Annotated in this window: 45 protein-coding genes and 1 pseudogene (1 of these 46 only partly in view); 19 read left to right on the forward strand and 27 right to left on the reverse strand. The window is 74.8% G+C overall.

From position 1 onward, the window contains the following. Window positions 1-30: 30 nt before the first annotated feature. Complete coding sequence (locus PUR61_RS07490; RefSeq protein ID WP_329876946.1) at window positions 31-339, reverse strand: hypothetical protein; 309 nt, start codon at window positions 337-339, stop codon at window positions 31-33. Between the two features lie 1,227 nt (window positions 340-1,566). On the opposite strand from PUR61_RS07490, the gene PUR61_RS07495 reads away from it, so the two are divergent. Next, window positions 1,567-2,679 carry a hypothetical protein gene (locus PUR61_RS07495; RefSeq protein ID WP_329876948.1) on the forward strand — a complete coding sequence of 371 codons (1,113 nt, stop codon included), beginning with the start codon at window positions 1,567-1,569 and terminating at the stop codon, window positions 2,677-2,679. Between the two features lie 69 nt (window positions 2,680-2,748). Here the strand turns inward: PUR61_RS07495 and PUR61_RS07500 are convergent, their stop codons facing one another. Together PUR61_RS07500 and PUR61_RS07505 are read right to left on the reverse strand one after the other, a co-directional pair. Then, on the reverse strand, window positions 2,749-4,152 hold the full coding sequence (locus PUR61_RS07500; RefSeq protein WP_329876950.1) for a cellulose binding domain-containing protein: 1,404 nt from the start codon (window positions 4,150-4,152) through the stop codon (window positions 2,749-2,751). 412 nt (window positions 4,153-4,564) lie between these two features. Next, window positions 4,565-5,365 (reverse strand): endonuclease I family protein, encoded by an 801-nt coding sequence (locus PUR61_RS07505; protein ID WP_329876952.1) that lies wholly within the window; start codon window positions 5,363-5,365, stop codon window positions 4,565-4,567. A gap of 548 nt (window positions 5,366-5,913) precedes the next feature. Between PUR61_RS07505 and PUR61_RS07510 the strand changes: the two genes are divergently transcribed. Next, window positions 5,914-6,162: a DUF5302 domain-containing protein gene (locus PUR61_RS07510; RefSeq protein ID WP_329876954.1), complete on the forward strand. Its 249-nt coding sequence runs from the start codon at window positions 5,914-5,916 to the stop codon at window positions 6,160-6,162. 90 nt (window positions 6,163-6,252) lie between these two features. Here PUR61_RS07510 and PUR61_RS07515 read toward each other — a convergent pair whose 3' ends face one another. The 14 genes from PUR61_RS07515 to PUR61_RS07580 all read right to left on the reverse strand — a co-directional run bounded on the left by PUR61_RS07515 (window position 6,253) and on the right by PUR61_RS07580 (window position 27,909). Then, entirely contained in the window at window positions 6,253-7,347 is a 1,095-nt protein-coding gene (locus tag PUR61_RS07515) for a hypothetical protein (RefSeq protein ID WP_329876956.1), read from the reverse strand. A gap of 210 nt (window positions 7,348-7,557) precedes the next feature. Next, window positions 7,558-9,270, reverse strand: coding sequence for a TRAFAC clade GTPase domain-containing protein (locus PUR61_RS07520; RefSeq protein WP_329876958.1), 1,713 nt, complete (start codon window positions 9,268-9,270; stop codon window positions 7,558-7,560). After that, entirely contained in the window at window positions 9,267-11,834 is a 2,568-nt protein-coding gene (locus PUR61_RS07525; protein ID WP_329876960.1) for a GTPase-associated protein 1-related protein, read from the reverse strand. The genes PUR61_RS07520 and PUR61_RS07525 overlap by 4 nt, the downstream gene beginning before the upstream one ends. A gap of 1 nt (window position 11,835) precedes the next feature. Then, window positions 11,836-13,017 (reverse strand): TRAFAC clade GTPase domain-containing protein, encoded by a 1,182-nt coding sequence (locus tag PUR61_RS07530; RefSeq protein ID WP_329876961.1) that lies wholly within the window; start codon window positions 13,015-13,017, stop codon window positions 11,836-11,838. Continuing rightward, entirely contained in the window at window positions 13,018-15,207 is a 2,190-nt protein-coding gene (locus PUR61_RS07535; RefSeq protein ID WP_329876963.1) for an Hsp70 family protein, read from the reverse strand. After that, window positions 15,207-17,300, reverse strand: a complete 2,094-nt coding sequence (locus tag PUR61_RS07540) for an AAA family ATPase (protein ID WP_329876965.1) — start codon at window positions 17,298-17,300, stop codon at window positions 15,207-15,209. Before PUR61_RS07540 ends, PUR61_RS07535 begins: the two co-directional genes overlap by 1 nt. Continuing rightward, complete coding sequence (locus PUR61_RS07545; protein WP_329876967.1) at window positions 17,297-18,955, reverse strand: hypothetical protein; 1,659 nt, start codon at window positions 18,953-18,955, stop codon at window positions 17,297-17,299. Before PUR61_RS07545 ends, PUR61_RS07540 begins: the two co-directional genes overlap by 4 nt. Beyond that, window positions 18,952-19,749 carry a 4Fe-4S single cluster domain-containing protein gene (locus PUR61_RS07550; RefSeq protein WP_329876970.1) on the reverse strand — a complete coding sequence of 266 codons (798 nt, stop codon included), beginning with the start codon at window positions 19,747-19,749 and terminating at the stop codon, window positions 18,952-18,954. Before PUR61_RS07550 ends, PUR61_RS07545 begins: the two co-directional genes overlap by 4 nt. Beyond that, window positions 19,746-20,855 carry a hypothetical protein gene (locus PUR61_RS07555; protein WP_329876972.1) on the reverse strand — a complete coding sequence of 370 codons (1,110 nt, stop codon included), beginning with the start codon at window positions 20,853-20,855 and terminating at the stop codon, window positions 19,746-19,748. The genes PUR61_RS07550 and PUR61_RS07555 overlap by 4 nt, the downstream gene beginning before the upstream one ends. Next, window positions 20,846-21,808 (reverse strand): protein phosphatase 2C domain-containing protein, encoded by a 963-nt coding sequence (locus PUR61_RS07560; protein WP_329876974.1) that lies wholly within the window; start codon window positions 21,806-21,808, stop codon window positions 20,846-20,848. Before PUR61_RS07560 ends, PUR61_RS07555 begins: the two co-directional genes overlap by 10 nt. After that, on the reverse strand, window positions 21,805-22,590 hold the full coding sequence (locus tag PUR61_RS07565; RefSeq protein ID WP_329876976.1) for a vWA domain-containing protein: 786 nt from the start codon (window positions 22,588-22,590) through the stop codon (window positions 21,805-21,807). Before PUR61_RS07565 ends, PUR61_RS07560 begins: the two co-directional genes overlap by 4 nt. Next, window positions 22,587-23,411: an RES family NAD+ phosphorylase gene (locus tag PUR61_RS07570; protein WP_329876978.1), complete on the reverse strand. Its 825-nt coding sequence runs from the start codon at window positions 23,409-23,411 to the stop codon at window positions 22,587-22,589. Before PUR61_RS07570 ends, PUR61_RS07565 begins: the two co-directional genes overlap by 4 nt. Continuing rightward, entirely contained in the window at window positions 23,411-24,220 is an 810-nt protein-coding gene (locus tag PUR61_RS07575; RefSeq protein ID WP_329876981.1) for a hypothetical protein, read from the reverse strand. The genes PUR61_RS07570 and PUR61_RS07575 overlap by 1 nt, the downstream gene beginning before the upstream one ends. Beyond that, a complete protein-coding gene (locus PUR61_RS07580) occupies window positions 24,217-27,909 on the reverse strand; it encodes a CHAT domain-containing protein (protein ID WP_329876983.1) in 3,693 nt (1,230 codons plus the stop codon). The genes PUR61_RS07575 and PUR61_RS07580 overlap by 4 nt, the downstream gene beginning before the upstream one ends. 875 nt (window positions 27,910-28,784) lie before the next feature. Between PUR61_RS07580 and PUR61_RS07585 the strand changes: the two genes are divergently transcribed. Then, window positions 28,785-29,600 (forward strand): thioesterase II family protein, encoded by an 816-nt coding sequence (locus tag PUR61_RS07585; protein ID WP_329876985.1) that lies wholly within the window; start codon window positions 28,785-28,787, stop codon window positions 29,598-29,600. 89 nt (window positions 29,601-29,689) lie between these two features. Here the strand turns inward: PUR61_RS07585 and PUR61_RS07590 are convergent, their stop codons facing one another. Further along, the gene (locus tag PUR61_RS07590) at window positions 29,690-29,896 is read right to left on the reverse strand and encodes a hypothetical protein (protein ID WP_329876987.1); all 207 of its coding nucleotides are present in this window, start codon (window positions 29,894-29,896) and stop codon (window positions 29,690-29,692) included. Window positions 29,897-29,988: 92 nt separating this feature from the next. Beyond that, the gene (locus tag PUR61_RS07595) at window positions 29,989-31,209 is read right to left on the reverse strand and encodes a glycosyltransferase (RefSeq protein WP_329876989.1); all 1,221 of its coding nucleotides are present in this window, start codon (window positions 31,207-31,209) and stop codon (window positions 29,989-29,991) included. A 473-nt stretch (window positions 31,210-31,682) separates the two neighbouring features. Between PUR61_RS07595 and PUR61_RS07600 the strand changes: the two genes are divergently transcribed. Next, complete coding sequence (locus PUR61_RS07600; RefSeq protein ID WP_329877061.1) at window positions 31,683-32,318, forward strand: DUF4360 domain-containing protein; 636 nt, start codon at window positions 31,683-31,685, stop codon at window positions 32,316-32,318. A gap of 522 nt (window positions 32,319-32,840) precedes the next feature. Next, a pseudogene (locus PUR61_RS45195) lies at window positions 32,841-33,065 on the forward strand (helix-turn-helix domain-containing protein); the annotation flags it as partial. A gap of 30 nt (window positions 33,066-33,095) precedes the next feature. On the opposite strand, the gene PUR61_RS07605 reads toward PUR61_RS45195, so the two are convergent. After that, the gene (locus tag PUR61_RS07605) at window positions 33,096-33,884 is read right to left on the reverse strand and encodes a class I SAM-dependent methyltransferase (RefSeq protein ID WP_329876991.1); all 789 of its coding nucleotides are present in this window, start codon (window positions 33,882-33,884) and stop codon (window positions 33,096-33,098) included. 212 nt (window positions 33,885-34,096) lie between these two features. On the opposite strand from PUR61_RS07605, the gene PUR61_RS07610 reads away from it, so the two are divergent. The 3 genes from PUR61_RS07610 (at window position 34,097) to PUR61_RS07620 (ending at window position 37,481) form a co-directional block, all read left to right on the forward strand. Next, a complete protein-coding gene (locus PUR61_RS07610; protein ID WP_329876993.1) occupies window positions 34,097-35,635 on the forward strand; it encodes a hypothetical protein in 1,539 nt (512 codons plus the stop codon). Further along, complete coding sequence (locus PUR61_RS07615) at window positions 35,629-36,258, forward strand: hypothetical protein (RefSeq protein ID WP_329876995.1); 630 nt, start codon at window positions 35,629-35,631, stop codon at window positions 36,256-36,258. Before PUR61_RS07610 ends, PUR61_RS07615 begins: the two co-directional genes overlap by 7 nt. A 203-nt stretch (window positions 36,259-36,461) precedes the next feature. Further along, a complete protein-coding gene (locus PUR61_RS07620) occupies window positions 36,462-37,481 on the forward strand; it encodes an LLM class flavin-dependent oxidoreductase (RefSeq protein ID WP_329876997.1) in 1,020 nt (339 codons plus the stop codon). A gap of 133 nt (window positions 37,482-37,614) precedes the next feature. On the opposite strand, the gene PUR61_RS07625 is transcribed toward PUR61_RS07620, so the two are convergent. The 4 genes from PUR61_RS07625 to PUR61_RS07640 form a co-directional block, all read right to left on the reverse strand. Continuing rightward, entirely contained in the window at window positions 37,615-38,097 is a 483-nt protein-coding gene (locus PUR61_RS07625; RefSeq protein ID WP_329876999.1) for a hypothetical protein, read from the reverse strand. A 43-nt stretch (window positions 38,098-38,140) separates the two neighbouring features. Then, window positions 38,141-39,169 (reverse strand): hypothetical protein, encoded by a 1,029-nt coding sequence (locus tag PUR61_RS07630; protein WP_329877001.1) that lies wholly within the window; start codon window positions 39,167-39,169, stop codon window positions 38,141-38,143. Window positions 39,170-39,265: 96 nt separating this feature from the next. Beyond that, complete coding sequence (locus tag PUR61_RS07635; protein ID WP_329877002.1) at window positions 39,266-39,562, reverse strand: hypothetical protein; 297 nt, start codon at window positions 39,560-39,562, stop codon at window positions 39,266-39,268. A gap of 160 nt (window positions 39,563-39,722) precedes the next feature. Next, window positions 39,723-40,553, reverse strand: coding sequence for a hypothetical protein (locus PUR61_RS07640; protein ID WP_329877004.1), 831 nt, complete (start codon window positions 40,551-40,553; stop codon window positions 39,723-39,725). A gap of 889 nt (window positions 40,554-41,442) precedes the next feature. On the opposite strand from PUR61_RS07640, the gene PUR61_RS07645 reads away from it, so the two are divergent. The 11 genes from PUR61_RS07645 (at window position 41,443) to PUR61_RS07695 (ending at window position 54,870) form a co-directional block, all read left to right on the forward strand. Further along, window positions 41,443-42,711, forward strand: coding sequence for a hydroxymethylcytosylglucuronate/cytosylglucuronate synthase (locus PUR61_RS07645; protein WP_329877006.1), 1,269 nt, complete (start codon window positions 41,443-41,445; stop codon window positions 42,709-42,711). A 95-nt stretch (window positions 42,712-42,806) separates the two neighbouring features. Continuing rightward, window positions 42,807-43,796: a cytosylglucuronate decarboxylase gene (gene blsE / locus PUR61_RS07650; RefSeq protein WP_329877008.1), complete on the forward strand. Its 990-nt coding sequence runs from the start codon at window positions 42,807-42,809 to the stop codon at window positions 43,794-43,796. Further along, window positions 43,784-44,797 (forward strand): CGA synthase-related protein, encoded by a 1,014-nt coding sequence (gene blsF / locus PUR61_RS07655; RefSeq protein ID WP_329877010.1) that lies wholly within the window; start codon window positions 43,784-43,786, stop codon window positions 44,795-44,797. The genes blsE and blsF overlap by 13 nt, the downstream gene beginning before the upstream one ends. 150 nt (window positions 44,798-44,947) lie before the next feature. After that, window positions 44,948-46,114, forward strand: coding sequence for an arginine 2,3-aminomutase (blsG, locus tag PUR61_RS07660; protein WP_329877012.1), 1,167 nt, complete (start codon window positions 44,948-44,950; stop codon window positions 46,112-46,114). Further along, on the forward strand, window positions 46,111-47,292 hold the full coding sequence (locus PUR61_RS07665) for a DegT/DnrJ/EryC1/StrS family aminotransferase (protein ID WP_329877014.1): 1,182 nt from the start codon (window positions 46,111-46,113) through the stop codon (window positions 47,290-47,292). The genes blsG and PUR61_RS07665 overlap by 4 nt, the downstream gene beginning before the upstream one ends. Beyond that, window positions 47,289-48,530: an ATP-grasp domain-containing protein gene (locus PUR61_RS07670; protein WP_329877016.1), complete on the forward strand. Its 1,242-nt coding sequence runs from the start codon at window positions 47,289-47,291 to the stop codon at window positions 48,528-48,530. Before PUR61_RS07665 ends, PUR61_RS07670 begins: the two co-directional genes overlap by 4 nt. 126 nt (window positions 48,531-48,656) lie before the next feature. Further along, window positions 48,657-49,940, forward strand: a complete 1,284-nt coding sequence (locus tag PUR61_RS07675) for an MFS transporter (protein WP_329877018.1) — start codon at window positions 48,657-48,659, stop codon at window positions 49,938-49,940. A gap of 313 nt (window positions 49,941-50,253) precedes the next feature. After that, on the forward strand, window positions 50,254-52,137 hold the full coding sequence (locus tag PUR61_RS07680) for a hypothetical protein (protein ID WP_329877020.1): 1,884 nt from the start codon (window positions 50,254-50,256) through the stop codon (window positions 52,135-52,137). Window positions 52,138-52,162: 25 nt separating this feature from the next. Next, window positions 52,163-52,783, forward strand: a complete 621-nt coding sequence (locus PUR61_RS07685; protein ID WP_329877022.1) for a class I SAM-dependent methyltransferase — start codon at window positions 52,163-52,165, stop codon at window positions 52,781-52,783. An 87-nt stretch (window positions 52,784-52,870) separates the two neighbouring features. Then, window positions 52,871-53,389, forward strand: a complete 519-nt coding sequence (locus PUR61_RS07690) for a nucleoside 2-deoxyribosyltransferase (protein ID WP_329877024.1) — start codon at window positions 52,871-52,873, stop codon at window positions 53,387-53,389. 107 nt (window positions 53,390-53,496) lie between these two features. Further along, a complete protein-coding gene (locus tag PUR61_RS07695) occupies window positions 53,497-54,870 on the forward strand; it encodes a M1 family metallopeptidase (protein WP_329877026.1) in 1,374 nt (457 codons plus the stop codon). Between the two features lie 60 nt (window positions 54,871-54,930). Here the strand turns inward: PUR61_RS07695 and PUR61_RS07700 are convergent, their stop codons facing one another. The 3 genes from PUR61_RS07700 to PUR61_RS07710 form a co-directional block, all read right to left on the reverse strand. Then, window positions 54,931-55,911 (reverse strand): hydroxyacid dehydrogenase, encoded by a 981-nt coding sequence (locus PUR61_RS07700; RefSeq protein WP_329877063.1) that lies wholly within the window; start codon window positions 55,909-55,911, stop codon window positions 54,931-54,933. A 101-nt stretch (window positions 55,912-56,012) separates the two neighbouring features. Next, entirely contained in the window at window positions 56,013-56,864 is an 852-nt protein-coding gene (locus PUR61_RS07705; RefSeq protein ID WP_329877028.1) for a carbohydrate ABC transporter permease, read from the reverse strand. Continuing rightward, window positions 56,861-57,671 carry the 3' portion of a carbohydrate ABC transporter permease gene (locus PUR61_RS07710; protein WP_380354124.1) on the reverse strand. The gene runs 128 nt beyond the window's last position, so 811 of the gene's 939 nt are visible here — the last part of the coding sequence; its start codon lies off the right edge, out of view — the gene reads right to left on this strand; its stop codon occupies window positions 56,861-56,863. The genes PUR61_RS07705 and PUR61_RS07710 overlap by 4 nt, the downstream gene beginning before the upstream one ends.

Genomic DNA, 57,671 nt, shown 5'->3' on the forward strand with positions numbered 1-57,671 from the left:
TCCTGCCCTGCCGGGGTCCGCTCCCGCCGGTCAGGACGGCGGCAGCCGGCGGGCGAAGGCGTCACCGAACGTGGTGGTGTCCCCGGGGACGTCACCGAACGTGGTGGTGTCCCCGGGGACGAGCGTGCCGTCGGTGGACGCGAACAGCACGGTGGTGCCGAGCGCACCGACGACCGGTCCGGACGAGAGACCGGGGTTCTGGGTACCGTCGGCGGAGACGCTGACGCGCCCGGTCCACAGGTCGTGGCGGAAGACGTCCTCGCCGCCGTTGGTGTCGTCGGCGACCAGGTTGTCGGCGTAGGACGTGAAGTACACCCAGCGGTTGCCCGACGCGATCACCGCGCCGAAGGAGTCGTCCAGCGTGGTGGTGCCGGGGAGGCCGGGCGGGATCTGACGGACGGTGCCGGTCCGCAGGTCGCGGACGCGGATCTCGTAGTGCCGGTCGAAGCCGCTGTCGCCCGGCCGGTTGGGGACGAGCTGGGAGTGGGCGGCGAAACGCCCGTCGGGGCTGATCGCGCCCGTGGAGGAGCCGCTGAGCTCGCCGTTCTCGTCGCGGCTGCCTCCGACGGTCTTCCCGGTGGCCAGGGTGTGGACGTAGAAGGGGTACAGACGGGGCTTGAGGATCTCGGTGCCCGCCCCGGAGGCCCCCCGTCGGCCCGGGTCCGGCGGGGGGCCCGCTCGGGGGCGTGGGCGGGCCGGCCGGGTACGTGGTCGTCGGCACGGTCCGCGGCCACGACCGGGGCGTTCGCGCGGGCGGCGTCGGGATCGACCGGCCCGCCCTCGCCGGGCGGCAGCAGGTTGGTGGCCTTGGAGATGAAGCCGACGGTGCTGCCGTCGGCGCTGAGCACGGGCGCGGCGGAGGGGCGGTCCGCCGGGGAGCCGTCCGCGCCGACGGTGATCAGGCGGACGGCGCCGGTCCGCCGGTCGGCGACGTAGACGTGGGCGAGCGCCGGGGTGCCGCCGGGGACGAGGTCGGTCCTGCTGGAGACGAAGGCCACGTACCGGCCGTCCGAACTGATCGTCGGCAGGTACGAGTTCAGTCCGGTGTGCTGGTGGCCCGAGCGGCGGGGGGCACCGGCTGCCGTCGCGCTCCGCCGGGCGCGGGCGCCGCCCGTGTCCGGCACCCGGCGGCCGTCCGTTTCCGGCCACGGCCGGGAGCCCGGGCCGGGCGCGCCGGCGCGGGACGCCGGAGTGGTGGTGGGGCGCGGGGGGACGGCGCGGGCGGGTGTGCCGGTGGCGGCCGGCCACGGGGCGCGGCGCGGCACGGGCCGGTGGGGCTGCGGGGACGGAGGGTGTGGGAGGGGCTGCCGGGGCCGGCCCGTGATCGGCCGACAACGCACCCGGCGGCCCATGCCGGAGGTCTGTGCCGCCGGATGACGCCCCCCCTACGATGTGAGCGCCGTCGGGCCTGACCCCCGACACTGCCGGCCGAGGCCGGGTACCGCCGCGCCCGTGGGCCGGCCGTCCCGTCGGCCGCAGCCCGACCCGGCGACCGGGAACGGGCCCGCAGTGCAGGCAGCACCGCGCAGGCCGCCCGTCACTCCTCACCACCCAGGGGGTACGCCCATGCACGTCGGCACCGTCGCACCGTCGTTCAGACCCGTCCGCGCCGTCCTGCTCGTCCTCGCCGTGCTGGCCGCGCTGGTCGGCGCCAGCCTTCCGGCGGCCGGCCGGGCCCACGCCGCCGTGCCGGACCGGTGGGGCTTCGCGTTCCTCGACAACCCGACCCCGCCGCCCGGGTACGTCCCGGACACCACCCGGCAGTGGGGCAACTGGCCCTCGCCGGCCACCAACCCGGTGAAGGTCGACCAGACCGGCGTCGGTTCCTACGTCGTGCACTTCCCGCTGATCGCGGGCCCCGGCGGCATCGCCCACGCCACCGCCGTCGGCCGGACCGGCAACTGGTGCCAGATCAAGGGCTGGGGCTCGGCCGGCACCGGCCAGGACGTCGCGGTGGCCTGCTACAAGCCCGGCGGGGCGCCCGCCAACACCCTCTTCACCGTGCTCTACACCACCAGCAGCGGCACGCCGTCCCCGCCCGGCGGCGGCTACGGCTACGTCTACTCCAACTCCACCGGGGCGGTGCTGACCCAGTACAACTCCACCGGCGCGACCAACGCGGTGAGCTGGGGCGGTAGCGGGTCCGGCATCTGGAAGGCCTGGCTCCCCGGCCTGGGCTCGGCCGGCTACGACGGGAACATCGAGGTCACCGCCGTCGACGCGGCCCAGGGCGCGCGCTGCAAGGTGGCCGACTGGGCACCCGCCTCGTCCGGCCAGACGGTCGTGGTCGCCTGCTTCAACGCGGCGAACGCCCCGTACGACACGCGGTGGACGCTGAGCTACTCCCTGAAGCGGGCGGTCCACGGGCCGGCGTTCCCGCCGAACCGCTTCGGCTACCTGTGGTTCAACGGCGGCCTGCCCCCCGGCGGCAACTTCAACTCGACGGGCCCGGCCAACACGCTCGCCGGGTCGGTGCCCTACACCGTCACGCTCCCGAACGTGGGCGTCCCCTCGGACACCGCGCAGGCCACCGCCTTCGGGCCCGGTCCCGACTGGTGCGGCCTGGCCCTGCCGTGGAACCGCAGCTCGGGGACGGTGAGCCTCTACACCATCTGCTTCAACGGCGGGGGCTCTCCGGTCCCGGGCCGCTTCTTCACCGCGTACACCTCGGCGGTCTGATCCCGCCGGAACGGGCCCGGGGCGGTTCGCCGCCCCGGGCCCGACCGCGTCCGCCAGCCGGACGGCGGGTCAGGGGGTGGCGGGGACCGAGTCGGTGAAGGTCGTGCCGGCGGCCCGGTAGGCGGTGACGGCGGCGCCGACCTGGGCGGGGGTCAGGACCCGGTCCTTGACGTGGAGGACGTAGTCGACGCTCTCCTCGTAGGCGCGCGGGGTCGTCGAGGCCAGACCGGCGAAGTCGGTCAGCCACTGGTTGAAGTGGATCGCCACGGGCCGCTCCGGGAGGAAGCGCGCCTCGTGCCGGGCGAACTCGGCGCCGTCCACGTAGTAGACGACGGCCTCGTCGTCGATGGTCAGGACGAGGTCGTGCCAGCCCGCGTAGCCGGCCCGGACCGCGGTGTGCCGGTTGTCGGCGCCGTCGGGGCCGTAGGTCTCCCAGGAGGTGGCGTAGAAGACGTCGGCGGGCTCGCCCCAGCCGCCGTTGGGCAGGTACTCGAAGTCGTACTCGGCGTAGTCGTCGGCCATCGGGGCCTTGAGGTCGTTGATCGCGAAGAAGCTCTGGACCAGGTGGTCGCCGTCCGGGCCGCTCACCGGCGCGTCGGCGAAGCGGACCCGGGCCGCGTAGGTGCCGTTCCTGAACTTCTGCGCCCGGCTGTGGAACTCGGTCTGCCGGGTGGACTCGCCGGTCCCGGCGGTGGTGGTCCGCAGGGTCATCACCGAGTTGCCGCCCTCCTTGGCGAAGGAGACGTTCTCGGGCGCCCAGGTCGCGCCGGAGACCCCGGGCCCGCCGCCGCCGGAGCGCACGTTCCAGCCGTGCGCGCCGATCGCCGGGTCGGTGTGGCCGGTGTAGTCGAAGTCGTCGAACAGCGCGGCGCCGCCGGGGGGCGTGGTCGGTCCGGGAGTGTTGCCGACGGGGGCGGTGCCCCACACCGCGACCCCGTTCACGCTCGCGGTGACCCTGGACCAGTTCGCGTACGCCGTCTGGGCCGGCCCGAAGGAGTAGTCGTCGCCCTGGTCGAGCGGGAGCCAGCCGGTGCGGTGGAAGCGCAGCTGGAGGTCCCCGCTGTCGGCGCCGGGGGCCAGCGAGCCGGCGCCCGCGGTGAAGCCGATCTCCAGGTAGCGGTCGGCGGGCGCGCCCGGCTCGACGATCGTGCCGAAGGTGCCGGTCAGGTTGGCGCAGCCCTTCACGGCCCAGTCGCAGGCGAAGGAGTAGGCGGCCGGGGCGCTGTCCGCCCTGAAGTAGTAGCGCACCTTCACCTGGCTCAACGCGACCGCCGTGGAGCCGGTGTTGACCACCTTGAGCCAGGGCGCGGCCTGGGAGGCGCCACTGCCGCCGTTGCGGTACTGCACCGTGACGGCGTCGCCCGCCGCGGCCGCCGGCAGGGCGGTCAGTGCGCCGACGCCGAGCCCGGCCGCGACGGCGGCGGCGAGCGCCGCCCGGACGCGTGGGCGCGGGGTGGTCGTTCCGTTCTTCATGGGGGTTCCTCTCCTGCGGTGGGGGACGGTGCGCGGCACCGGCGGAGGGGAGCCCGGGTCACCTCGGGGGGAGCATGGGGGAGGAGGTGGCGGGCCGCGCGATCAGAAAGTGGCATAGACCAATTTGGCCGTCAACCCCGTTCGGGCCCGATCGGCCGGAAGCCGGGCGCACGCCGCCGGGAGTGGCTGATAGTGCCCGCCGGACGCACGCGCGGCGGCCGGCCGGCGCACCCCGCCCTGCCGCCCCTCGCCGCCCTGCGCCGTCCTGCCCCGAGGCGTCCGGCCGCAGCGCCGGGCACGTGCCGCCCGGGCCGGTGCGGAGCTCGAAGTGCCGCATCTCGTTGCCGTACACCTGGCGGAGCTGAACCGAGGCCGGGCCCCGCCCGGAGGACGGAGGCCCGGCGCGGGTGGTCTACCAGATCGCCGCGACCCATTCCGGGTGGTCGACGAACGGGTTCCGGTTCTTCTGGTAGGTGTCGAAGACGATCTGGTTGCGGCGCTTCTCGAAGTCGCTGGGCGGGTCCTGCTCGTTCCACTGCTTCAGGACGGAGAGCCGGCCGTGGAAGCGGGTGCTGCCGTTGATCGAGTCGTTGGGCTCCAGGTCGGGCCAGGAGTCGTCGCCCTCGTAGCGGACGGCCATGTAGAGGATCATGCGGGCGACGTCGCCCTTGTCCGCGTCGCGCGGCTCGAAGGAGTCGGCGTCGGTGTAGCTGCCGGGCGCCCCGCCGACCGCGCTGCCGCCCTTGTCGAAGTCCTTGTTGCCGCGGGTGCTGTTGACCTGGACGTCGGCGGCACGCAGGTGGTGCAGGTCGGTGCCGGGGCCGGCCGAGGTGCCGAAGTTGCCGTGGGACTGGGCCCACACGTGCTCGCGGTTCCAGTTGCCGACGCTGCCGCCGTTGAGGGACTTGGCGCGCGAGGTGCCGCTGTAGAGCAGGATCACGTTGGCGGTGTTGTTCGGGTCCTGGTCGAGCACCTTGAGGGCGTTCCAGACCGCGTCGTAGGAGATCTTGGTCTGGCCGGTGCCGATGATGGTGTGCAGCGAGGTCTTGAGGCCGGCGCCGGTCTTGCCGATCGCGTTCTTGTAGTACGTGCTGTCGTACGGGCCGGCGGCGGCGCTCGCGGTGGGCGCGGCGACCGCGGGGAGCGCGAGGCCGACGAGGACGGTGGCGGCAGCCGCCAGCGCCTTCCATCTGCGTATCTGTGCAACGGACATGAGGGGCTGTCCCTTCCCGGACGACGCGAGCCGGGCCGCGGGCCCCGGGTGGGCCGGGCCGCGATCTACGCGTGTTGACGTGGCGTTAACGGGAGGATGACATGTCCTCGGGGTTCGCCGTGTAACCGGCAGGAGGCCGTTCCGTGACGTTCTCGCATACGGTGGCCGCGCTCGGCCCGGATCCTCCCGGTAGGCGTGCCCACGAGCGGTTCTGACGGTGCGTCCGGTTCATCGGGGTCCGGTGCGGGGGCTCCCGGGGGTGGTGCGCGTGGTGCTGCGGGGCGGACCGGTGTCGCGACGGGAGCCCGGTCGGCGGGGGTGGCCGTGGGGGTGGGAGGTGGCGGGGCGTGGGGGTCCGGGAGCGGATCGAGCCGTGCCGCCCGCCCGCGGTGGTGCACGCCACCGTGCGGCGCCGTCCGGGTGCCGGGTGCCGGAGCGGGGGCCGCCTCCGCCGGTGCGGGGCGGGTGGTGGCCGCCGGGGGGTCCCCGGACGTGGGATGGTGTGTCCGGGGCCGTCGATCGGCTCCACCCGATCCAGGAGGTCATGTATGAGCAGCGACGCAGCGTCGACCGAGAGCGCCGAGAACCCGGAGAACCCGGAGACGGGCCGGCCGGCCGAGGCCCCCGCGCCCCCGGCCCAGGATGATGTCAAGGCCCGCTTTCTGGCCGCGCTGGAGCGCAAGCACGGCGCCAAGACCGACGGCACCTCCGGCGGTCCGGCGGGTGACTCGAAGATCCACGGTGCCCACGGCGCGGCCGGCGGCAAGCGCAACTTCCGCCGCAAGAGCGGCGGCTGACCACATCGGTTCCCGGCGGGCCCGCCGGGCCGGGAGGTCCGGCCCTACCGGTCTCCCGCCCCGGCGGACCGGCCGGGGCGGCGGCCGGTGTCAGGAGGCGGCCGGCCGGAGCGGGGCGGTGTGCGGTGCGAGGAGATGGCGGGTGACCGTGCGGGCCCGCGCCGCGTCGCGGACCACGAGGTGGATCTCCCAGGGGGCGCCGCGGGAGAGTTCGGCCTCCACGGCGGCCCAGACCGCGGCGATGCTCGTCTCGGGGGGCAGGCCGCCCCGGCCGGCGCCGAGGAGGGGGAAGCAGATCGAGCGCAGCGGCGGGTCGAAGGCGCGGTGCTCCTCGCCCAGGAGCGCGAGCGCGCGGGTGACGGACCGGGTGACGTCGGCGGGCTGGACGTCGTAGTCGTTGGTGCCGGGGCGGGGGACGGCCACGGCGGCGTGGTAGATCCGGCGGAGGCCCTGCCGTTCGAGCGCGCCGGCCCCGGTGGGGGCGACCGTCGAGGCGAGGACCGGACGGCCGAAGCTGCGGTACTGGTCGAGCCATTGGCGCAGTTCGGTGGAGATCCGGTCCTCGATGAGGTCGCCGGTGGGGCCGCGCACCGCGCAGGCCCGGCGCAGCACGGCCGACACCGAGTTCTTGTAGGCCTCGGCGAGCGCCAGGTAGACGTTGCTGGGGGAGACGACGACGTCCACGTCGCGGAGCAGGTCGACCGAGTGGGTGTGCAGGTGGACCGCGACGGTCCGGCTCCGGAGCGGCAGGTGCAGCACCTGGTGTTCGGCGGCCGGCGACTCGACCGGCCCGGGTGCGGCCACCCGGCGGTCCGGCCCGGCGGGCGCCTCCGCGAGCCGGCCGATCTCGTCCGCGACGGCGGCCAGGACGAGGAGTTCGTGGTGCCGGCGGAAGCGTTCGACACTCACGTTGTAGACGGCGGCGGCGCGCTTGCGGCGGTCGGCGGCCGGCGAGTCGGTGGTGCCGGGGGCCAGGCCGAGGGTGTGCCGGGCGGCCTCCTGGAGGGTGCCGGTGTCGAGTCCGGCGACCGCGCGGCGCAGCAGGTCCTCGACGGTGCGAGGGTGGCGTGCTTCGGGTGCGGCGGCGAGGGCGCCGAGCAGGGGGAGGTCGAGCGCGCGCAGCCGGACGGGGCCGGCCCGCCGGACGGCCCGCAGCTCGGCGAGCACCGTGTCGTGGTCGAACACCGGTGGGCCGGGCGCCGGAGCGTCGGACGCGGGTGGGCCGGGTGCGGGCAGGCCCGGCGGCGGTGGGTCGAACGCCGGTGGGTCGGGGGCCGGGGGAGCAAGAGCCGGAGGGTCGAGAACCGGAGGGCCGGATGCCGGAAGGTCGTCGCCGGTGCGGTGCGGCATGGCCCCAACGATGGCACGGAGCAGGGGGGTTCACAAGCCGGATCGTCAGGTCGCACGCGCCCCCGGGGAGGCGGTGCGGGCGTCGCTCCGGGGCCGGACGGCCGCCGCGGCGGCCCGCGCCCGGGCCCGCGCCCGGCGCCCGTCGGCGAGGCACCAGTCCAGCAGCGGGGCGACGCTCGGGTGGACCGAGCCGTCCTCGGTGAGGACGGCGGCGGTGAAGAAGAACCGCGCCTCGCCGAACTCGTTGCGCATCGCCTGGACCAGGTTTCCCAGCCCGAGCGCCCGTTCGAGCCACTCCGCCGCGCGGTCGCTGTCCCGGACACCGGCGCCGGGCACCGGCCGTCCGTCGAACGGCCCGGTCCCGCCCGGCGGCCTGGTTCCGCCCGGCGGCCCGGTCTCCTCCAGCAGCCCGGTCCCGTCCAGCAGGTCGGTCTTGCTGATGGCGACGGCCAGCCGCGAGCGGTGCAGCGGGACCCCCATCGCCAGGATCGCCTGGACGGCCTGGTCGAACACGGGCTGCGGCGGGACGCCGGAGGCGAGGGTGCGGTCCAGCCGGGTCTGCCGGTCGGGGTCGAGGAGCTCCCAGAAGTCCGGTACGGCGAGCGGGTCGAGGACGAACAGGAAGGTGCGGGCGGCACGCGCGTACCGGAGGGCGTCGGTGTCCTCGCGGCTGACGAAGTGTTCGCCCGCAGTGTCGAAGAGGTGCAGCAGGCGCGGGGGCCGGGCCCGGTCCAGGAGGACGGAGTGGGCCCGGTGCCGGGCCCGCGGGGTGCTCCGGGGGTGGCCGCGGATCTCCAGCACCTCGCGCTGCAGCCGGTAGCGTTCCGCCGTCTCCTCGTCGGCGAACCGGGCGTGGGCCCGTCCGTCGGGGTCGGTCCGCCGGAGGACGGTGAGCATGGCGGCCATCAGCTGGGTCTTGCCGGCGGCCCGGCCTCCGATGAGCGGCAGCGCGTGTTCGGCGAGTCGGCCGGTCTCGGTGCTCAGCAGCCGGCCGCAGTGCGGGTGGGTGCAGTACCCGGGCAGCCGGTAGCGGCCGGCCGGCAGCGTGGTGGGCAGCCGTTCGTCGCACTGGCAGCGGCGGCGGAGGATGCCGTACCGGCCGGGCCTCAGGTCGCTGTGGCGCCGGCGGCAGGTGGGGCGGGAGCACTCGTACTCGGGGCGGCGCACCCGCTCGAAGCAGTGCGGGCAGAGCACGCCCTGCCGCAGCCGCCGGGCGCCGAGGGCCGCGTGGTCGAGGCCGGTGAGGACGAGGACGGCGAGCCCGCCGCCGGTCCCGAGGGCCAGCACCACCAGGCCGTGCACCAGCAGCGCGGCGGCGAGCAGCGGGAGCGTGACCAGGGCGGCGGACAGGGCGCCGGTGTAGCCGGCGAGGGCGAGGAGGACGTCCCGGCCGATCCGCAGCTCGTCGGTGACGGCCCGCAGGGCGTCGGCCGTCCGGCGGCGGTGCGCCCGCCGGCCGTGGACGGCGACCAGCCGCAGGTCCCGCCGGGCGGGGCCGAAGGCGTAGGCGCGGTGGGCGGGCTGCGGCTCGTCCTGCGGGCGGTGGGCGGGGAGGGTCTGGTACTGGGGATCGCTGCGGCGCAGTACGTCCACCAGCACCCGGCCGTACGACCGGAGCAGCTGGTCCAGCAGCCGCAGGGCGCGGGCGGCTGCGACGAGCGGGGCCAGCACCAGGGAGACCGCGAGGCGGACGAGGAAGCGGACGAGGGGGACGAGCAGGTCGAAGAGGACCGTCACGAGTTCCGTCAGCGCGTTCACTCCGCCGCCCCGGGCCGCCGCGGTTCGGGGGGCGTGACGGGCGGGATCCGCGGTGCGGCGGCGGGCGGAGCCGGGTCGGCCGCCGCCGGGCCGCCGGGGCGGGAGCCGGCGTCGCTCGGCGTCCGGCGGGCGGTCCCGAGCGGGGACGCCATCCACCGCAGGACCCGCCCCACGGCGGTCGACCGGCGCTCGGCCGACCGCCGCTCCAGCAGGTCGGCCTCGGCGGGTGCGTACGGGCGCAGCGCCCGCGCCAGGCGGTCGGTCTCGTCCGGCGGCCAGTGCTCCCGGGCGTGGTGCAGGGTGGCGACGATCAGGTCCAGCTGGGCGCCGGGCGGGCGGTGGTGCGCCAGGTAGCCGGCGGCGGCGGCCAGGTGCCCGAGCAGGGTGTCGGAGGGCGGGCCCGACCGGCCGACCCGGGCGGCCTCGGTGCGGATCCGTCGCAGGTAGGCCCGCGCGGCCCCGTCCGACCACCGGGTCAGGAGGTGCAGGCGTTGGGCCAGCCGGTCGGGCCGGACGACCGGCCGCTCGGCCAGCCCCCGGGGGAGCCGCCGGAGCAGCAGCGCCCGGGCCGGCGGCCAGCGCACCGGCGGCAGGTCGTCCAGCACCTCGGCGAGCTGATCGGCCGTCCTCGCGCGGTCCAGGCGGTCGCGGACCTCCAGGGTGCGGGCGACGCACGCGGCGCTGTCGGGGTCCGGCCAGCCGGACCGGGGCGGGTCGGCGAGCAGCTCGTACAGGCGCAGGCAGTCGTCGAGGCCGGCGTCGTCGGTGATCTCCCGGATCAGGCTCCGGCCGAGCCACCGGCGGGCCCCCTCCTCCCAGGGCAGCCCGGGCGGCAGCGCCGGGACGGCGGCGAGCGCCTCGGCGTACGACCAGGACGTGCGGGGCGGCCAGAGGCGGTGCAGCAGCGACAGGTCGAGCGGGACGTCCGGGCCCCGCAGGGCGACGACCCGCCGCAGGGTGGCGACGGCGAGCTCCGGGCTCCGGTGGGCCCGGGCCACCAGGAAGTGCTCCAGGAGCCGGGCGTGGCCGGCCACGTCCTCCTCGCGCAGCAGACCCGGCGGCAGGCCGAGGAGGAGGTCGGGGAGCTGGCCCCGCTGCGATTCCGCCAGCACGCCGAGGGTGTGCACCAGGCCCTGCCGGAACTCCGGCCACTGGCGGGCGGCGGTCGTCAGCAGCTCCTCCAGCCCCCGGAACGGCCGGCCGGTGACGGTCGCCCCCAGCAGCTCCGAGGTGAGCTCGGCGCTGCGCCGGACGAGTTCGCCGGACGGCGGTCGCAGGCCGGCGGCGGACGCCCACCCGAGCAGGCGCAGCGCACCGGCGGCGTCGGCGCGCCGGAACCGGTCCAGCCACCGCCCGGTGACCCGTGCGCGTCGGACGGGGTCGGTGAACCGGACCGGCGGGAGAGCCTGCCCGTCGCCCTCCTCGCAGCGAAGCATGTCGGACTCGTGGACCTCGTCCAGCAGCTGCTCGGCGAGTTCCCGGTCGTCGCCGCGGGCGGCGGCCCGGCCGAGCGCCCTCAACTGCTCACGGTCCAGGCGGTACTGGCGGTGGACGTCGCGGACCGCGGCGGTGAGCGCGGGAGCCGGCGGCGGCTCGGGGCCGGTCAGCCAGGCGATCAGCGCGACGAGGTCGGCCGGGGTGAGGGGGGTGCCGCCGGCCGTCGCCGCGGCCGCCGCCGGGCCGTGCCAGTCCTCGGCGGTGCGTTCACGGCCGCTCAGGTAGTCGTCGGCCCAGGACCAGAAGGCCCGGGCGGAGGACGGGCCGACCCGGGCCAGCAGCCCGGTCAGCGGGTGCACGGGCAGCGCGGGGACCAGACCCCGGACGAAGTCGAACAGGTAGTAGACGTCCTGGTCCTCGGGCCCCAGGTCGATCCGGTTCTCGGGGAGGCTCCCGATCAGGTGCAGCCGGCCGCGCCCGGGCCGGTGCAGGTAGGTGGCGAAGGAGAGCCGCCGGGCGAGCGGGGGCGGGAGCAGGAAGCAGACCGCGGCGAACCAGTGCGCGATCCGGTCGGTTCCGGTGTCCACCACGAGCACCGACCGGTCCTCGGCCAGCGCGGCCCGGGCGGCCTCCAGCAGGGCGGGCAGCAGCGCGGCGTGCGGGTGGGAGGCCAGGAAACGGCCGACCGAGCGCGGTGTGAGCGGGCCGGCGCCGGGCCGGGCGTCCAAGGCCGGGAGCCTGGTCCGGTCGGCCGGTCGGGACGACCAGACCGGCGAGCCCCAGAGCTCGATGCCGAGCAGGCCGCCGGCGTCCCGGGCGAAGTCGGGGCTGGTCAGGGCATGGGCGAAGTAGTTGCCGAAGCGCTGGGAGGAGTCCCGTCCGACGTACTGGACCCGGGCCGCCAGGGCCGTCGCCCCGGGGACGAACACCAGGTTCACCGGGCACCGGGCCAGCTCCTCCGGAGCCTGCGCGTACAGCAGCGAGGCCGGCGGCTCGTACGCGGTGAGGGCCTCCACCTCGCGCATCGTCCCGGCGGAGACGTCCGCGCTGACGGCGTTGAACTGGTAGCCGGCGAAGCCGCTCAGGCCCTGCTCGCACGAGGTGTAGTAGAGCTGCTGGAACGGCATGTCACCCCCGCCCCCGGCGGGGCACGGCCCCGAACTCGCTGAGCAGCCACAGCAGCGGGTCGGCGACCCGGTAGGGCTGGATGCCGGTGGGCGCCACCAGCGCGTCCGGGGTCGGTCCGGCGCCCAGCGCGGAGACCCCGAAGTAGCGGTAGCGCCGGTAGTGGTTCTCCAGGTCCTGGTCGATCCGCACGCCCTCCCACTCCCTCAGCAGCCGGCGGACCTCCTCGTGGACGTCCAGGCTGTCGGCCGTGTCGAAGCGGTCCCCGGCCGGCGGGTGGCTGCGCAGCGGGCTGCCGGGATCGAAGGTGTCCCAGAAGGCGTCGAGCTTGGCGAAGACCACCGCGAGCGGGGTGGTGATCCGCCCGGAGGCGCCCTGCTGGCGGGCCATCAGCATGTTCGTCACCCGGCTGAGCACGTTGACCGGCTCGTCGACCCCCTCGGACCCCGGCAACACGGTGCCGGGCCGGGCCAGCGGGCGCGCTCCGGGCATCTGCAGCGGGTCGAGGACCAGGATGACGCCGTCGGCACTGGCCAGGTAGCGGGTGTTCAGTTCGACGTTCTCCCGCGAGTTGAAGTCCTCGCCCGCGGTGTCGAAGAAGGACAGCACGCTGTGCTGCGGCCGGGACCGGTACAGCCGTCCGCGGCTGCGGCTGAACCGGAACACCAGCGGTTCCACCCGCCCGTCGTTGGCCGCGGCGGTCCTCGTCCCGTGGAACAGCCGGCCGTGCCGGTACAGCTGCTCCTCGTAGTCGCTGCCGAACCGGCGGATCGTCGCGTCGTCCGAGGCCATCAGTGCCGTCCCGAGCCCGGCGCCGACCCGGTTCATCAGTTCGTGCAGCAGCACCGTCATGTAGACCGTCTTGCCGGAGGCCTTGGCGCCGACCATGGCGATCAGCCGGTGGCCGACCGCACCGAACTGGACCGGCAGGGTGCTGCGGCAGACCGGGCAGATCCGGTAGGTCGTGTCGCCCTCGCAGCCCGGGCAGACGGCGGAGGGCTTCCGCCCGTCGGCCCGGAAGGCCGGGCCGACGTCGCCGCGCCGGCCGGTTCGTTCGGCGAGCACCGGGTCGCGCTCGAAGGCGCAGCGCCGGCCGGTCCGGCTGGGCCGGCCGCTGCACCGGAACCAGATCTCGCGGGCGGTGAAGGACTCGTAGCAGTAGGGGCAGGCCAGTCCGGCGGCCATTCAGCTCACCTTCAGTCGGTGCAGGGAGGCCGGACGCAGCTCGGCGGCCGGGTCGTCCCGGGTGAGCGGCAGACAGACCAGCCAGGAGGTGCCCCGGGTGGCGGGGAAGGGCAGTTCGACGGTGAACGGGATCCGCGCGTCCAGGCGGCGGGCGGGCAGTTCGCGCAGCACCGTCCCGTCGCTGGCCTCGGCGGGGCAGATCCGGCCGCGACCGTGCACCACCTGGAGGGCGGGCAGTTCGCAGGCGGTGTCCGTGACGAAGGTCAGCCGGGCGGTCCGGCCGCGCAGACCGCGCCTGACCACCGCCTCGTAGCGGACCAGCGGCGGCCGGGCGGGCAGGATCAGCGCCGACGGCTCGGCGAGCGGGTCGGCGGGGTGGGGGGTGAACGCCTCCACGGTGACGGTGACGGCGCCGCGCCCCACCCGCAGGTCGAGGCCGCCGTCGTGCTGGTAGGACCGGCGTCCGCAGCGGACGTCCCCGGCCCGGGGGAGGCCGCCGGGGTCGGGGAGGTCAAGTGTCCAGCGCACGCGGGCCTCACGGCCGTCGGGGGGCCAGGCCCAGACGATCAGGAGGTGGTCGTCCCGGCGGGTGGCGCGCAGCCGGCCGACCGGGACGGGATGGAGGGCCCGGCCGGTGACCCCGGCGGCCTGGGCGGTCTCGGCGGCGGTCGGAGCGGTCGGGGCGGTGGGGACGGGGCCGGGCGGCGGAGGCGGTTCCTCGGGTCCGTCCGCGTCGTACGGGCTGTCCGTCCAGTCCGTCCAGTCCGTCCAGTCCGTCCAGTCCGTCCCGTCCGGCTCGGGTGTCCGGGACGTCCGGGGCTGCGGCACCGGTTCGTCCGGACCGGACGCGGGGCCGGCGCCGGGACGGCCGTAGTCCGGGGGCGGAGCGGTCCGCACCCCGGACGGTGTCCCGGGCGCGCCGGCCCGGTCGTCCCCGACCGGGGCGTCCTCGGCGCCCGGCTTCCCCGGGTACGGGTCCTCCACCCCGGGCCGGGCCGCCGGTTCCCCCGGCCCTCCGCCGTACCCGCCGTACCCGCCGTTCCGGTCGTTCGTGCCGCTCCGGTCGTAGGGGTCGGGGTCGTGGCCGCCCGGGCGCGGCCGGGCGGCCGGGTCACCGGTGAACACCCGGAGCAGGCCGAACTCCCCGGTCAGCGCGAGCCCGCTCGCCACCGCGGCCCCCGGCGTCCGGGCACGGACGGTGAGCCCGAACCGCTCCTCGAACCACCCGGCCGCCCCCGGCGTCGCGCTCAGACCACCGGCCAGCAGCAGGGTGCCCGGGACGTCCACGCCACGCTCCTGGACGGTGTCCAGCAGCCTCCCGACCACCGCGCCGCTCGCCTCGCGCAGCGGTTCGACCAGCCGGGCCAGGGTCTCCCGGTCGAGGGCGACCTCGCGGTCCGCGCCCTCCCAGTGCACCCGCTGCCACGCTTCCGGCGCCTCGCCGAGCGCGAGCCGGAGCCGCTCGGCGACCGGGAGCAGCGGCCCGACCGGCCCGCCGGGGGAGCCGAGCCGGCGCAGCAGCTCCCCGGCGACGGCCTCGTCCCAGTGGTCGCCGCCGAGCGGGTGCGAGACCGTCTCCAGGACGCGGACGGTGCGGTCGCCGTCGACGGCCAGCAGCGTCAGGTCGGAGCCGGTGGCGCCCTGGTCGTACACCAGGACGGAGAGGTCGACGCCCTCGCGGACCGCGCCGTAGTGCAGGGCCGTGGCCACCGGCTCCGGCAGCACCCGGCCGACCCGCAGCCCGGCGTGTTCGGCGGCCCGCCGCAGGGCCGGTTCGCTGCCTCCGGCGGGGGGCAGCGCGAGCGCCACCTCCGCCGGCTCGCCGCCGCCGCACTCCCGGCTGCGCCGGGCGAGGGCGGACAGGACGAGGGCGGTGAGTGCCTCCGGCCGGAGGGCGCCCGAGGCCCCGGAGCGGTGCGGGCCGTCCGGACCTCCCCGCGGGCCCGCGGCGAACGGGACGGCGCCGAACGGGCCCGCGCCGAGCGGGTCGGCGGCGAAGGGGTCGTGGGTGGCCGCGAGGAGCGGGGCGCGGGCCGATCCGGCACCGGCCGCCCTCACGAGCCGGGGGCCGTCCGGCCCGGTGATGTCGACGGTGGCCGGGACGTCGGTGGCGCCGGTGACCACCGGGACCCCGTCGGGGCCCGGCCAGGCGATGCGGGCGTAGCTGTCGCCCAGGTCGATGCCGTGCATCAGCCCGTCCCCCCGTCCGCGCCCTTGACGGCGTCGGGTGTCACGCACACCGTGCCGTCCTCGGCGATCCCCAGCCGGATCCGGCTCCCCCTCGGCGGCGCGTGCCCGATGACGTGCCGGACCACGGCGCCCAGCACGGGCTCGAACTCGTTGCGGATCTGCCGCCCGCCGTAGGCCTGCCGCTCGGGGTCGGCCATCCGCCCGGTGATCCAGGGCCGGATGCTCGCCGGGTCGTGGACCAGCTCCACGCCGTGGCGTTCGTGCAGTGATTCGGCGAGCTGGCCGAGCAGCCGGTCCGCGATGCCGACCACGTGCTCGGTGCGCAGCATGTCGAAGACCACCACACCGGGCTTGAGCCGGCCGTAGATCTCGGGGCGGCCGATCGCCCGGAACTTCTCCTCGACCGCGGCGGTGAAGTGGCGGTGGAGCACCTCGTACGGCAGGTCGCCGCCGTGCTCGGCCAGCAGGGCCGGGAGCCCGCCCGCGCCGGTGTTGGAGGTGAAGATGATCAGACTCTGCGAGAAGTACGCCGTCCGGCCCTGCCCGTCCGTGAGCCGGCCGTCCTCCAGGATCTGCAGGAACTTGTCCAGCACCGCCGGGTGGGCCTTCTCGATCTCGTCGAAGAGCAGCACGCTGAACGGCCGTTCTCGTACCCGCCGGGTGAGTTCGCCTCCCTGGTCGTAGCCGATGAAGCCGGGCGGCGCCCCGGCCAGCCGCTCGGCCGCGTGCTCCTGCTGGTACTCGCTCATGTCGAAGCGCGCGTAGGCGCTCGGGTCACCGAAGATCAGCTGGGCCACCGACTTGGCGAGTTCGGTCTTGCCGACGCCGGTCGGGCCGACGAAGAAGAACGAACCACGGGGCCGGGCCGCCCCCGAGCCGCCGAAGCCGACGCCGACGTAGGCCGCCTGGAGGGCGCCCACCACCGCGTCGACGGCGGTCCGCTGACCGATCACCCGGGCGCCGAGTTCCCCGGCCGCCTCGGCGACGGTGCGGCGGTCGATCTGGCTCCAGGGGTCGACGTTGAGGTTGATGCGGTGGCGTTCCAGCAGCCGGCCGGGTTGGTGGACCGGGACACGGCGGATGTGCGAGGTCCTGGCGAGCGCGTCCAGCTCCCAGCCCGCCATGCCGTCGGTGGCCCCGACCAGCGCCTCGAACTCCGCCGGGCCGGCGTCCGCACCGCCGTTGAACTCCCCGCCGATCATGGCGAACCAGCGGCGGCGCTCCGCCTGGTCGGGCGGACCGATGTGCAGGACCACCGTGCGCGGGTCCTCCCGGTACAGCCAGGCGGGCACGCGGGAGAGGTCACCGACGACGGCGACCACGGCGTTGCGGGCGCGCGGCGGCACCTCGGCGCCGGCGCGGTCCGTGTGCGGGTCGGCGCCGTCGCCGCCGACGGCGGGGGGCAGCGGGGTGGCGGCGTCCGCCATGGCGGCGCGCAGGTGCAGGTAGCCCTGGACGGACGAGGCCTCGTTCAGCGGCAGGGCGAGGTCGATGTCCTCGAACACGAAGGCGGTGGCAGCCCGGGGGGAGGCCGCCCGGCGGTGGGCCTCGGCCAGCGCGTCGTCCACCGAGGCCAGCCGGCGGGCCGGCCGGGCGGTGAACAGTTCGTCCGAGGCCACCTGGCGGAGCCCGCCGCGCCGGGTCGGGTTCTCCTCGGCGAGGTCCCCGCCCGGGGCCCGCGCCGGGTCGTCGGGGCCCCCGGGGGCCCGTCCCGGAGGCCGGGTGGCCTCCGGGACGGGGTGCGCGGCCCGCTCCCCTGTGACGGGCCGTGCGGCGGACGTCCTCTCGGACGGCCGCTGCTCCAGTGCGGCGTAACGCTCCTGATCGCCGTCGAGCGGGAAGGCGAGGCCACCCACCGGGTCCCACCAGGCCACCGTGTCGGCGCCGCAGCCGTGCAGGGCGTGGGCCAGTACGGTGCGGAACGGGACCGGCCTGCCCCGCCACCACCAGCGGTCCCTGACCTGCCCGGTGAGGATCACCTGACGGCCGCGCCAGAGCTCCCAGCGCAGCGCGGCCGCCCAGAGCGGCGCCTCCTCCCGGGCCACGCTCCGGCTGCCGGTCCGGTCGGCCCCGGCCTCCTCGCGGGCGTTCACGCGGTGCCGCCCGCGGTGCCGCCCGTGGTGCCGTTCGCCCCGTTGCGCGAGGTGCCGCGGTGCGAGCTGTGGTTCGTGCCGAAGGGGCGGGCCGACGCACTGCCGCCCGGCCGCGCGACGCCGCCGCGCGGCGGCTTGCCGTCCCAGTCCAGCTCGCCCGGGTGGTAGCCCTCCTCGCCCATCGCCTCGTGCACCCGGTCCAGCAGCGCCTCGGTCCGGTCGCAGGTCACCTCGCCGCGCTCGGGCACCACGACGACGTCCGACTCGCCCTCCACCGTGTAGCTGAGCACGGCGGTGCCGTCGGTGGCGCTGCTGACGCTCGTCTCGTACCGGGCGCCATTCGGCCGCTCGAAGATCAGCACGAACTCCTGCCCCAGGTCGCCACCGCCGGAGAACGCCAGACCCTCGCCGGCCATCGCCTCCTTCAGCACCCCGGCCAGCGCGGCGCGCCGCTCGAACGCCAGCAGCAGTTCGTCCAGCCGGGCCTCCGCCTCGGGCAGCAGCCGCTCCAGCTCCGCGACGGCGGTCAGCGCGGCCCCGCCCCACGAGGAGCCGATCGCGCCGGCCACCCGGTGCACGGCGGCGAGGAGCCTGCCCTGCAGCTCGGTCTCCCCGAAGTCGGCGGCGTCCCGCGCGGCGTCGCGTGCGGTCTGCTCGACGACGGCGAGCCGGTCGACCGCCTCCGCCAGCTCGGCGGCGAGTCTCGCCGCCTGCCGTTCGGCCTCCACCCGGATCCGCCGGGCGGTCTGCTCCTTCGCCTCGCGCTGCAGTTCGGCGGCCCGCCGCTGTGCCTCCCGCTGCCGTTCGGCGGCGAGTTCCTGCGCCCTGCGGTGCCGCTCGTCCGCCTGTCGGCTCGCGGCCTCGGCGAGGGCGGCGGTCCGCGCGGTCTGCACGGCGAGCGCGTGGCGGGCCAGTTCGTGCTCGGCCGTGCCCATCAGCGCCTCCACCCGCAGGGTCTGACCGTCCATCAGGGCGCGGCGCAAGTCGTGCAGCAGCTCGGCGCACCGGCGCCGGCCGGCCGCGTCGACGTCCGCGCCGTTCGCCGCGAGCATGGTGAACTGCCGTTCCAGCGCGCCGAGCTGGTACTCGTGGCCGGCCTCGGCGGGCCGGCCGTGGTCCTGGCCGCCCGGTCGCAGCGCGACGGCCCGGCCGCGCAGCTCCTCGACCTCCGCACCGAGCGCGGCGTCCGGGTGGTGCAGTGCGCGCGACCGCAGGTCGGCCAGCCGGCCGGTCAGCTCGCTCACGGTGCGGGGGTCGGCCGCCGACCGCGCCGCGTCCAGCAGGGCCGCCACCTCGTCCAGGCCGCGGGCCGCCGCCGTCCCCTGCTCGCGCAGTGCGGCCGTCACCTGCCCGGCCCGCTCGGCCTCCTGGATCCGTCGCCGCTCGTCGGTCCGGCGTTCGGCCTCCGCCAGGGCCTGCGCCACGCGCTCCCGCTCGCGGCGCTCCGCCTCGGCACGGGCCCTGGCCCTGGCGGCGGCGCGGCGTTCCGCCTCGGCGTGGGTCCTGGCCCTGGCCGCCGCGCGGCGCGCCCGCTCGCGGGCCCGCTCCTGCTCCAGCCGGCGGCGCCGTTCGGCCTGCCGCCGCCGCTGCGCGGCCTCGGCGGCGAGCCGCGAGGCGCCGACCGAGACGCTGCTGTACATCGGTGATCCGCTCACTGTCCCCCTCCTTCGGTGTGCCGGCCCCCGTGCCGGGGGACCTCGGTGCTCGGGGCCCCGACCGGCCGCCCCGGCCGGTGCGGGCCCGGGACGTGCGGGCCCGGGCGGCCGTGCCGGTCCGGTGGTCCCGGTCGGTCCGGTCGGTCCGGTGGTTCCGCCGTGGTACGCAGGGCGAAGCCCCGGGCCTCCACGCGCCGCTCCAGCTCCTCGCGGAAGCCCGGCACCGCCGGCACCCCGGCCCAGGAGAGCGACCCGTCGAGCCCGACGGAGAACTCGATCCCGGCACCGGTGTCGGGATCCGCCGGCAGGTCCGCGTAGCGCGGCGACAGCCGGTGAAGACGCTGGTTGGACGACCCCCGCCAGCGCAGGTCCGCGTGGAGCGACGCCACGTACGGGCCGTCGACGAGCAGGTCGAGCCGGTCCAGCAGGTCCCGCTGCGCCGGGGTGCCGCGTCGCAGGGTCTCGATGCGGAAGCCGGAGTACGCCATCGCGGACAGCTCAGGCCGCTCCGCCCGCAGCCCGTCGAGGAGCGCGACCAGCGCCGCGGCCTGGGCGAACGGCTCGCCGCCGGAGATCGTGATCCCCTCGATCCCGGCCAACCCGGCCATCCGGTCGACCAGTTCGGTCACCGGTAGGCCCGGCCCGTCGGTGAACGGCAGTGTCTCCGCCGCGACGCAGCCCCGGCAGCGCAGCGGGCAGCCCTGCACCCACAGCACCGCCCGGCGGCCCGGCCCCAGAACGGAGCACCGGTCGAGGGTGCGCGCCACCGACAGCCGCAGGTCCGCCCCGGTCATGTGGTCCTCCCCGTGGTGTCCGCCGCCCTGGCCGCCCGGGACGCCCGCCGGTCCGGCGCCGCCCCGGCGGGTGCGCCCGGGTACGCCTCGCCGCCGCGCCGTGCCAGGTCGCACCACGGACACCACGGCCGCTCCACCGTGAACACGTGGCGGCTGTTCCCGGCGCAGCCGCGCAGCCTGCCGTCCGCCAGCTCCGCGCCCAGGGCCGCGGCCCAGACCGCCGCCGCCGGACGGCTGCCGGGGCTGCCCCGCCCGGCGGGGCCGAAGGCGGCGCGCAGGAGCGCGGCGATCCGGCCGGGCAGCAGGTCGGCCGGGGGCAGCGGCCCCCGCAACGCGACGGACCGGTGGTCCGTCAGCCGGCAGCGTCCGTGCGCCAGGTTGTCGTCCAGCGAGACGTACCGTTCGCCCCGCCCGGGGTGCCCGGCGAACGGGTGCAGTCCGGCCATCAGCAACTGGTGCACGACGACGGCCAGGACGAAGTCGTCGCCCGTCCGGGTCGGGGCGGTCACCGGGGCCGCCACCGCCTCCGGCGCCGTGTACCCGGCCGTGCGCATCCGGCAGGCGAACACCCGCCCGCCGTCCGTGAACTGCCAGGAGTCGACGTCCGCCATCCCGACCGCGCCGTGCCCGTCCACCCAGAGGTTGTCCGGCTTGAGGTCGCCGACGAGGTACTCCTCCGCGTGCACGGCGGCCAGCAGCGCCGCCAGTCCGGCCGCCGCCCGCAGGGCGGTCTCCCAGGTGGAGTCCGGCAGCCGGGTCCGACGGCCGGACTCCGACAGCAGGTCCTCCATCGGCCGGTACCGGCCGCGCAGATCGCCCATCAGATAGCCGTGCACCCCGCCGCGCACCGTGGTGACCGGGACCCGGGGCCAGGCCACCCCGCCGCCGGCGCCGGCGAGCAGCCGGACGGTGCGGGGCTCGCGCCGCCGCCGTACCAGCCGCTCGATCCGGTCCCGGTACGCGGAGGGGTCGGGCGGGCGCGGCACCAGTTTGGCGACCAGCGCGGGGGAGTCGTCCACGGCGTAGACCACGCCCTCGCCGCCCTGGCCGATCCGTTCGGTCAGCCACCACTGCCGGCCGTCGTCGGCCATCACCTTCAGAGCCATCGGGCACCGTCCGGACGCAGGGCGCAGAGCACCGTCAGGTCGTCGCCGCTGCGGGCCGCCGCCGGGCCGGAGAGCAGGGCTCGCAGCGGCTCGGCGTCGCCGCCGTTGGCGCGCAGCAGGGCGGCCAGCGGGCCGAAGAAGTCCGGTGCGGCGAGCGGGCCGTGGTCGTCCGGGAGGCCGAGCACCGAGGGGTGGTCCAGGGCGAGCGGCGCGCAGCCGTCCGTGGCCAGGACGACGCCGCTGAGGTCGGGCTCCCGCAGGACGAGGGTGGTGACGCTCGCGCGGGCCCCGGGCGTGGAGAGGAAGACCGCCGGGGTACGCGGCGGCAGCACCAGACGGCAGCGTTCGCCGTGGCCGCCGTGGCCCCGGTCGCCGTCGCCGTCGTCGCCGGGCCGGGTGCGGGTGAGTACGGTGGCGAAGCAGTCGCCGAGGGCGAGGAAGGCCACCCACGGGGGCCGGAGCACGGCCGCCACCAGGGTCGCGGCCAGCGCACCCTCGTCCGCCTGCGCTGAGTCCACCGTGCCCGCGGCACCCACCGTGTCCGCGTCCTCCGCGGCGCCCGCGGGGTCCCGGTGGTCGGCGGCGAGGACGGCCCGCACCGCCCGCAGGTACGCGTCCACCACGGCCACCGAGCGCTCGCCGATCCAGCCCCTCCAGACCGCCGCGTCGCCGTCGGCGGGCGGTACGTCGGTCGCGAGCAGCCGACAGGCCGCGTCCACCGCGAGGTGCGCCCCGAGCGCGCTGCGGTCGCGGCTGCCCGCGCCGTCCGCGACGGCCAGCACGAGCGGCCGGCCCCCCGCCGTCGTGGGCCCGTCGTCGCCGTGCCCGGCCGCCGCCTTGAACGCGTCCTGGCAGCCGCGTCCGCTCGCCAGGTGCCCGGTGCCCTGCACCACGGCGCCCGCCACGATCGGCGCGCCGCCGCCAGCTGCCGCCCGCCGGGCCGCGGCGGTCACCGGTGGTCCCCTTCCAGGCTGTCGAGGGTGCGGGCGCTCTCGGCGTGGGTCTTGAGCCGGTCGGAGATCTCCGTGGCCCTGAGGTGGCCGGTGCGGTCCGAGCTCTGGAACACGATGTCCAGGATCCGGCCGAAGTCCAGGTCCTCCAGCAGGTGGGTCGCCTGCGGTGCGAGGACCTCCAGCACCTCCCGGTCGGCCCCCCTCACCCCGATCACGAAGAGCACGCACTCGTCGTCGTGCTCCGCCTGCCGCAGCTGTTCGGCGGTGGCCGCGATCTCCGCCGCGCCCAGCCGCGCCCCGGCCTCGTCGCTCGGCGCGCCGTCGGTGAGCAGCCAGATCAGCGGCCGGACCACCGGCACCTGCCGGGCCGAGAGGTCGCGGTGGCGCCGGCGGGCCAGGTCGAGGGCGAACCGCAGGGCGGGAACCATGCAGGTGTAGCCCCCGGCCGTCAGCTCGGGCGGCCGCAGCCCGTCCAGCGGGCTGAACAGCGCCTCGCGGTCGGCCTCCTCCGGTGGGCGGAAGGCACCCGCCGCGATGTCGAAGACCCGCACCCGCGAGTCGAACGCGACCAGGCAGACCTCCACCCGGGACCGCAGGCGGTCCCGGTCCCGGACGGCGTCGAAACCACGGGTGAGGGCCCGATTGAGGCTCGCGATCGGCGGGTCGTGCGCGGGGCGGTTCATGGAGGCGGAGGTGTCCAGCAGGACGATGACCGGCTGACGTTCGTCCCAGCCGCTCCCGAACCCGATCCGGGTGCCCGTCGCCCCGGTGGCCGTCGTCATGGCGCGCCCACCGCCTCCGCCGCCCCGGGGCCGCGCGAGGCACCGCGGGCGCCGGGCGCGCCGCCGTTCGGGCCGCCGCCGTTCGCGGTGGTGACGGCGTCGACGGCGTTGACGGCGCGGTGGAGGCCGGCGGCGTCGACGAGGCCCTCGGTGCGCGGCCGGGGCGGTACGACCGCGGCCCGCAGCGGGGCGAACAGCCGGTTCACCTCCGTCACCCCGTCCGTGGTGTCCAGTTCACGGGCAACCCCGGAGCCGCCCTTCAGCGACTCCTCGCCGCAGCGGTCGCCGAACAGCACCAGGGCCTGCCGGGGCCGGTGCCGCCGGGACTGCCAGACCAGCCCCTGGGCCTCCGGCACCCGCGACCGCAGCTCCGTGGCCCAGCGCCGCGTCTGGGCGTACCCGGGGCCCTCGGTCTCCAGGAGCCAGGAGTCCTGGCAGACGGCGGCGAGGTCCTCCTCGGTGATCAGTTCGACGAGGCACAGGTCGGCGGTGGTGTGCAGCGCGGTGAGCGAGCGCTGTGCGACGGCCCGGTAGGGGACCAGCCGCATCCCGGTGTCCGCGTCGAAGGGCATCGCGCGCAGCAGCACCTCGGCCAGCGCGGTGGCCGGCTCGGGCGCGGCGTACAGGAAGGAGTAGGGGTCGGCCACGGTGCCGTCGAAGCGGCTGCCGCCGAAGTGGGAGTCGGCCGGCACCGGGTTGAACCCGGCACCGGGACGCCCCGTCCGGTGGCAGCGCCAGAGCTCGGTGCCGGCCGGCAGGGTCCGCAGGTTCGGGCGCATCCGGAAGCCGTCGGACTCCCGGGGCGGGGGGTACGCGGGCATCAGTCCCCCTCCACCATGGACAGGGCGGCCGCGGTGAGCAGCTCGTCCGAGACCAGTCCGAGCAGGGCGGCCGGTGTGCCGCCCAGCCAGCTGTTGCCGGCGAGCCACCAGTCGGCAGCTCCCCAGGGGTCCGCCTCGGCGAGCAGCAGCCGGTTGATCCGCGTGACGACCGGCAGCGGGCCGTGGCCGGTGCCGGGCTCCGTGCCGGGGGCCGGTCCGGCGAACTGGAAGGCGGGGTAGCGGTGTTCGCCCGCCTGGTCGACCAGGCGGATGATCAGACCGGCACCAGCCAGTGCGGGCGCGTCCAGGCCGCGCGCGTCCAGGTCGGCGCGGCCGAGCGAGGGCTCGGCGAGCAGGCGGCGCTGCGCCGTGGCAATGATCTCGGCGGTGTCCGGAGCGGCGTGCGGAGCGGTGTGCGCAGGGGGGCCGTGGACGGGACCGTGATCACGGCCGGGGCCGGGGCCGGTGGCGGGTGAGGGGAGACCGAGGGCGGACTCCGCGAACGCGGACGCGGTGTCGGTCTCCGCCAGCCAGGCCAGCAGCTCCCGGGCCAGCGAGGCGGTGGGCCGGGGATCGGCGGCGACCAGCCGGGAGGAGTCCAGCGCCGCGCGCACCGGGTGGTCCAGCGGGAGCGGCAGCAGCGCGAGCTTGACCCCGTGGAAGGCCCTCCTGATGGCCCGCTCGTCACCCCGCGTTCCGGCGAGCTTGTTCAACCTGGCCACCAGCACGCCGTGTTGGGTGTCGTCCAGGTCGGCCCGTATCGCGGCCCAGTGCCGGCGGATCAGCGCCAGCAGCTCCTCCGGGTTCATTCCGTCCCCTCCGGTTCCGTCGTCGTGCCGGTCGTGCCGGTCGTGCCGGTCGTGCGGGCCGTGCCGGTCGGGTCGGGTGCGTCCGTCGCGTTCGGTGGCGGGTCCGCGGCCCCCGGGTGGCCCTGGTGGATGAAGGCCGCCCAGAGCGGCAGCCGGTCGAGGTGGGGATGCGCGGCCTCGCGGCGCAGCTCCCCGCCGAGGCTCTCGGGCGGCTCGCGGCGCGGGTCCAGCATCCAGAGCTGGGCCGCGCGCAGCGCGTCGGCCGGGCTGAGTCCGGTGACCGCCACGTGGTGGTGGAAGACCGCCATCATCAGCGCGGACGCGCCGTCCCGGGTGGTCCACCGCGAACCGACGACGTCCTTCGCGCCGGCCGCCAGGAAGGCCGTGGCGAGGGTCAGCGCCTCGTCGTGGTCGCGGGTGGAGAGGTCCGTCTCGCAGGCGCTCAGCACCACCAGCGGGCCGGCCCGGACGGCGCCGGTCGCGGCCGGCCGGTCCAGCAGCCTGGTCACGGTGAGCATCCCGGCGTCGGGGGCGTCGGTCGGCCCGTTCGTGGACGGGTCGGACGGGTCGGAGGGCGGCGTGGAGAGGGAGCGCGACTGCGCCGGGTCGGGTGGGGCGAGGTTGAGCGCGGACACCGTCGGGCGGACGCCCGCCGAACCGTGCGAGGCGATGTGCAGCAGCGAGAGCGGTCGGGGGGCGCCCGCGCCGGGGAGCAGCGCGAGCACGTCCTCCGGGGTCCCGAGGCCCGCCGGATCGCCGTCCAACTGGTAGTACTCGCCGTAGAGTTCGGCATCCGGGTAGTAGCCGTCGCGGAGTGCGAGGACCTCCAGCTCGGCCCGGGTCAGGTCCATCCGGGGGTCGGCCACCAGCACCGGACGGGCGCCGGGGGCGATCCGTTCGCGGGCCGCCGCCCGCAGGAACTCCCGGCCCGAGGCCGCGTACGACAGCACCATGATCTCGCACGCGTAGCGGTGCCGGGCGTCCTCGGGCAGCCTGGCGGCGTGCCAGGGAACGGCGCCGAGGTTGCCGCAGGGGATCAGCACGAACCGGGGCGGCCCGGGCCGGCCCCGGTGGCGGCCGGGGTTGGCCTCCAGACGCTCGGCGATGCCGAGGAGGACCGGGCCGACGACGGCCGGCCAGGCCCAGTCGCACAGGTCCGCCAGGGCCTTCTCCCAGGGCGCGTCGAGCGCCCGGGCGGCGGCGTCCGCCTCGCCGGTCGCGCCGGTCGCGCCGGTCTCGGCGGCCCGGGCGGCCGCACGGCGCAGCCGCGAGCGCTCCGCGGACACGTCGAGGAAGGACTCCAGCGGTGCGCGGCCGGCCAGGGCAAGCTGCGGCAGGGCGAGCACCCCGGGTTCGAGGTCCGGCCCCAGGATGACCGCCATGCCGGGCGTCCCCTCCGCGCCCGGCAGCAGGTACACCAGGGCGTCGGTCTCGCCCGGCCGCAGCCCGGCGGACAGCTCCGCGGGGGTCGGCGGCTCGAACAACCCCGGCCCGCCCCGGAGCGCGTCCAGGGCCCGCCGCCGCAACAGGCTCGGGACCGGCTGCGCCGCGCCGCCGCCCTGCGCCGACTCGGCCTGTCGCCAGGCGTCCGCCAGCTCGCGGTGGCCGCGTGCCGCCAGCAGTTCGGGCACCTCGGCCGAGGCGGCGGCCGCCTGCAGCACCATCGACCGGCCGAGTTCCAGCATGGTCACCGCCCGTTCGACCTGCCCCTGGGAGCCGGCCCACCAGGCCGCGTCCAGGGCGCGCGAGGCCCCGTCCCGGGCCTTCATCAGCCGGTGCTCGGCGCCGACCTCCAGCAGGACGTCGGCGGTCAGGACCTCGAAGGACTCCACCATGGCCTGCGCCGCGGACGCCCGATCGCCCGCCCCGGCGTCGCCGCGCCGGCGATGGGCCTCGGCCAGGGCCCAGAGGAGGTCGGCGTGCTGCCAGGTGCCGCCGTCCGCCGCGTCGCGGCAGGCCGCCGCCAGCTCCTCGACGGCACGGTCCTGGTCGGCGCGGGAGCGGGTGAGTTCGGCCTGGAGGTGGCTGACGAACGCGTCGAGCGGCAGCCGCCGTCCGCGACCGTTGAGCAGACTGGGCGGATGCTCGGACGACTCCGGCCCCGGGTGGGCGCGGATGAGCCCGGGGTCGCCGTCGACCACGGCGCGGATCGCCGAGAGGTTGACCCGCAGCGGCTCCAGCAGGCCGCCGTTGCCCGGCCCGGTGTCCAGGAGGCGCGCGCCCTCCTCCATGAGCTGCGCTCCGGTCCGCAGGGTCTCCGTGTCGCGGGTCAGCGTCCAGAGGTCCTGGTAGGACGATCCGAGCATCAGCAACGTGATTCCCAGCGCGCTGTCCTCCCCGGACAGGCCCTCCCGCACGGCGCGGAGCTCCTCGATGCAGGACGCGACGCCCGCCCGGTCCTCGGCGCGCTGGAACCGGTGGCTCCGCTGGCCCGCCGCGAGGGCCCGTACCTGGGCCGTGAACGAGAGCGGCAGATCGCCGAGTCGCCCCAGCACTTCGGTGAGCTGCCGCTCCGCCGCCTCGGCGTCGACCAGGTTCCCGCCGAGGTACTGCGAGGCGGACAGGACGGCGGGGCCGATGGCGCCGAGCAGCTGGTGCCAGTCGCTGCCGGGCGGCAGGCCGTCGGCGGCCCGCTGCAGCGAGCCGAGGGCGTCGGAGAGCAGGCCCTGGTCCCGCTGCTGCAGGGCGGGGACCAGGACGGTCATGGCGTAGGCCAGCGCGTCCTGCGCCGCGTCCGCGGGGTCGCCGGTGCCGTGGGCTCGGCCGGGCCGGAGCTGCTGCGCCAGCTCGGTGAGCTGCTCCGGTGCGAGGGAGCCCGGCATCGACATCTCCACCATGGCGAGCGTCATCGCCATGGTCCGGTCGAACTCCTCGCGTTCGGCCTCCGTGTCGATCGGCACCCGGGGCCGTGACGGTTCGGCGGGCGGCGGGGCAACGGGCGCCGGGGCCGAGGGCGTCGGTTCGGCGAGCGGTCCGGCCGGGGTCGGTGCGGTCGGGGCCGGGACGGTCGGGATGAGACTCATCAGCATGCGCAGCTGCTGGAGGCCGGGGAAGTCCGCCGGCAGCGACTCCACCAGCGGCCCGACACCGGCGGCGAAGTCGGCGGTGTCGCCCTGGGCGAGCCCGAGGACCGTGGTCATGGTGTCCAACTGCGCGCGCAGCTCAGGCATCAGCCGGACGCCGCGCAGGTCGTCCAGGAGTCCCCGCAGCTCGGTGACCTCCGGCCCGCGCGGGTCGAAGGCTCCGGGGTTGTCCAGTTGCCAGCCGATCAGGGCGGAGAAGTGTCCCGTGCCGCCGTCGGGCCGGCCGGCCGGGTGGGGGATCACCAGCATGACGAGGTACAGCGCGGCCCGGTGGGCCTCCCAGCCGGTGAGCGGCACCTGGTGGGCCCGTGCCTCGCGCAGCAGCCGCAGCGCGTGGGGGCGGTCGGCGGGTGCCCCGCCCCCGCGCAGGTGACGTTGTGCGAGCAGCCCGCCGAGCCGTGCCGCCAGGACCGGCCCGGCCGGCTCGTCCGGTGCCAGCAGCCCCTCCAGCCGGTCGAGTTCGTCGATCAGCCGGTCGTGGGCCACCGGGTCGTCCAGCCGCAGCCGGGGCGGCCCGGACGGGTCGGGCAGCAGCAGGGCCTCGGCCCGCCCCGTCGCGTCCAGAGCCCAGGACCGGACCCCGGCGAGACCGCCGGTGCTCGTCAACTCGTCTCCTGGAGGGTCATTCTGACCAAGCGTCATGATCCGACTCCGTCATCCGTGCGCCTCGTGGCGTCCACATCATGGCCTGCGGGGGAACCGGATGAACCCTGCCCGGGACCGGCGACCGGATCTCGACCGGCAATCAACCGCCTTCCGCCCGCAGCCGGGTCCGGACCGGCGGTTTCGCACCGTCGGGCGCCCTGTCGCAGGGGCCGGCGGCCGTGCGCGGGACCGCGCGCGGGACCGCCGTCCGGCGGCGGCTCCCCGCCCGCGCAGGGCTTCTCGGCGGATCGCCGGTGGCGGTACGGGTGGGCCCAGCAGGGTGACCGGGCGGTTCCGAAAGGCTGACGATTCACCCTGGACCGGGCCGTTCGGACCGTCCGGGCGGCCGGGCCGGGGAGGACGGCCGGGCCCGACGCGGACGTCCCGGCGCTGCTGCGGACGGAGGTCCTGCTCCGGCACGCAGCCGTACGGCTCTTCCCGGACGTCCTGCCGGCGGGGCCCGGGGAACCGGGCGCACCCGGCGACCGGCCCGGAGAGTTGGGCCGGGCCGAACGGCCGGACGGGGCGGGCGGGGATCCTCGGCGGCCACCGGCAGGGTGCCGTGCCGGTCGAGGAGGCCCGGCGGCAGGCCAAGGTGGCGCGGCGCTCGGCGTTCCGACGTCGAGCGCCGGTGGCGTGGTGGTCCCGAGGGCGGGCCGGCCCGGGTCCTGCTGTCGGCCGCCGCCCGGGACCGGGTCCGCCACGCGGCCGGGCCTGACCGTCCGACACCGGATGATCTGCTTTACGGACCTGATGCTCTACCGACAGACTGCCCGGAGCGTGATCCCGACCCGTCCCCCGGGTACGACCCGAACCACGAGAAACGGACCCACCGCATGCCCGACCTCCTGGAGCTGAGCCGACTCTGGCTCAGGCAGTACCACCCGGCCCCCGGGGCCGGCCTCACCCTGGTCGCGTTCCCGCACGCCGGCGGTTCCGCAAGCTACTTCCAGCCGCTGTCCGCCGCGCTCTCCCCGGACGTCGAGGTGCTGTCCCTGCAGTACCCCGGCCGGCAGGACCGCAGGTCCGAACCGTGCCTCGACAGCATCGGCGGACTCGTCGAGGGCATCTGCGAGGTACTGAGCCCCCGGACCGAGCGCCCGGTGGTGTTCTTCGGGCACAGCATGGGCGCCGTCCTCGCGTACGAGACGGCCCGGCGCCTGGAGAAGGAGTCCTCCGTCCGGCTGCTGGGCCTGGTCGCCTCGGGCCGCCGCTCCCCGACGACCGCGCGCGAGGAGACCGTGCACCTGCGCGACGACGCGGGCATCCTCGCCGAGATCCAGCGGCTGAACGGCACCGACTCCGCGCTGCTCCAGGACGAGGACATCCAGCGGATGATCCTGCCGAGCCTGCGGGCCGACTACACGGCCGTCGAGACCTACGCCCACCAGGCCGGACCGGCGCTGCGCTGCCCGGTCACCGTGTTCACCGGGGACGCCGACCCCCAGGTGACCCGGGCGGAGGCGGAGCGCTGGTCCGAGCTCACCGACGGGGGGTTCCGGCTCCGGAGCTTCCCCGGGGGCCACTTCTACCTGGCCACCCGACCGGGCGCGGTGACCGGGGCCCTGACCGAGGAGATCGCCGCCTTCCGCACCCCCGGCTCCCGGGCCGCCGCGGCCGGGCCGGGCGACGCGGGCCCGGGCGCCGGCTGAGGCCGGCCGGGCCGCGCACGTCTCGCCGAGGCCCTCCCGCGCCCCGTCCGTCGGACGACGGGGAGCAGGAGGACCTCGGTCACCGACTGCTACGGGGTGCCGAACCGGGTGTTCTGCGCGCGGACCGCCGCCGTCTCCGGGCCGCCCTCGGGGGTCCGGTCCCGCCACCGGTGGCCCTCGAAGACGCGCTCCACCGGGACCCGGCCCAGGGAGGAGGGCGGCTCCCAGCCGGGCGGGACGGCCACCTCGTCGACGGGCAGGTGGTCCTCGACCCTGACCGGGTCCCAGGCGTGCACGACCCGGCCGTCGCCGGCGCGGAACCCGGCGTGGCCCCGGTTGCGGTGCTCCCCGGGCGCCCCGCCGACCCGGCCCCCGCCGCCGGTCGTCCTCAGCCGGCCGTGTCGAGCAGGAGCCCCGCGGCCACCGCCGCCCCGTCGGTGCGGAAGGCGCCGGCGACGGCGGTCGCCCGCTCGCGGGTCTCCGGGGCCAGCGCGATCGCCAGCGCGGCGGACAGCGAGGCGGCGGTCGGGGTCGGGCCGTCGTGGGTGGCGCCGATGCCCAGGCCGGTCACCCGGCTCGCGAAGTACGGCTGGTCCGCCCCCTGGGGCACCACGACCTGGGGCGCGCCGGACCAGGTGGCCGTCGTCGTGGTGCCCGCGCCGCCGTGGTGCACGACGGCGGCCGACCGGCGGAACAGCGCCTGGTGGTTGACCTCGCCCACGACGAAGCAGTCGTCCCGGTCGTCGACCAGGGCCAGGTCGGCCCAGCCACGGGAGAGGACGGCCCGGCGGCCCTGCGCACGGACCGCCTCGACGCACGCCCGGGCGACGCCCGCCGGGTCGGGCAGGGGGATGCTGCCGAAGCCCACGTAGACCGGCGGAGCCCCGGCGTCCAGGAACGCCGCCAGGTCGGCGGGCAGCGGGCGCAGGTCCGGCAGGACCCACGCGCCGGTCTGCACCACGTCGAGGTCCGCCGGCTGCTCCCAGGGCGCCAGCACCGGGTCCGTGGCCAGCCAGGGCCGGTCGGTGAAGACGTGGTCACGGACGTCGTCCACCGGCGGCAGGCCGACCGAGACCCGGTGGGAGTTGATCGCCTCGCCGAACACCTCCTGCGCGTCCCGGGCGTCCCGGTCCCACAGCACCCGGTTGTCGGTCACGTCCGGCGGGAGCGGCCGGCCCGGCCGGGGGATCGGCGGGTGGTGCGGCGAGGGCAGGCTCACCGGCTGGTAACTCGCGTACACGTAGCGGATGCCCAGCTTCTCGGCCACCGACTTCACCCCGGCCGCGGCCGGGACGAGGCCGGTCGCCACCAGGACGTCGCACCCCCCGGCCGCCGCCGCGGTGACGTTCGCGTGGAACGCGGCGACCATCTCGGCGGCGCGCCGGGGCACGCCGCCCGGCGAGGGCGGCGTCCGGCCCGTCACCAGCTCCCGCACCGACCGGCCGGTCGGCACCAGCTCGACGCCGACCCCGGCCAGCCGCTTCGCGAACTCCTCGTCCGGCGGTGCGCACACCGTGACCTCCGCACCGAACTCCCGCAGGCGCACCGCGAGGGCCACCAGCGGCTCGACGCCCCCGCGTGAATCGTAGGCAGACAACAGCGCGCGCATTTCCGTCTCCAGTTCTCGCAGGTCCGGAGTCGCAGTTCCGGCTTCGATCGGAGATTGTGGGCCACTGCGGGGGCCTTGCCGCAAGCCCCCTGATGGGCTGTACGTTGAGGGTGGCAAGGAGCGGATTTCTCCCCTTGCCTCTTTCTTCGCCCGAATTCGGCGTTCCCCCGATTCCGCCTGGTTCCGCCGTTCCGCCGAGTTCCGCCGCGGACGGCGGAACTCCCCTGGCGTGGAGGAGAACCACGGTCGCGGCGCGGTGGTGCGCCCCCGGGGCGGGGCCCGGCGTGAGCGCGCAGCCGAGCGCTGATTTGTCTGCCCCGGCGCTGCCTAGTACGCCCTACTGCGCCCCCTGTACGGGGCCGGACTCTCCGTGCTGACATGTACAGACAACTCGCCGGCCGGGTCCGCACGTGGGGGTGCGTCACCGGGAGCCGGCGGTTGGACGGAAGGAAACACCCGTGTCCGTACGCCTCATGGCCATCGGCGGCGTCGCCGCGATCCTGCTCGCCACCCCGTTGGCCGGCACCGCCGGCGCCTCCGGTTGGACGACGCCTCCGCCGGACAAGATCGTCATCGACGTGGCCACCGTCAACGGCTCCGGCTGCCCGGCCGGCACGGCCGCGGTCGCCATCTCCCCGGACAACACTGCCTTCACCGTGACGTACAGCCAGTACGTGGCGCAGGTCGGCGTGGGCTCCAAGCCCACCGACTTCCGGAAGAACTGTCAGCTCAACCTCAACGTCCACGTTCCCCAGGGCTTCACCTACGCGATCGCCGCCGCCGACTACCGGGGCTTCGCCCATCTGGAGAAGGGGGCGACCGCCATCCAGAAGGCCAGTTACTACTTCCAGGGCTCGCCCGACACCGCCGCGCTCAGCCACCGCTTCAGCGGAGAGCTCGACGACAGCTGGCAGGCGACCGACAACGTCGCCATCGCCGCCCTGGTCTGGGCGCCCTGCGGAGAGCTCCGCAACTTCAACATCAACACCGAGATCCGGGTCCAAGGAGGCACCTCGGACACGAGCAGGACCACCAGCTTCATGACCATGGACTCCACGGACGGCAGCGTCAACACGGTCTACCACCTCGCCTGGAAGCACTGCCCCTGACCGGTCCGCCCACCACCCGGTGGGCGGGGGCGAGGTCGGCCCGTGGTGCCGGGGCCGACCTCGCCGGGGCGTCAACCGGCCGGCAGGATCGGGGACATGGGGGCAGGGAGGGAACCGGTGCGGGGCTTCGCGGTCGGCCACGGGTACGCGTGGTTCCAGGGACCGGCGGCATCCGACAGCACCCCGCACCGGCACGCCGCCTTCCAGATCGCCGTCGCCGTCCACGGCGAGGTCGCCATGGTCGACGCGGACGGCGTCCGCCACCGTGCCGAGGCGCTGCTCGTCCCGCCGATGGTGCGGCACCGCCTGCTCGCGGTGCCGCACCTGCGGACGTTCTTCGTCGACCCGCACTGCGCCTTCGCCGACCGGCTGCGCGACCGCTGCGGTGCCGGCGTCACCGAGGCGTCCGAGCTGCGCGACCTCCGCGAGGCGGACCTGCGACCGGCCGGCGGGCGGCCGTCGAGCCGGCTCGACCCCCGGCTGTCGGCGGCGCTGGACCTGCTGGCGGACCGGAGCCTGCCGATGCCGGACCTCGCCGCCCGGGTCGGACTCTCGCCCCAGCGCCTGCGGGCCCTGGCCCGGCTGCAGTTGGGCCTGCCGCTCGCCCGCTGGCGCATCTGGCGGCGGCTGGCCCGCGCGGCCGAGGCCATGCGGGAGGGGCAGTCGCTCGCCGAAGCCGCGATCACGGGCGGCTTCGCCGACCAGGCGCACCTCAGCCGGCAGATGCGCGAGATGATCGGCTTCACCCCCTCCGCCGTCCTGCTCGCGCTGCGGCCGTCAGCCCCGCCGGGCGACGAGGACGGAGATCGAACCGTTGACCGTCGAGACCACCTCGGCCTCGCGGACGTCCCGGAAGCCGGCCTCCGAGATCAGCCCGGGCAGGACGCCGTCGGCGTTGGGCTGGGTGTCCTCCTTCCCGTCCGCCAGCTGCACGATCCGGAAGGCGAGGCGCATCAGCGGCGTCCGCTGGAGCCCGAAGTCGGCGATCACCAGCCTCCCACCGGGCCGCAGCGCCTCGGACATCGACGCGAGGACGGACCGCTTCACCGCGAGGGGGCACTGGTGGAGCACCAGCCCGGAGACGACGGTGTCCGCCGAGCCGGGATCGAGGACGTCCGCCAGCGCGTCGCCCATGCCCACCCGCCACTCGACGTCCGCACCGGCGGCCTTCGCCTTGCGCCGGGCCAGCGCCAGCACCTCGCGATCGGGGTCGACGGCGACCACCCTCGCCCGCGGCTCGACCCGATTGAGCAGCAGGGCCAGTGAGCCGGTGCCGGTGCCCACGTCGACGATCACGTCACCGGGCCGCGGTGCGGCGTGCATGGCCAGCAGCCCGCGCCACAGCCGCTCCCGGGTCAGGGCGATCAGGGGGTCGTAGAGGCGGACCGGGGCGAACCGGCCCGTGGCGGGGGTGAAGGCCAGCCCGGTCACCTCCCCGGTCACCTCCCCGGTCGCCGGTCCGGTCGCCGGTCCGGTCGCCCGTCCGGTCGCCCGTCCGGACGTCGGGTCGGCGGCGTGGCCGGCCGCGGGTTCGTCGGTCGTTCGGCGGGTCGTGTGCTCGGTCATGCGAGCAGTCTCGGAGCGGCGGCGCCTGCGGTCTTGAACGAACCGCTCACGGCCCGACCGGGCCTGCCGGAGCCCGGCGGGGCCGTCGAGGAGGGTGGTGCCGGCGGTGTCGGTGGTACGTGCGAGGCTTTGCCCCGTGGCCGGACGGTGGCCCGGCAGCGGCCGGGCCGACACCGCACGGCGGCCCGGAACGGGCAGGACGAGGGGGCGGGATGACGACGGATCTGCTGGTGGACGAGGCCTGGCGCCGCGCGACGCCGCCGGCGCGGCTGCGCGAGCTGGCCGCCGACCCCGCGCTCGCGCGGATCGTGGCGTCCCGGATCGGCCTGCCCGCCGACCTGGCGGAGGAACTCGCCGTGCGGGCCGAGGCGGGCGGTGACGTGCCGCGGTGGACACCCGTCGCCCGCGCGCTGGCCGCGCAGCCGGCCACCGCTCCCGCACGGCTGGCCCGGCTTTCCGCCCACCCCGACGAAGGCGTGCGGCGGGCCGCCGCCGTGCACCGTGCCACGCCCCGGCGGGCGGTGAAGGCGCTCGCCGCCGACCCCGCGGTCGCCGTGCGCCGCGCACTCGCCGCGCGCGAGAAGCTGCCCCGCTCGGTGGCCGCCGTCCTGGTCGCCGATCCGTGCGCGGACGTCCGGCTGACCGTCGCCCGCCGGGTCGGTGCGCGGCCCGAGGAACTCGACGCGCTGGTCGGCGACCCGGACCCGCGCGTGCGCCGCGTCCTGACGGCCCTCGGACGCAGCAGCGCCGCCGACCTCGCCGACCCGGACCCGAGGGTGCGCCGCACGGCCGTCGAACGCCGCGGGCACCGCGACCTGGCACCGGTGCTGGACACCCTCGCGGGCGACCCGGACCCGGCCGTCCGCGCGCTGGTCGCCACCCGGTGGCGCAACCACGACCCCGTCTCGCTCGCCCGGCTCGCCGACGACCCCGACCCGCGGGTGCGGGCCGCGGCGGCGGACAACTGGTACACCCCGGTCGCGCAGCTGACCGCGCTCGCGGCCGATCCCGACCGCAGGGTGCTGGCGGAGCTCTCCGACAACCGCCTCGCCCCGCCCGCCGCCCTCACCCGCCTCGCCGACACGCTGGCGGGGCTCGCCGACGACGACACCGCCGCGGGCCGGGAGCCCGACCCCGAGGAGCGGGAGGAGCGCCGCCGCCTCGTCCACGCCGTCCTCGGCCACCCGGCGACCCCGCCCGAGACGCTGCGCCGCCTGCACGCGCTGGAGCTGAACCCGTACTTCCACGAGGGGAACGCGATGTCCCAGCCGAACTGGCCGGCCGATCTCCTCATCGGCTTCGGGCTCGACTACAGCGGGCGGAACGTCGAGGGCGAGGCCGAACGAGCGAGCTTCGACCGGATCGAGCGGGCGGTCGGGACGCAACCGCCGGAGCAGGTCCTGGCCGCGATGGTCGGGAGCCCGGTCTACTACCTGAGCCGGGCGGTCGCCAACCGGCACGTCCCGCCCGAGGCGCTGGCGGAGTACGCCCGCGCGGCCGCCCTGTCGCCCGAGGGCCACGACCTGGACGACCTCGCGAGGAACCCGGCCGCCCCGCGCGACGTCCTGCTCGGCTGGGCCGCCGAGAACCGGTACTGCTCGACCATGATGGAGAACCCCGAGCTTCCGGTGCCCGTGCTCGCCGCGATCGCCGGGTGTTCGGACGACGACCACGCCGCCGAGGCCCGCGACCTGCTGGAGGTCCGGACCCTGCGCGCGGCCGCACGAGGGGAGACGGGGAACCCGTGCTGACCACCTCCGACTGGCGGGCCCGGTTCGACCGCCTGTCCGACGCCGGCGCGTACGCCGAGCGCATCGGCCGGCACACCCAGATCGCCGACTACCTCGACGACCCCGACTACGGCTGGTACGTCCACCACGGCGACCTGGTCGTGCCGGAGGACCTCGACCACGACGTCGCGCTGATCGTCGACGGCGACCTCGTGGTGCACGGGTTCGTGGACGACTACGTCTCCCGCATCGGCCTGCTGGTCGTCCTCGGCGACCTCGTCGTGCGCGACCTCGTCTCCTGGGGCTCGGTGTACGTCGGGGGAGACCTGCGGGCCGAGGGCATGGTCTGCGGCCACTACAACGACTTCGTCTTCGAGGTGGCGGGCGCCGTCCACGGGCGGGCGCTGGTGCTGAGCGACAAGTCCTCCTCCTACGGCACGGGTGAGCTGGAGGCCGAGATCGACTCCTACGACCCGACCCGGGAACAGCTCAGGGCCGCGCGGGAGATCCTCGTCCCGCAGCTGTACGACGGGGGCGCGAAACGGGCCCGGGAGGGCCGGCCGCCCAAACTGGGGAGGCCGAGCTACCGGCGGATCTGCCGTCGGCTGCACGCCGGCAAGCCGCTGTTCCGCACCGCGGACTGACGGACGCCGCGCGGCGCCGGTGCGCGGCCGACTGCTGCGGCGACGTCACGGGCGTGTTGCCCCCGATGGCGTTACCCGTGCGGCACTTGATCGCCTCCGGCCCACGTGTGAGTGTGGGTCGGACGCCCGGCGATCGGTCCCCGGGTCGTGACAGTCGAACCGCGCCGCTCCGTGCCGAGCCCGTCGCGGAAACGGAGGAACCGGTGCCGCTGCCCTCGCAGCCCCTTCGCAAGCTGGGGTTCCTGACCATCGGGCTGTTCGACCCCGCCGACCCCGGCCGGGGTCACGAGTCGACGCTCCAGCTCATCGAGCTCGGCGAGCAGTTGGGATTCGACAGCGCCTGGGTGCGCCACCGGCACCTCCAGTACGGGATATCCTCGCCCGTCGCCGTGCTGGCGGCGGCCTCGCAGCGCACCCGGCGCATCCAGCTGGGCACCGCGGTCATCCCGCTGGGGTGGGAGAACCCGCTGCGGCTGGCCGAGGACCTCGCGACCACCGACATCCTGTCCGGCGGCCGGCTCAACCCCGGCATCAGTGTCGGACGGCCCGGCCACTTCGACCAGGTCGCCCCCGCGTTGTACCCGGACACTGCCGAGGCCGAGGAGTTCGGCTACGAGCGGGTGCGGCGGCTGCTGGACTTCGTCAAGGGCGAGCCGGCCACCGACTTCAGCGGCGTCGAGGGCATCGAGGTGTTCTCGGACCGGGTCCAGCCGGTCGCGCCCGGCCTGGCGAGCCGCATCTGGTACGGAGGCGGGAGCCTGCGCTCGGCCCGGTGGGCGGGGGAGCAGGGGCTGAGCCTGCTGACCAGCAACGTGGTGCGGGCGGAGGAGGCGGAGGACTTCGCCGAGATCCAGCGTTCGCAGATCGAGGCCTTCCGCGCCCACCACCCCGAGGGCGCTCGCGCCCGGGTCTCCCAGGGACTCGTGGTCATCCCCACCGACGGCGCCTCGGCCGAACAGCGCGCCAAGTACCGGGAGTACGCCCTGAACCGGCTCCCGCGCACCACCTCCCCGCAGGGGCCGGCACGCGTGATGTTCGCGCCGGACCTGGTCGGGACGTCCGAGGAGATCGCCGAACAGCTCTACGCGCACGCCGCGTTCCGGGAGGTCGACGAGGCCGTCTTCGCGCTGCCGTTCACCTTCGGCCACGAGGACTACGTGCAGATCCTCACCGACATCGCGACCCGGCTCGCCCCCCTGCTGGGGTGGAAGCCGACCGGCTGACCCGACGCGGCGGCCGGCCTGGCCGGCCGCGCCGACCTCTGGGCCTGTTCGCCACCGCGCGGCGTCGGACCTGAACTGTCCTCACCGTGAGTGCTGTTGCAGGGCCGGCCGTTCACGCGGTGACGCCAGGCCGTCACTTGATCTCTCTCCCGCTCAGGTAGTAGACCTCGACGATCAGGGATCCACTCAGGTACTGGATGTGCAGGGCCTGGTGGAGATTCCCGTTGTTCCACGACTTCTGTGCCGTGAGTTTTTCTGTTCCGTATGTGTAGGACTCGTTCAGCTTGTCCCCGTGAGGAAGAACAAGTCCACCGGGTCCTTTGTACATCCATGAAGGGATCGGGTCGGGCTTGAGGAGGAACCTCTCGATATCGGCCCGGGCCTCGGTTGTCCTGGTGTCCGCGAGTGAGAACGTGAGGTACCGGTGCGGGGGGAGGCCGCTTCGATCCTTGAGGGCTTTTCCCGACAGCAGTGTTTCAAGATCTGCGCGTGACTTCGCGTCCCAGGGGATGTCCTTGTGGTGGACCTTGCTCCACGAAACCCCGGTGGCCGCCGCCCTTTCGGCGGCGTTGAGGTCGCTCTGAGAAATATCCTTCAGTACAAGATTACCCGCCATGACTTCCTCCTCGGATGGCCTTCGCCGCTACTTCCAGGTGGTACTAAGCCCCTTGGGAGCTCAGGCTCTTGACCACTCCGGCAAGGACGTGCGCCTGTCGGTCGAGGAGACTCCCGACCTCGAAGGGGGCTTCGAAGACGATATCGAAGCCTTTATTGCTGCCATGGTCAACGAATGACGTGACCTTGTAGGAGTAGCCGGCCGCGCCGATCGGGGTGCCGAAGAGGTTCACGCCCACGGTCGGTTCGGACCTCAGATCCTCGACGATCTGGCTGGCAGCCCCACTGGTGTAGCTGACCGCGATGGACGGAAATCTGCTGATCGCCAGTTCCTGGAGTGCGTTGATGCCGTCGTCCTGCGGGAGCGGATCGAGCGTCGATCCTGTCTTGGTCGAAACCGGGCCGTCTCGCAAGGCGTCCTTGAGGGGATCGAGGTAGAACCAGCCCTGATGGCTGTCCGCCTGGTACGCGAGAGGCTTGCAGTAGACCGTGGTGAGCCCTTTGAATGCGATCTCCATCGTGCAGTCGGCGGGCGTGGTGTTGAACTGACCGAGCGATACCCCGGCGGAATCTCCGGTGATCGCCAGAATAGCAACTACGGGAACATTTCCGACTTTCTGGCCATTGATCGAGAGGTCGGCGTAGTCCCCCTTGGGATGAGTGAGGTCGAACTTCACGTGAACTTGCTTCGTGCCCGCCCTCACGCTTTCGCGAATCTTTTCGGGAATCGGCTCGATGCCGTACCCCGCCCGATAGGAGGTTTCCCCGGTGGCGGTCTCCACGCAGATCCCGCCGTTTCCCTCCTCAGGGTGCCCGGTGTTTCTCAAGAGAATATCCCTCAGTCCGAGCGCGCGGGTTCTCCCGTTCATGAGCGCCTTGACGGGGAGATAGTGTTTCAAGACCTTGCCGAGCGGATCGACCAGGACCTTGGAGACTTTCGGGAGTTTCGGGAGATGGCTCTCCAAGTTGTCCAGTACGGCCTGGTCGAGCTCGAATGTACCTGACTCGGACCATGCGTTCAGCCGGTCGACGAGGATGTACTCGACCTTCTCCTCGACCCGGGCTCGACGCAAATCTTCAGGAGTGATGGCAGAGATTGTCGCCTCATACTTCCTTACCAGGTCGGCGGTCGCCTGACCGGCCTTTTCGGCTACCTCGTGGACCTTCTTCTAATCGGAGAACGAGAACGCGAAATCCAGGGCCCTGAGGTATTTCAGATAGCGTTCGGTGAGGGGCTCCCCGGCGGTCAGCCCCTCACCTCGGACGGCCGCCGAGATGTTGTGGTCGATAAACTCCCAGGTGGCGGAGTAGAAGTTGTTGTCGGGGGTGAGGTAGTGGTACGGGAGGTTCTTCGTGCCGAGGTCGAATGCTCTCATCGCCGGCTTCGAGAGGGCAGCGGCGGCGCCCTTCGCTACTTCATCATGGAAGGCTTTGGTGGCGGCCAGAAGATCAGGGGTGGGCTTCACGATGCTTCCTTAGACGGCTTGGTGGCGGGGGCTTGACGGTGATCGATCTCGGCGTGCGGCGGGGGGAGGAGTGCGTGACGGTGCCGTCCGGTCCTGCGGCGAGGACCGGACGGCACCGTCGCCCGGCGCGCCCGGCGGACGGACCGCCGGGCATCGCAGGTCAGGGGGTCAGGGAGGTGATGCCACCGCCGATGACGTGGGCCCGGCGGTCGAGGATGTTGCCGGTCACGTCCATGGGTGTCTCGAAGACGATGTCGAAGCCCTCGTTCTCGCTGCGCTTTTCCAGTGAGGTCGACTTGTACTCGTACCCGGCCGAGCCGAGCGGGATGCCGAAGAGGTTGACGCTGACGCTGCTCTCGGAATGCAGCTTTTCGAGGGATTCGCTGGTCGAGCCGCGGCTGTAGCTGATCCTGAAGGACGGGAATCGACTGATGACCAGATATTGCAGTGCCTTGATGCCGCCGTCGCTCGGGTAGGGCGTCATGACGAAGCCGGACTTGGTGGGATCCGGGCCGTTGTCGATGGCGTCCTTGATCGGTGACAGGTAGAACCAGCCGGTGGCGCTGTCCACCTGGTAGGGCCGGGGCTTGATGTAGACGGCGGTGGGCCCTCCGTAGGTCAGTGTGACCGAACACTCCTCGAAAGAGGTGTTCAGCTCGTGCAGGGAGTAGCTGGTACCGGATTCGGTGCTGATCGTCAGGACCGAGAAGAGATTGATTCTGCCCCCGGCCTGGCCTTCGATCTGCAGGTCGGCTTCCTTCTCCGCGAAGTTGCTGAAACCCAGGTGAACCGAGACCTTGTTGTCACCCTTCAGCCGGGTGTCGATCTGCTTGGGGCCGGGTTCGACGTCGATTCCCGCATGGTAGGCGGTCTTCTTGTGATCGTCCTCGGTGATGACCCCGTTGTTCGCCTCGTTGGGATGCTCGGCGTTCTTCTTGACGTTTCTGATCTCACTGTCGGCCTGGTAGATGCGATTGACGATTCCACTCACCGCCAGGGTTGCGTGCGACGGATGCGGTTCGTCGGACCCTCTAGAGCGCCGAGGGCGTCGCCGATCGGCCGATTCATGCGTCGGGTTCACCGTTCCGCAGCTGCTGGAGGTGCAGGACGGCGAGGCGAGGGGCGTTCGGCGTGGACGGGACCCCAGTGGCGGATGATCGTGCCACGCATGACCGGCCGCGGGGATGCCTGCGCTCTGGGGCGATCGTCCGGATGCGAACCAAATACTTGCACCCGGAGGGCCGGTGGGTCGTGCGGTCAGAGCCGTCGGACCGCGATGTCACTCGAATGGTTGATCATTCTGTGGCGCGGCGGATCCCGATGTGCCTCGGCTCGGCTCGGGGAGGTCGTGGCGGTGATGGCGTTTCCGGCCCCGGGTGCGCCCTGGCTGTTCGCCCGCCGCACCGTGCCGCGTGGACCTCGCGGGGGCGGTGGTACGGGACTTGTTCCGGGTCGTGCTTCATTCGGAGGTCCGCGACCGCCGCGAACGCCGCATCGTCGTCCGGGTTCGCGGTCCCGCCGCCCTGCGGCCGCACCCGGGCTGCCGGCAGCAACGGTTCCACCGGATCCCGCGACCCGGCAGGAGTGAACCGGCGACCCGATCACCGCACGGGGCGCGCTGCTATCCCCTGGGGGATCATCAACTGCCGATCGTCAGATGATAGTTAGTCGCCAGATCGGGACATTCACTCGTGAGCATGAATGCCGAATCGGGCCCTTGTGCCGGTCGGCCGTATGCGTAACGGTTGTGGTCGAAGGAAGCCTCGCCGCGTCGACCGCACGGTGGGGTGCGTGATCCCTCCCGGGGCTGCTCCGTGCACGCACGGAGCACGTCCCGGCCCCAACCCTGCCGGCCTTTTCAGGAATGCGGGAGACAACCGATGCCGTCCGATGTCGCTCCGCCCGTCGAGAACCCCGCCCCGGGGGCCGGCCCCGCCACCGTCGCACTGGTGGGGGCCGAATTCGGATGGGGCAGCTCGGGGAAGCTCAGCGCCGTGCTCTCCGCGCTGCGGCGCCGCCCGACGACGCCGCTGCGCTTCGTGGGGCTGGCCTCCGGGCTGGGCCGGCCGCTGCTCGCCGAGCACACGGTGGACGGCTGGTACGACCTGCCGGACGACCCGGAACGGCTGGCCCCCGCGGTCCGGGAGATCGTCCGGTCGCAGGGTGTGCGGGCCGCCGTGGTCGTCCTGGACGGCGCGGCCGCGAAGGCGCTGCTGGCGGCCGGCGTGCCGACGGTGTTCGTCGACAGCCTGCCCTTCCTCTGGTCCGAGGGCGACCGGGACGCCCTGCCGCTGGACACGACGGTGTACTGCGCGCAGCGGAGCGTGGAGCTGCCCTCCGAGTGCCTGGACGTCCTGGCCGGCGCCCGGGCCCTGCGCTGGGTCGAGGCGGTCATCGCCGCGCCCCGCGCCGCGGCGTCCGCGCAGGCCGCCGTGGGGCCCGCGGGCGGGCGGAGCGCCGGCGGGCCGTACCGCAGGGCGCTGATCAGCCTGGGCGGGTTGCGGGCCCCGCGACTCGGCGATCCGGGGAACTACCCGCGCCTGGTCGTGCCGGCCGTCCTGGAGGCCCTCGCCGCCCACGGGGTCGAGGAGGTGCACATCGCCGGGAACCTGCCCGCCGACCTGGCGGGCCGGTTGGTCGACGCGTCGATCGCCCCGCCGCGGACGACCACCGGCCCGCTCGGGCACGGGGCGTTCCTGGAGCGCCTGGCCGGGAGTGACGTCCTGCTCACCTCGCCGGGCCTGACCACCCTGCTGGAGGCCGGCGGCCTGGACGTCCCCACGATCTGCCTGCCGCCGCAGAACCTCAGCCAGATCTTCAACGGCCGCTACCACAGCCAGGCGCTCGACGCCCGGCTCCGGGTGCCCTGGCCCAAGGGCGTGCTCGCCGAGGACGAGGCGCTGGCGCTCCGCTCCGAGGGGGAGGACCACGCCCTGGAACTGATCTACGGCGCGATCGAGGCGGCGGCCCGGGGTGACGACCGCCGAGCCGTCGGGCGCGTCCTGCGTGACGGTGTCCTGGAGGCGCTGCGCCGGTCCGCCGAGGTCGAGGACTGGGCCGCGCTCACCGCCGCGGTCGGCACCGGCGGCGCGGACCAGGTGGCCGACGCCCTGCTCGAAGTCCTGGACGCGGCGCACCCGTCCACCTGACCCGGCGGCCGGGTCCGGCCGTCCCCGCCCCTGCTCCGTCCGCCCTCGACCCCGCCCCGCCTCCGTCCCGTGAACCGCCTGGAAGGTCCCGCCCCGTGCGTGCACGTGATCGCTACCTCTTCATCAGGATCCTGGAAGCCTGCAACGCCGACTGCTTCATGTGCGAGTTCGCCCTCTCCCGCGACACGTTCCGGTTCTCCCGGGAGGACTTCGACGACCTCCTGCCCAAGGCCCGGGACGCCGGCGTCGGGTACGTCCGGTTCACCGGCGGGGAGCCGCTGATGCACCCGGACGTGGTGGAACTGGTGCGCTCGGGGACGGCCGCCGGGATGAGGATGTCCCTGATCACCAACGGCTCGCTGCTGCCCCGGCAGGCCGCCCGGCTGGCCGAGGCCGGCCTGGCCCAGGTGATCGTCAGCCTGGACGGCTCCTCCGGTGCCACCCACGACGTCTACCGGCGGTCCCCCGGCATGTTCGACAGCGGGCTGCAGGGCCTGCGCGACGCCGCCGCGCTCGGCGTCCTGCCCAGGGTCAACACCGTGGTCGGGCCGCACAACTACACCGAGATGCCGCAGCTGCAACAGGTCCTGACCGAGGCGGGGGTGCAGCAGTGGGAGCTGTCCGCCCTCAAGCTCGACCGCACCGTCACCTACCCCGACGCCGACCACGTCCGCACCGTCTGTGATCCGCTCTACGAGGCGGACCCGGACGCCGTCCTGGTCCCGATGGGCAAGCGCTTCTACGGCGACACCCCGGAGGAGCAGGAGCGGTACTTCACCCGGTCCGTCACCCCGCGCGCCGCCGAGCCGTTGTGCCACGTCGCCGACGACGTCATCTACATCGACGGCAAGTACGGGCGGATGTACGCGTGCAGCTGCATCCCGCACCGGGACGGTGACGACGGGCCCGGCGGCGCACCGCTGCGGGAGCAGGGGGTGATCCGGCTGGACACCCCGGTCTTCCGGTCCCACGCCGACTACTTCCGCGAGCGCGGCCCCGAGGTGTGCAGCGGGTGTTCCACCACGGCCGCCGGCTACAGCGACGACGTGGCCCGGCTCGGGACGGTGGGACCGTGGCACTACTGACCTCCGGTCCGGAGACCGCCCCGCCGGCTGCGGAGACCTCGTCGGTGGAGACTTCGCAGGCTGCGGAGGTCCGGCCGGCCCCGCACGCTCCGGACGGCCGTGCCCCGTGCGGCCCCGGGGTGCTGCTGAGGGCCCGGGAGGGCCAGTTGGACTCGACGCTCGCCCTGCGCCGGGTGGCGGCCCACCTCGGGGACCTCCACCGGGTGGAGGGGCCGGACCCCGACCCGCCACCCGTCGTGGCACTGGTCTGCGACGACCTGGCGGCCACCGAACGGCTGCTGGCCCTGGGTGTTCCGGTGGTGCACCTGGCGTCGGGCCATCCGGGGCCGTCCGCCGCCGACGCGCCGCCGGAACGGGCGCTCGGCCGGACCCACCGGCCAGGGTGGCTGCCGCGGTCCGGGCCCGCCGCCGGGGCCGCCCGCCCGACCGGGATCCTCGCGCCGCACCGCACCGGCCGCAGCCGGACGCGCTCGGGCACCCTCCTGCTGCTGTCCCTCTGGGGCGTGCCGGACGCCGACGCGGCGGCCTTCGCCACCGGACCGCTGCCGCGGCTCGCCGACGCCGCGCTGCGGCGCACCGGAAGCTGCACCGTGGTCGCCGACACCGGGCTCGACCTCCTGCGGTCCGCCCTGGAGGGCCGCGCGGAACGCCCGGGCCTCCGGGTGGACCGGGCCTCCGATGTCGACCCGGACGCGCTGCACGCCGGGGCCGCCGTGTTCCTCGCCTCGCCGGTGCTCGGGGTGCTGGCCCTCGCCCAGGCGCGCCGGGCTCCCCTGACCCTGCTGCCACCGCTCGGGCCCGCCCAGCGGGACCTGGCCGCCCGGGTCGCCGCGGTCCTGCCCCTGCCGACGGCGGAGGATCCCGACGACCCCGGCCTGTGGGAGCCGTCCGAGGCGACCGCGGCGGGGCCCTGGCACCTGCTCGATCCGGCCCTGGACGACCTGCGCGGCGCACAGCGCGTCGCCCGCACCGTCCGCCAGCTCGCGCTCGCCCCACCGTGAGCGCCCCCGCGCGGTGAACCCGCCGTCCCCGAGCGCGCCCCGCGGTGAGCTCGCCGCAGCGGTCCGTCCCGTCACCTCGTCAGCCCGCCGGTCCGGCCACGCCGGTACCGCCCCCCTCACCCACGTCGCCCGCCTCGTGCTGGAGCCGCCATGTCCGACACCCTCCGCGAACCCACGGCTGCCACCCGCCCCGAACTGATCCGCCCCAGGGTCCCCGAGACCGACTGGGACGACTGGCGCTGGCACATGCGCCGGCGCATCACCACCGCCGACAAGGCCCGGCAGTGGATCAACCTCAGTGTCGACGAGGAGAAGGCCATCACCGGGGTGGCGGGCAAGTACCGCTGGAGCGTCACCCCCTACTACGCGTCGCTGATGGACCCGGACGACCCGGCCTGCCCGGTCCGGCTGCAGGCGGTGCCGGCGCTCGGCGAGCTGATGGAGTTCCCCGGGGCCGAGGTCGACCCGGTCGGCGACACCTTCTACCGCAAGACCAACCGGGTGGTGCACAAGTACCCGGACCGGGTGATCATGCTGGTCACCGAGGCCTGCCCGGTCTACTGCCGCCACTGCACGCGCAAGTTCCACACGACCGACGTCGAGGGCACCTACTTCCGCGACGACGAGGGCGGCTCGTACGACGAGGACCTGCGGTACATCGCGGACCACCCGGAGATCCGGGACGTCCTGCTGACCGGCGGCGACCCGTTGTCCTACCAGGACGGCAAGCTGGAGGAGATCATCGCCGGGCTCCGCGCGATCCCCAGCGTGGAGATCATCCGGATCGGCAGCAGGTTCCCGGTGCTGTTGCCGCAGCGGATCACCGAGGGGCTCTGCTCGATGCTCGCCCGGTACCACCCGGTCTGGCTGAACACCCACTTCAACCACCCGAAGGAGATCACCCCGGAGGCCGCGGCGGCCGTGGACCGCCTGCTCCGGCACGGGATCCCGGTCGGGAACCAGACGGTCCTGCTGCGCGGGATCAACGACGACGTCGACACCATGCGCACCCTGATGACCGAGCTGCTGCGGATCAGGGTCCGGCCCTACTACCTCTACCACTGCGACAACGTCACCGGGGTCTCGCACTTCATGACGTCCGTGGAGAAGGGCTGGGAGATCATGGCCGGCCTCCAGGGCCACATCACCGGGTTCGGCGTCCCCCAGTACGTGCTGACGACGAAGATCGGCAAGATCCCCATCGCGCAGCCCTCCTACACCCCCACCCCCGACGGCCTGCTGCTCCGCAACTACCGAGGCCAGGAGATGGTCGTCGACGGTACCGCGCAGCCGATCACGGAGTCAGACACCCCATGAGCTCTCTCGACAAGCGGCTCGGGCAGCGCTTCCTGCCCTACGGAGCGAACTACCTCGACTGGTCCGACATGGCGGAGCTGCAGGAGGTGATCGAGCACCAGGTCCTGTTTCGCTACCAGACCGAGACCGAGAGCATGGCCTCCCGGTTGGAGCGCAGCGTCGCCGAGCGGCTGGGCGCGGGCCACGCCCTGGCGGTCCACAACTGCACGGAGGCGCTGCGGCTGGCGCTGATCTCCACCCGGCCCGCCATCGGCGACCTGGTCCACATCCCGGCGGTCACCTTCGTCGCGGTGGCCGGGGCGGTGCTGTCCTGCGGCCTGGTCCCGGTGCTGGTCGACGCCGACGACTCGCTCTCGATGGACCCGACCCTGCTGCCGCCCGACGCGCAGCGGGTGATCACGGCCCACATGGAGGGCACCGTGGCACCCCTGCCGGGGGGCGTGCCGTACCTCGTCGAGGACTGCGCCCAGTCCCTCGGTGCCCGGTTCCCCGACGGCCGGTACGTCGGGACGGCCGGGTACGCGGGGACGTTCAGCTTCCACCACAACAAGGTCCTCACCTCGGGCGAGGGCGGGCTGCTCGTCACGAACGACGAGGACGCCTGGGCGACCATGCGCCGCTACCACGACCACGGCTCGGCCCGGGTGCCGGGGCACTACCCGACGTGGAACCGGGACGCCCACTTCGGCGAGAACTTCGTGACCAGCGAGCAGGTCGCGGCCGTCCAGTGCCAGCAGTTCCGGCACCTCGACGAGCTGCTCGCCGGCCTGGAGCGGATGTACGCCATCGCCATGGCCGAGCTGCCGAACCGGTCCGACCTGGTGGTGCGGCCCCGGGCCGCCGGGGACGTGAAGGTCAGCCTGCGGTTCCGGTGCGAGAGCAGGGAGTTGCGGGACGCCTCGGTGGCGGCGCTCACCGCGGCGGGGATCGCCAACTGGACGCTCGGGAAGTACCTGCTGCCCGACCACCCGGTGCTCACCGGCCGGCGTTCGCTCTACCGCGACGGCTTTCCGTGGAACCACGCGCCCGAGGGCCCGCTCGCGCTCAGCCGCGACGGCTTCGCACGGACCAGGGACCTCCTGGACCGCACCCTGTGCGTGCCGCTCTCCCCGGAACTGTCCGAGGAGGAACAGGCCCTCGCGGCCAAGGCCGTCCGCCAGGCGCTGGAGGCGGTGTGACCGACGCCGAGGTGCTGCTGATGGTGGACGACCGGCCGTCCTCGTTCACCCGCTACGCGGCCCGGGAGCTGGCCGGCCGGTTGGTCCTGCTGAGGTTCGCCGGGACGGCGCCGGACCTGCCCGAGGACTACCTCCTGGAGACCGCGCACCTGCCCGCCTTCTGGGTGCGCGAGGACGTGCCGGCGCAGGAGGAGGCGAAGCGCTACCGGGAGTGGGCGGCCGGGCTGCCGGCGGCCCCGAGCCGGTTCTGCAATCCGTCGGAGCCCCGGCAGGCGGTGGCCCAGCGGTTCGCGGAGCTGGCGGGCCTCCCGCACCTGACCGAACAGCAGGTGGTCCTGGTCCGGGACAAGGCCGCCATGAAGGAGCGCTTCCGTGAACTCGGCCTGAGGACGGCGGAGTTCGCGCGGGTCCGGTCGGCCGAGGAGGTCGGGCGGTTTGCCGCCCGGCACGGCTGGCCGGTGGTGCTCAAGCCGGTGGACTCGTTCGCCTGCGTGGACACCCACCGGCTCACCGGGCCGGGCGACCTCGCGGGGATCGACCTCGGCGCGCGGAACTGGATGGTGGAGGAGCACCTCGGTGGCACCGAGTGGGAGGTGTGCGCGCTCATCCTCGACGGCGAGGTCCTGGACGCGTGGCCGAGCGCGATGCCCTGCCGCCCGTTGGACATCGTCGACGGGGCGATGAACGCCAACATCAGCGTCGGCACCGGGGACGGCCCGCCGGTCGACCTGCGGGCGCTGGTCCAGCGCATCGTCACCGGGACGGGCGTCGACCACGGGTACGCGCACATGGAGTTCTTCCTGATCGACGGCGAGGTGTACGCGGGGGAGATCGGCGTGCGGCTCGCGGGTTGCGAGATCCCCGCCAACCACGGCCACGCGTACGGCTTCGACGTGTTCGGGGCCACCCTGGCGGTCTACCTCGGCCGCCGCCCGGACCTGGCCTACCGGGAGCGCCGCTGTGCGGGCGACCTGCTGCTGCCGCTGCCCGGGTCCGGCAGGGTCGGGCGGATCACGTCCCGCGAGGAGATCCTGGGGATGCCGGGGGTCGTCGACGCCGTGCTCAAGGTCGCCGCCGGTGACGCGGTGACGGCCCGTCGGGCCTCGCACAACGCCTCGGGGTACGCCCATGTCGTGGGAGGGTCGGTGGAGGAGGTGGAGGCACGGATGCGCGAGGTGCTCGACCGGTTCACGATCGAGGTGGTGCCGGAGCGGGAGACCGACCCCGTCCCGCTCTGATCCCACGCGCGCGAGCAGTGCCACCCGCACCACCCACACCACCCGCCTCGCTCGCGTCGTCCGCGGGCAGGGGCCGCACCACCGACCCCGCCGCCCCCGGGCGGCCACGGAACGGAGACCGACCACGTGACCAGCGGCCTGCCCCGTCGCTTCCTCGACCTGCTCACCCGACCCCGGGTGGCCGGCGCGGCCTGGTGGAGCGTCGTCTCCAGGCTGCCGGTCTACCTGATGTCGCTGGCCGTCGTGCTGACGGTCCGTGAGCAGGGCGGCAGCTACGCCCAGGCCGGTCTGGTCGCCGCGCTGTACACCCTCGGGATGGCCCTCGGCAGTCCGCTGATCGCCCGCCGCCTCGACCGGCGCGGGCGGGCGACGGTGCTGACCGCCACGGCTCTCGCGTACCCGGCGGCCCTCGCCGTCCTGGTCTGGGTCACCCGCCCCGGCGGGTGGGCGCAGCCGGTGGTGGCGGTCGTCGCCGGGGTGGTGCTGCCGCCGGCGAACGCCTGCATGCGCTCGCTCTGGGCGCGGCTGCCCCTCCGGGAGGAGGAGCGCGAGACGGCCTACCTCTGGGAGGCCCTGCTCACCGAAGTCCTGGTGATCGGCGCGCCGCTGATGCTGGCGGCGCTGATGCTGGTCGGTTCGGCGGGCCTGGCGCTGACGACGGTCGCGGTGCTCGGCGGCCTGGGCACGCTGGGGCTCGCGCACACCCGGCTGCCCCCCGGCACCGACGGCGCCGAGGCGTCCGCTCCGGACGGCCCGGGTGGCCCGGGTGGCGGGAACGATCCGAAGGACCCGGGCGGCCCGAAGGACCGGGGCGGCCTGCTGGGTCCGCTGCGCGAACCGGCCCTGCTCGCGCTGGCGGCCGTCATGGCCGTCTCCGCGGTGCCCGTCGGGCTGCTGACCCTGGCGATCCCGGCCTTCGTCGCCCGGCACGGGGCCCCCGGCGGTGCGGGCGTGGTGTACGCGTGCTGGGGGATCGGCAGCGCCCTGGGCGCCCTCTGGCTCGGCCGCTCGCAGTCCCGGGTGCCTCCCCAGGTGCGCTTCCCGCGCCTGCTGCTGGCGTACGCCCTCGGGACGGGGCTGACGCTGCTCGCCGGCTCCCAGGTGGGTCTGGCGTTGGCACTCGCGGTGGGCAGCGCGCCCATCGCCCTGGTGTCCGCCAGTGAGATGACCCTGGTGAGCGCCATCGCCGACGGCCGGTCGTTGGCGGAGGCGTTCACCTGGGCGTCGCTCGCCACCGTCCTGGGCGACGCGCTGGGCCAGCAGGTCGGCGGCCTGCTGATGGACCCGTTCGGGCCGCGGGCGGTCTTCGCGGTGGCGACCTGCACCGCCTTGGCCGCCGCCGGACTGGCCTTCGCCTGCCGGGGGTTGCTGGCCCGTCGGCCGGCCCCGCTGGTGGAGTGTGCGGCGTGACGGCCGGGCCCGCGACCCTCGTGGTCGGCAGCCGGTCCGGCCCCTCCGGCCTGTCCGGCCCCTCCGGCCTGTCCGGCCCCGCCGGCCTGTGCGGCCCGCGCCACCCGTGCGGGGCCCGCGGTCCGCGGAGCCCCCGCCGGCCCCGCAGTCCCGGTCGTCCCCCCGGCCCGCACCGTCCCCCCGGCTCCCTCCGGCCACGCAGGCGCTCCCGCCTCCGCCGCCCCGTCGACCCGTTCACCCTTCGTCGGCTCGTGCCCCGAGCCGCTCCCTTCCCTCCCGCCCTTCCGGCGCGGACGACCCGAGGTGGTCCCTCATGAGTACAGCCCTCACCGACCGGCGGCCCGACCGGCCGTCCGGGCCGAAGCCCCTGTTCCGCCAGGTCACCCGGCAGCAATTACCCCAGGCCGTCCGGGAGTTCCTGGACGCCCCGGAACTCTCGCCGGTGCCCGTCGCGACCGAGGACCGCGCCGACCTGGCAGCCGGTGTCGAGCTCGCGGGCCGGCTGTACGGCGGCCTGCGGCGACCCCACCCGCTGGACGTCGGAGTCGTCCTCGGCGCGGCCGACCTGCCCGCGGGGCTCGCCGAGCTGGCCCGCCCGCTCGCCCGGACCTGGGTGCCCGAGGAGGAACTGGCGGACCTCCCGGCTTTCCGGGCCCGGCACGCCGGCTCGCTGCTGGTCGTCGGCTGCTACGACCGGCTCACCCTCGACCCCGTCCGGGCCCTGCTGATGGCCACCTACCGCGGCCCGCGGCACGGGCTGACGCTGCTGAGCGGCCGGGACGGCGACTCGGTGGTCTGGAACGTGGCCAAGCAGTACGCGGAACCGGCCCTCGACGTCGACGCGCTGGGCCTGTTCACCGACACCGACCGGCCCCCGCGGCTGCCCGGCGTCCAGGTCTTCGACGACCGCGACTTCGAGCGTTCGGACATCCAGGCGGAGATCCTCGGCACCCGGTGGCGGCGGGTGGCCTTCCAGGGGCACGGCAAGGACGACAGCGTCAACCTCGGCGAGTTCACCATCTGCGGCCTCAACGGCACGGCCCGCGCCGTGCCCGGACTGCTCGGCCCGCGCTGCGCGTACGGACTCCCCTGCTACAAGCCCGAGGACAAGCTGGTGCCCCTCAACCGGGTGGAGGCCGTCGAGGTGGTGCTCAGCGCCTGCAACAGCGGCCCGCTCGCGGACCTCGCCCTGTACGACCCGAAGTACCAGCTGCTGCTCAACGCGCTCGACGGCCCGGCCCGCACGGTGGTGTCTGCCGTGTCGGTGCACGACTCCGACCGGCCGGAGAACGTCGCCTGGATGCACGGCGCCCTCCTCGGCGCCGACTCCGTCGACACCCTCAACGCCAGTCTGGCGGGCTCGCACCCCTACCCGGCGTTCATGCGGTTCGGACTGCCGGGCGCACCGGAGGACACCCCGCCGCCCCCGGCCCCGGCGGACCACCGGCCCGACGCGCTGCTGCTCACCGTGGGCCGGCGGCTGACCGCCTACCTCGCGTCCGACCTGCTGCCGCACAACCACCCGCTCCGGCCCCGGCTGACCAAACTCGCCCGCAAGGTGGACCTCTGGGTGGCCCGGCCCACGCATCTCGCCGACCAGTCGCCCGAACAGATCCACGCCTCCCTCACGGCAGACCTGCAGTCCCTCGACCACGTGATCACCGAGCAGGTCGCGGCCGACCCCGAGACCGAGCTCATGAACTACCCGGCGCACTTCGGCGACCGGAGCAGCCTGGACCCGCAGGTCCGCGAGGTCACCTGCCACTGCGGCCGCCCCGCGCAGGAGTTCACCCGGCGCGGGCTGCTCCCGCAGATCCTGGACACCACCTGCGCCGTCTGCATGCGGTGCGGCGACGTCACCTTCCGGGTCCCGGACGCTCCCGCGCTGCTCGCCCACGCCGCGGACGAGGTCGAACAGGGCGGGGTGCTGGAGGTCCGGGCCACGGTCACCGCGGCCCGCTCCGGCCCGGTCCGGCTGGGGCTCTTCGTCCCGACCTACCTGCGCGAGGACACCACCGTGGAGCCGGCCACCACCAGGCTCAAGCTCCCCGGCGGACAGGCCGAGGATGTCGCGTTCCGTGTGCGGTTCGCCCCCGGCACGGCCCCGCAGGCCTACTACTTCACGGTGTTCGCCGTGCAGGACCTCGCCGTCTCGACGGCCCGGCGCCACTTCGGGGTCGTCCCCCGGAGCGCCTGACCCACCCGCAACCCCAGGGAGAACCATGGAGAGCCAGACCAAGCCCGCCATCGAACTGATCGAGCAGAACGGCGAGGTGACCCTCAGCATCGGCGGCGAGCAGGCCATGCAGGCCTGGGAGCGGGACCTCATGTGGGCCAGCGCCGACATGCTCTGCGAGTACGGCCGGGACTTCTACGAGGTGGGACTCGGCCTCGGCCTGTCCGCGCTGCGCATCGCCGGCAACCCGGCGACCCGCAGCCACACCGTGCTCGAACTCTTCGACGAGGTCGAGGACCTCTTCCGGGCCCGGCACCCCCGGGTGCCCGACAGCCTGACCGTCGAGCGCGGCAACTTCTTCGAGCGGGTCTTCGACCTGCCGTCCGAGAGCATCGACGGGATGTTCTTCGACCCGGCCCTCGACATGGACGTCTGGACGGACGCCGAGCTGTGGGCCAGGACCATGCCGGAGGTCGTCCGGGTGCTGCGGCCCGGCGGCGTGTTCATCCCGTTCTTCAGCACCAAGCCGGAGCTGCGCTGGCAGTACCTGCCGCACTTCCGGTCGATCCGGGTCGAGCGGCACCCGTTCGTCGCCTACGACACCACGGAGTACACCCACGGCGGCACCACCGGTGACGCCTTCATCCAGTGTTTCCGCAAGGACTGACCCGGCACACCGTCCGCCGTCCACGACCGCTCCGCCGGTCGGCCCTCACCCGACACCGCGCACCGGCGCCGCCCCGGAGGTACTCCCATGACCGTCACGCTGCCCGATGGCTCCCGCCCCGACCTCGGCATCCGATCGATCTTCCTCGCCGGCCCGTTCATCCAGCTCCTGGACCCGGAGACCGGCGAGATGCCGGCCGACGCCCGGGCCCCGTTCGACGTCCTGATCAAGCACTTCGAGGCACAGGGACTCTCCGTGCACAACGCCCACCGCCGCGAGGCGTGGGGCGCGGAGCTGATGCGGCCCGAGCAGTGCACCCGCCTCGACCAGGACGAGATCCGCAAGGCCGACGTCTTCGTCGCGCTGCCGGGCCATCCGGCCTCCCCGGGGACCCACATCGAGATCGGCTGGGCGAGTGCCTTCGGCAAGCCGATCGTCCTGCTGCTGGAACGCGGCAGGGAGTACACCTTCCTGGTGCAGGGCCTGCACACGGTGGCGTCGGTGGAGTACGTGGTCCACACGGACATCGCCGCCTGCCTGCCCGCCGTCGACCGGGCGGTCGAGCGGGCGGTGCTGCGCCTGCGGGAGGGCGACGGCGGCCGGTGACCGTCGACCGCCCGTGGTCGGGCTCCGGCTCAGGCCGGAGCCCGACCCGCCCGTCCACGACCCCGTTCACGGCCCCGTCCACCGCCCCGCCCCGGCCGGTCCCCGGGGTGCGCGGCAGGTCCGTGCGGATCCTGCCGGCCGTCCTCGCCTGCCTCGCCCTGACCGCCACCGCCACCGGCTTCGTGCCGCCCGGCGGCCGGCGGCACGAGCCGGCCCCGGCACCGACCCCGGCAGCGGCGGTCTACACGGTCGCGCTGACCGGCGACGCCGCGGGAGGCCGGTGGTCGGGGCACGAGGAGGTGAGCTTCACCAACGACTCCCCGGAACCGCTCCGGGAGGTCCAGCTCCGTCTGTGGGGCAACGCGCACGGGGGCTGCGCGGACCCGGCGGTCACGGTCACGGGCCTGGCCGGAGCCGCCGGGGACGCGTTCTCGGTGGGCTGCACCGCGCTGCGGGTCACCCTGCCGGTCCCGCTCGGTCCCGGGGACCGGCACACGATCGGCTTCGACCTGACCGTCCGGGCCCCCGAACGCGCGGACAGCGCCGACCGGTTCGGACGGCACGGGGCGTACAGCTACTTCGGCAACGCGCTTCCGGTGCTCGCGGTGCGGGACGCCGCGGGCTGGCACCTCGACCCGTTCACCGACACCGGGGAGTCCTTCTACACCCTGGCCGCGGACTTCACCGTCGCCCTGGACCACCCGTCCGGCCTGGGGGTGCCGGCCACCGGCACGTCGACCGGGGCCCCGGGTTCCGCGGGACGCACCGTCACCACGGCGACCGCCCGGCAGGTGCGCGACTTCGCGTGGGCCGCGGGCCCGTTCGGCACCGTCTCGGGCCTCTCCGCGGGCGGGGTGGTGGTCAACGTCCACACGGTGGCCGGTGTCGGGGCGGAGGACGCGCGGGCGATACTGGCCGTCGCGGTGTCCGCGACGGACGCGCACTCCCGGGCGTTCGGCGCCTACCCGTACGCGGAGCTGGACGCCGTCCTGGACGACGACCTCTGGTTCAGCGGCATGGAGTACCCGGGATTCGTCCTGGACCGGGTGAACACGACCGCGCTCGTCCACGAGGTCGCGCACCAGTGGTGGTACGGCGTCGTCGGAGACGATCAGTACGGCCGGCCCTGGCTGGACGAGTCGTTCGCCGAGTACGCCACGGACCTGGCCCTCGGCCGGGACGGGGCGGACTGCTGGAACTCCGTCGCGTGGTCGTCGCCGCAGGAGCGGGTCACCAACGGCATGGCGTACTGGGACGACCACCCGGCCCGGTACGGGGAGGTCGTCTACGGGTACGGCGGGTGCGCGCTGCACGACCTGCGCCGGCTGATCGGCGCCGGGGCGATGGCCGACCTGCTCCGCGGCTACGTGCGCGAGCACTGGTACGGCGTGAGCAGCACCCCGGCGTTCAAGGCCGCGGCCCAGGCCGCCACCGCCGAGGACCTGGCCCCGTTCTGGGCCGCCCACCGGATCGACGGCTGACCGCCGCCCGAGCACCCGGGTCGGGTCGGTCGGGCGGCGGCGGGCCGTGGACGGCGCGCTTCACGCCGTGCGGTGGGCGTCCTCGGCGTGGACCGGGTGGGCGAACGGCTGTCCGGCGGTGTAGCGGGCGAGCTCGTCGGCCGCGGCGGCGGCCATCCGGTGCAGCTCGCGGCCGAGCGAGCCCGCGATGTGCGGTGTGAGCACGACGTTGGGCAGGTCGTAGAGCGGGGAGTCGGGCGGCAGCACCTCGGGGACGGTGACGTCGATGACGGCGTCGAGCCGCCCCGTGGTCAGCTCGCGGACCAGGGCGTCCTGGTCGACGAGGGAGCCGCGGGAGGTGTTGACGAGGGTGGCGCCGTCGGGCATCAGGGCGAGCCGCCGGGCGTCGATCAGGTGGTGGGTGTCGGGGAGCTCGGGGGCGTGGACGCTGACCACGGCGCTCTCCGCGCACAGCTCGTCGAGCCCGACGGAGCGGGCGCCGAGGCGGGCGGCCTCGGCCGGTTCCACGTACGGGTCGTGGAGGAGCAGGTCGAGGTCGTGGGGGCGCAGGAGTTCGAGGACCCGGCGGCCGATCCGGGAGGCGCCCACGATGCCGACGGTGCGCCGGTAGTTGCCCGCGTCGGCGTAGGCGGCCTGCCAGTCGTACGGGGCGCGGCGGGTCCGGTAGTCCTCGCGGATGCGCAGCAGCTGCTTGTTGGCGTGCAGGACGGCGGCGACGGTGTACTCGGCGACGGGGAGGGCGTTGGCCCAGGCGGCGGAGGTGACCTGGATGCCGCGGTGCCAGCAGGCGTCGGTGATGTGGTGCTTGACGGAGCCCGCGGCGTGGATGACGGCGCGCAGCCGGGGGGCGGCGGCGAGGACGGCCTCGTCGATCGGGGGGCAGCCCCAGCCGGAGACGATCACCTCGGCCCCGGCGAGGGCGGTGGCGGCCTCGGGGGTGGTGAAGTCGTCGAGGACGAGCGCCGGGTCGAGGTCGGCCAGGGCGCTGAGACGGGCCATGGTGTGCTCGTCGATCAGGCGGCCGGTGAGGTCCCGCTGCATGGCGAGCACGGCGCGGGGGCGGCGCACCGCGCCGGCCCCCTCGGCCGCCGGGGGGTGGGGCATGGTGTTCGTTCCCTCGGGGTCGGCGTGGGCGGCGGGGTTCACTTGACGCTCCCTGCCGTGAGTCCGGCCTTCCAGTGCCGCTGGAGCAGCACGAAGGCGAGGATGAGCGGGACGACGGCGAGGAGCGCGCCGGTGACGACCAGCGGGTAGTACTCGGGGAAGGCCTTGGTCTGGGCGTTCCAGGTGAAGAGGCCGAGGCTGACCGGGAAGAGCTCGTTGTCGGAGAGCATCACCAGCGGCAGGAAGAAGTTGTTCCAGATCGCGGTGAACTGGAACAGCACCACGGTGACGAAGCCGGGCATGACCATGCGCAGCCCGATCGACCAGAAGGTGCGCAGCTCGCCGGCTCCGTCCACCCGGGCGGCCTCCAGGACCTCGCCGGGGACGTAGCCGGCGCAGAACACTCGGGCGAGGTAGACCCCGAAGGGGTTGACCAGGGAGGGCAGGAAGACCGCCCAGAAGGTGTTGACGATGCCGAGTTCGGAGGCGAGCAGGTACATCGGCAGGGCGAGCGCGGTGGTGGGCACCAGGACGCCGAGCAGCACCAGTCCGAACACCTTCTCCTTGCCGGGGAAGTCGTAGACGTGGAAGGCGTAGCCGGCGGCGACGCAGACCAGGGCGCAGAGCACGGAGCCGAACCCCGCGTAGAGCAGGGAGTTGAGGTACCAGCGGAAGTAGATGCCGTCGCCGGTGGTGGCGAGGTCGTGCAGGTTCCGGCCGAGGTTGATGTTGTCGGGGGTCAGGGCGTTGCCGCCGAGGAGGTCCGCGGTGTTCTTGGCGGCTGCGGTCAGCAGCCAGCCGAGCGGCAGCAGGGTGTAGACGGTGGCCAGGACGAGGGTGCCGTTGACGGCGGTCCCGGAGAGGGTCCAGGGGCGGCGGGGGGTGCTCATGCCGCGGCCTCCTTCCGGCGGTCGGAACGGCTGCGGGTGGCCCGGGTGACCGCGAAGGACAGCAGGGCGGCGGCGAGGGCGAGCAGCACCGAGGAGGCGGCGGCCAGGCCGTAGTCGCCCCGCTCGAAGGCGGCGGTGTAGGCGTACATGTTGGGGGTCCAGGTGGAGACCACGCCCGGTGCGGTGCCGTGCAGGATCATCGGTTCGGTGAAGAGCTGGAGCGAGCCGATGACGGTGAACAGGCCGACCATGGCGAGCGAGGGCTTGATGAGCGGGATCTTGATGCTCAGGGCGGTGCGCAGCGGGCCGGCGCCGTCGACCACGGCGGCCTCCAGCACCTCGCGGGGGATGGCCTGGAGCGCGGCGTAGAAGATGACCATGTTGTAGCCGGTCCACTGCCACAGGGCCATGTTGACCACGGCGGGCAGGGGGTTCCCGAGGGGGTCGGGCTGGGTGCCGAGGGTCTCCAGGGCGTCGAGCACCGGGCTGATGCCGGGGGTGTAGAGGTACATCCAGATCAGCGCCGCGATGATGCCGGGGACGGCGTGCGGGATGAACAGCGCGAGTTGGAAGAACCGCTTCGCGCGGGTCAGCGCGGAGTCCAGCAGCAGGGCGAGGACGAGTGCGAAGCCGGCCATCAGCGGGATGTAGAGCAGGCAGTACCGGGCGATGGTGAGGAAGCCCTCGCGGTAGGCCTCGTCCTCCAGGGCCCGGGTGTAGTTGCCGAGGCCGGTGAAGACGGTCTCGGTGCCGCCGAAGCCGAGTCCCGAGTGGCGCTCGGTGAAGAGGCTGAGCCGGACCGCGTAG

The sequence above is a fragment of the Streptomyces sp. BE20 genome (assembly GCF_036322525.1).
GTDB lineage: Bacteria > Actinomycetota > Actinomycetes > Streptomycetales > Streptomycetaceae > Kitasatospora.

Coding starts and splice junctions, on each gene's coding strand:
- PUR61_RS07495 (WP_329876948.1), top strand. CDS start 1,567: ATGCACGTCGGCACCGTCGCACCGTCGTTCAGACCCGTCCGCGCCGTC.
- PUR61_RS07500 (WP_329876950.1), bottom strand. CDS start 4,152: ATGAAGAACGGAACGACCACCCCGCGCCCACGCGTCCGGGCGGCGCTC.
- PUR61_RS07505 (WP_329876952.1), bottom strand. CDS start 5,365: ATGTCCGTTGCACAGATACGCAGATGGAAGGCGCTGGCGGCTGCCGCC.
- PUR61_RS07510 (WP_329876954.1), top strand. CDS start 5,914: ATGAGCAGCGACGCAGCGTCGACCGAGAGCGCCGAGAACCCGGAGAAC.
- PUR61_RS07525 (WP_329876960.1), bottom strand. CDS start 11,834: ATGCCGTTCCAGCAGCTCTACTACACCTCGTGCGAGCAGGGCCTGAGC.
- PUR61_RS07530 (WP_329876961.1), bottom strand. CDS start 13,017: ATGGCCGCCGGACTGGCCTGCCCCTACTGCTACGAGTCCTTCACCGCC.
- PUR61_RS07535 (WP_329876963.1), bottom strand. CDS start 15,207: ATGCACGGCATCGACCTGGGCGACAGCTACGCCCGCATCGCCTGGCCG.
- PUR61_RS07550 (WP_329876970.1), bottom strand. CDS start 19,749: ATGACCGGGGCGGACCTGCGGCTGTCGGTGGCGCGCACCCTCGACCGG.
- PUR61_RS07555 (WP_329876972.1), bottom strand. CDS start 20,855: ATGGCTCTGAAGGTGATGGCCGACGACGGCCGGCAGTGGTGGCTGACC.
- PUR61_RS07565 (WP_329876976.1), bottom strand. CDS start 22,590: ATGACGACGGCCACCGGGGCGACGGGCACCCGGATCGGGTTCGGGAGC.
- PUR61_RS07570 (WP_329876978.1), bottom strand. CDS start 23,411: ATGCCCGCGTACCCCCCGCCCCGGGAGTCCGACGGCTTCCGGATGCGC.
- PUR61_RS07575 (WP_329876981.1), bottom strand. CDS start 24,220: ATGAACCCGGAGGAGCTGCTGGCGCTGATCCGCCGGCACTGGGCCGCG.
- PUR61_RS07585 (WP_329876985.1), top strand. CDS start 28,785: ATGCCCGACCTCCTGGAGCTGAGCCGACTCTGGCTCAGGCAGTACCAC.
- PUR61_RS07595 (WP_329876989.1), bottom strand. CDS start 31,209: ATGCGCGCGCTGTTGTCTGCCTACGATTCACGCGGGGGCGTCGAGCCG.
- PUR61_RS07600 (WP_329877061.1), top strand. CDS start 31,683: ATGGCCATCGGCGGCGTCGCCGCGATCCTGCTCGCCACCCCGTTGGCC.
- PUR61_RS07605 (WP_329876991.1), bottom strand. CDS start 33,884: ATGACCGAGCACACGACCCGCCGAACGACCGACGAACCCGCGGCCGGC.
- PUR61_RS07610 (WP_329876993.1), top strand. CDS start 34,097: ATGACGACGGATCTGCTGGTGGACGAGGCCTGGCGCCGCGCGACGCCG.
- PUR61_RS07625 (WP_329876999.1), bottom strand. CDS start 38,097: ATGGCGGGTAATCTTGTACTGAAGGATATTTCTCAGAGCGACCTCAAC.
- PUR61_RS07645 (WP_329877006.1), top strand. CDS start 41,443: ATGCCGTCCGATGTCGCTCCGCCCGTCGAGAACCCCGCCCCGGGGGCC.
- blsG (WP_329877012.1), top strand. CDS start 44,948: ATGTCCGACACCCTCCGCGAACCCACGGCTGCCACCCGCCCCGAACTG.
- PUR61_RS07665 (WP_329877014.1), top strand. CDS start 46,111: ATGAGCTCTCTCGACAAGCGGCTCGGGCAGCGCTTCCTGCCCTACGGA.
- PUR61_RS07680 (WP_329877020.1), top strand. CDS start 50,254: ATGAGTACAGCCCTCACCGACCGGCGGCCCGACCGGCCGTCCGGGCCG.
- PUR61_RS07685 (WP_329877022.1), top strand. CDS start 52,163: ATGGAGAGCCAGACCAAGCCCGCCATCGAACTGATCGAGCAGAACGGC.
- PUR61_RS07690 (WP_329877024.1), top strand. CDS start 52,871: ATGACCGTCACGCTGCCCGATGGCTCCCGCCCCGACCTCGGCATCCGA.
- PUR61_RS07700 (WP_329877063.1), bottom strand. CDS start 55,911: ATGCAGCGGGACCTCACCGGCCGCCTGATCGACGAGCACACCATGGCC.
- PUR61_RS07705 (WP_329877028.1), bottom strand. CDS start 56,864: ATGAGCACCCCCCGCCGCCCCTGGACCCTCTCCGGGACCGCCGTCAAC.